We start from the raw sequence: 42,458 nt of genomic DNA, 5'->3' as shown, positions 1-42,458 counted from the left end.
CTAATTGGGTAGATTATTCATTTATGAAGAGTGCTATTAGATCATTCATTAAATCCTGTTATCCTTGTCTAATAGCTTATGGTTGTCGTAGTCCTCTTGCGGGATAAAATAATATCGACCTACAATTATAGCCAACGAAAGATGCCTATATATCGTGATGGTATTCACATTATATCAAAAGCATTTATCTCAATTAGCAAACAAACTAAATTTTTAATTCTATATATAGAAAAACCAAATAAAAAAATGCATCAATAGTATGCATTTTTTTATTATGGTAAAGCGAATTGAATAACTAGTTAGGCGGGTTTACGTGCTAGCATTGTTGCAAATTGTAGTTGTGCGCCATTATGCATAGTGCCAACATCTTCATTATATTTAACCAACTCCCATCCTTCATAAATATCGCGTAACTGCCCTGTACTAAGTGTAAAAGGAAAGCTGACTGGACATGGGTATTCATCAGTATTCATTGCACACACAATCAGATTATAACCTCCCGCTAGAGTGCGATTTTGCATATCGCTGATAACGGCATCAATTTGAGCAGGATTTAAAAACATTAATGTTACTGTACAAGCGACAAAGCCGAAGTCAGCGCCAACATTTGCTTCATTAATGTCATAAACGCGTGCCGATATATTTTCCATTTTTTCTTCTTTAGCAAAGCTTTGCAGCATATCAATTGCGCCGGAATTATTATCCACAGCAGTTACATTAAACCCAAGCTGGCCAAGATACAAAGCATTACGTCCGTTTGAACAACCCATATCTAATACATCGCATGGCTCAATAATTTTACAAGCTTCAACAATTTCACTATGCGCAGGATTTAAGCCATAACGGCTATTCAGATCAATCATGGTTATCTCTTTGTTTTAAAATTGTGGAGCGCTATCTTACTACAAATTTCAAATAATTAAATATGAATTGGTATAGTTAAATGTTTGTGTCATGCAAATAAAAACCGACTTTGACTTTCATTAGATAACACTATTTTTATTATGGACTTAAACATTGAAAAAACAAAAGAGTAAACCAATTTAACCACCCAATAACCCTAAATTTTTATTGAGAAATAAAAACTTTAGCAGCACCGCATTCTCAATAATCTGACCAATTAGAATGCAACACTGTAAAACGTTGAGTTAAAGGTGGCCGCCTTGATAAGATGAACTGATAAAAGCACTCACTATTTAGTGGCCTGATTGCTACCAAATTGATTGATAAATAGCTCGGCAATACCAAATCCGGTACGGCCGGTATAATCATAATTATCTTGATTAACCATCATTGCAACGGTCATTTTATGTTGTGGAATATAAAGTATAAGAGACTCAAAACCATTAATTTGACCGTCCATGGTAACGCCACGAATATTTTTTCGCTCAATCCACTCCCACCCATAAGCTTGAAAATCAGCAATCTTCGGGAATGGAACTGACCACATTAATTCTTTAGTTGTAGTTTTAAGTAGTCTTCCTTGATTAAGTGCGATTACCATTTTTACTAAATCCGTTGGCGTTGAGAGCATACCTCCGCCTAAAAACTTATTGCTTACATCAATTTTTTGCACAGGGACAGATTTAAGAAAACTACGATAACCAATTGCGAGATTGGGATAATTACGATAATGAAATTCCAGCTCAGTTTGTATCATTCCCGCAGGCTGAAATAATACTTCACTTAAAAATTCTGTTGGCGTACTACCGGTTACTTTTTCAATAACTCCCTGAATCAGATTGAATCCGTAGGTGGTATAAAGATATTGGGATCCTGGCTTAAATAATAATGGCTCACCACTAAAAACCAAGCTCGACTCAGCAAGGGAGTTATAATGAATATCAGAGCCGTATTCTCCCCAGTTGTATCCACGAATTCCTGCAGTATGTGTCAATAAGTTTTCGATAGAGATTTTCCATTTCTTTTTAGGGAAATAAGGTAAATACTCACGAATATCATCCGATAATAAAACCTTATTCTGTTCGATTAATGACATAAAAGCGGTAGCTGTGATAACTTTTGCAACAGAGCCAGTTCGATATTGTGTTGCCGTTGTCGCTTTTATTACTTTATCTTTATTAGCATCACCAAAGGCAGCCGAAGCAATAATTTTATCTTCAATTGCAACCGCCGCAGATAAGGATGGTGCACCAGTATCTGTTACTGCTTTTTTCAGATAGTTGTGTAAAATCTGACTTTCATTAGCCACAACATCACTTATTAAAAACGTTACCAATAATGTCAGTATTAAATTGAATAGATATTTTAAATTCACAGCCCGCATTTATTTTCTCAACGCTTCCCAAGGAATAACTTCACAATTTTATATTCGTTTTCATATAGCATTAACTGCTTTTATTAGCAAATTGAATTAGGTATAACGATATAGAAATAACCACAAGAAACCAAAAATTCGCCAATTTTTATCTACTCAATTAAACAACCTATTTATAAAAACAAATAATTTTAGTACTAATTTGGATATCATAAACTTAATCAGGTTTAAGCTTGTTTTTAATCAATCGATTAATTAAAATAGTTAACATGAATACAAAAGATTCAGCAAAACAGCGACTCATTCAGGCAGCCATTGAGATTTTTGGGCGAGACGGATTTCATGCCGCCAGTAATCGTCATTTAGCGAATACCGCAAAGGTCAATCTGGCACTAATCAGTTATCACTTTGGTGGTAAAGAGGGATTATATTTAGCAGTTTTTGAACATATTGCCGAACAAATTACTACTCGGTTTTCTGCTGTAGGTGACGAAATAGAACAACAAATTCAGCATGTAAAAACGCTTGACGATATGACAGTCCCCCGCCAGTGTATTCATATCATTGAACAAATTCTTTTTACCTTTGTTGATATGCTATCCAGCCCACAAACTGCGCCGTGGGCCAAACTGATTTTACGTGAGCAACAAACACCGACCAAAGCATTTCAAATTTTATACGAAGGTCCGTGGCAGTACATACTGACATTACTTGCACAACCTATCGCATTAGCACTGGGCAAATCAAAATCTCATGCCCAGGTAAAATTGATGGCATTAAATTTGATGGGGCAAGTTCAAATCTTGCGCTCGGCGCGTGCAACAATTCAGGCGTTTATGGATTGGGAAAGTATTGAGAAAAAACAGACAGATTTGATCAAAAAACAGCTTCATCAATATTTAGTCGTATTGCTGAATACAGACTTTACTCAAATCAAATCATCCACGTTTACAATAAATTATACGACGAGTCCTCAGTGACTCATTTAATACGAGGATAACCAATGCGCCACCTCACTGTTTTATTATTAATGATGATATTAACCGCCTGCAATGAACCCAAACCTACCATAGCTTTAGGTACACTCGAACGCGATCGCATTGCACATACGGCGACTATGAATGAAGTGATTACCGAACTACCGATACAACAAGGTAGCCACATCACTAAAGGCACTGTTTTAGTCAAACTTGATAACACCTTGCAAAACGCCATTGTTGCTAAAGCTCGAGCCGATGTAGCGCAGGCTCAAGCACAGTTTGAAAAATTAAAAAATGGTGCACGCGATCAAGAAATTGCCGCAGCCAGAGCCGCCGTTTCGGGCGCCAAAGCCAAATTAAAAGAAAGCGAAGCCAGTTTTAAACGCATCACTAATTTAATTAAAAATAAATTAAGCAGTCAGGCCGATCTGGATCATGCAGTTGCCAATAGAGACGCCAACAAAGCTAACCTTGAAAGCGCGCAGGAACAGTTGAGTGTTTTAATTAAAGGCACTCGCGAAGAAGATTTACGCATGGCTGAAGCGCAAATGGCAGCCGCAAATGCCGTTTTAACCAGTGAACTGAAAAAGCTGGATGATTTAACAATTAGGGCAACGCGCGATGGCATTTTAGATAATCTACCTTGGAATTTAGGCGAGAGAGTTACCATTGGCAGCCCAATAGCCATTGTGTTAGCGGGTGAAGCGCCTTATGCTAGAGTTTATATTCCGCAGACACATCGAGTTGGTTTAAAAGTCGGAGACAGTATCGATGTAAAAGTTGATGGTATTTCATCACCACTTGCAGGGAAAATCAGCTGGATTGCTAACGAACCAGCATTCTCACCTTATTATGCACTAAATCAGCAAGAACGCTCTCGACTAATGTATTTAACAAAAATACAACTTTCGATTGAGGCCACAGACTTACCCAACGGTGTTCCGGTGCAAGCATTATTAGTGAGAGCAGTAAAGTAATGACTAACACACACACGCAGTCGCTGGTAATTCAAGCGCAAAAACTGTGTCGCAACTTTGGCGCTTTAATAGCTATTGATAACCTAGATTTAGAAGTTACAGCCGGTCAAATATACGGTTTTTTAGGTCCAAATGGCTGCGGGAAAACAACAGCTATTCGCATGTTGACCGGTTTACTCAAACCTACATCGGGTAATGTTAAAGTATTAAATTTGTCCTTACCGAAACAAGCAGAAGCCTTAAGATTAAACATTGGTTATATGACACAAAAATTTTCATTGTATGATGACTTAACTGTACAAGAAAACCTGCGTTTTATTGCTAAAATTTTTGGGTTGTCGCGACAAACTGAAAAAGCCCGAATAGAAGAGCTATTATCGACTTACGACTTAGCGCAAAAAGCCAGCCAAATGGCCGGAAGTATGAGCGGTGGCCAGAAGCAACGGCTTGCATTAGCCGCAGCAACATTACACAAGCCTAGATTGTTATTTTTAGACGAGCCAACCTCAGCTGTTGACCCCGAAAATCGTCGTGACTTTTGGGAAAAACTTTTTGACTTATGTGAACAAGGAACCAGTATTCTTGTTTCAACTCATTATATGGATGAGGCCGAGCGCTGTCATAAGCTGGCAATTTTAGAGTCTGGCAAAAAGCGTGCTGATGGCACACCCGATGAATTAATGCAAAATATGGGTGCTAATGTTGTTGAAGTCTCTGGCGAACACTTACGTGATTTAAAACAACAGCTATCAAATATTCAGCAGATTATTTCTGTCGCGCAGCTTGGCTCGCGATTGCGTGTGTTAGTCAAAGATACCATCACTGATCCAGTGGCATTTTTAGCACAACAAAATATGATTCAACAAAAAGAAGACCTCACTCAAGTCAGACCTAGTTTGGAAGATGTTTTTGTGACTTGCACCAAAGGAAGTTAATCATGAAAGCGCTGTATTTACATCTATCGCGAGTTTACGCCATATTCTCAAAAGAGCTAACGCAACTCAAACGCGATCGCATGACCTTTGGCATGGTAATTATGATTCCTTTAATTCAGTTGTTACTTTTTGGATATGCCATTAATACCAATGTCAGACATATTCCAGTGGGTGTCGTTGATCACAGCCATAGTGGATTAAGCCGAATTTTAATTCAAACCGTCAGTGCAACACAGGTAGTTCATTTTAAACAATACTTTACTAATAGCCAGCAAGCACAACAAGCCATTGCCGAATCGAAAATTCGTGCCGTGCTTATCATTCCGCCAGATGTCGATAATCGTTTAGCACGTCATCAAAGTGTGGGGCTTGCAACACCGCCGTCAACTAATGAGCAAACCAGTCGACCGATCGCTCACTGGGTCGTTGATGGTTCAGACACCATGATAGCCAGCGCAATAAAAAGTTTGCGCAATATGCCACTAGCCGAATTATTAAGTAAGTCTGCTAATCGTCAGGTACCAACTTTTGAAGTCACTCACTTATATAATCCCGAACAAAGAACTGCGGTAAATATAATTCCAGGACTAGTTGGAATAATTCTCACGATGACAATGATCATGTTTACTTCTGCCGCTATTGTTCGCGAACGCGAACGCGGCAATATCGAACTATTAATTACCACGCCAGTCCGCTCAATTGAGCTCATGCTGGGCAAAATCATTCCTTATTTATTTATCGGAATGATTCAGGTTTGCATTATTCTTGGCCTTGGCTATTTTTTATTTAATATGCCCATGAATGGCAGTCTCTTACAACTTGCTGTTGCAACGTTACTTTTTATCAGTGCCAGTTTAACTTTAGGCTTGGTTATTTCAACTATCGCAAAAAATCAGTTGCAATCAATGCAAATGACCGTTTTTGTATTGTTGCCTTCTATTTTACTATCTGGATTTATGTTTCCGTTTGAAGGGATGCCAAGTGCAGCACAAATGATTGCTGAAATTTTACCGGCTACACACTTTATGAGATTAGTTCGAGGAGTAGTATTACGAGATGTCGAAGTCATTAATATGACCAACGATATTATTTTTTTAGCGCTTTTTACTTTAGGTGGATTAATTATTGCTTCATTTCGCTTTAAAAAGCGGCTTGACTAGGTTAACAGCCTAATAGAAAAAGCAGGTTAATCATTTAAGTAGAGATTCAAATTTAACCTGCTCTCAAGGAATTAACGTTAGTTCAATTTAAAAGCTAAAAATTGAGTAAACTGTCCATTTACATTAAAGTTATTATCTGAAACCAGAATCAGTGTTTTTTCACCAGTTGCTAATGTTGGTCCAAAAGTAATCCCTTCAATATTATCTAGCGTAAGACCAAGATCGGCTAAGTCGAGTAGCAAACGCTTTTTCATATGGCGAACATGACGACGTTCTTCAACCGAATTTAAACGACTCACATTACTGGCACCCAAAGTCGAAGTTAAATACAGTTTTATACTATTGCCAACACCAACAGAAAATGAACGCTCCACCGCAATAAATTGAAAAGGAGAAACCGCTAACAATTCAACTAAACCATTGGTATTGAATGCATCAGCCGGAACCGATGGTGCAGCAACCGGATCGGTTTGATAAATAAATTCTTTTTCTGCTTTACCCTTCGCTACATCAAGCTGTAAAACACGAACAGGACTTCCTCGCTCAGTTGTTGCCATAGCTCCATCTTGCACCAGGGCATTTTCGGTAGCTGTATATAAATATTTTTGAGAATAAGAAAAGGTTAAACTTTCAAAAGCCAAGTTATTACGAATTCCGTTTTCACCAGTAGGTACAAATTTTTCAGGTAGCTCAAATTCGTTTACCGGTTGTCCACTGCGAGTCATGATTCTTACAAAAGGCGCGACACCTTGATGAGCATCACCTTCGCTGGTCCAATAAAGTAATCCCGGAAAAGGTAATAGACGAATCGACTCTGGATCAACACTGGCAGGCGCAAAAGACGAACCATCTTTATCCAGAATTTCAGTCATACCGGTAAATGCGATGTCTCCCTCATTTAAATAGCCATCACTTAAATCAATAGTTAAGTCATAATAACGAACAGGTCCTAATTGCCCCCGATCATCACTAATTGCTATAAATGACTGATTCGCTTGGTCAAAATCAATACCAGAAAGTCCACCAACTTGAACACCATTATAATGATACCCAGTTGCAAATGTTGCTTCACCAATAAACTCTATTTTCATTGATTGGTGTGCGTTTATGCTGGCGGAAAGTAACGCAGCCAAACTGGTCGCTAGTAGTTTTTTCATATTCATCAATATCTCTCTTTTAAAATAAAGCTTATTTAATTCAACCAACAAAAGCGGAATTTAATCCAAAGATGCAGATTACGATTCGCCCATTCAGATTAATAAATTAATCTTTAACACGAAAATCGAAACTCTTTCATGACGCTGAAGTTGAATAACTTGACTATGAAAAAACTGAATGACGAGAAGGTGTCGGTTTAATGAATCTTTTGTTGACATTTTGCCACGTAATTTTGGAGCGAACGACACTGTCATCAAAAAATTGGGAGCGATAATATGAATAATTAAATATGAAAAGTTAAATGAGTTTAATCATGCTGATAAAATTAGATTACCAACATGATTAAGTACTGGTTTAGTTAGTTTGCACTTGCACTCAAACTAACGCCACTAAATGCACGATAAGCTCGAATCCCAATATGCCAGGTCCCCGCAGCAGGCGAATTTATCTGACAATTTTCATCGTTACCGGCAGTATAGGGTCGGCATTCATACTGGCTGGTTGTAGGCTGTTGTCCTTGGCGTACATACAAATCAGCATCGCCATCACCACCTGCAATTGACACATTTAACTGGCTCATACCCGCAGGTAGTTCAATTTGAAAATAGAGCCACTCTCTTAATGCCGCTGAAAGATTTTGCTTTTCTAGCGAAGGACCATTATTTGAAGAGTCACTAGTTTTAATTTCAACGATAACCGGATCATGATCGGATGCTCTAAATGCATCGGCCGCATACCAGTCTTGCTGTTGCTGTGCAGATTTATACTCCAGATTATAATCCAGTGCTCGCGGCTCATCAGCATTAATATGCCACTCCACCACATCCGTCACTTTATTAGTTAAACTCTGGCTTGCTAATGCATGATCAAGACTACCGGACTCACCACTAAATACATAGGAATAAGCGCTACTGCCATTAAAGCTGTCAGCAACATTTGTGTATCCCTTATTAATAATTGCTTGAATCGGATCTTCTTTTGCATAAGCATTTAAATCACCGATAATTAATATGTCAGTATCTTGTTGTCCAGTTGGGTAAGTCGCTAACCAATCAGCTAATGCATTTGCTGCCGCTAATCTTGTTAGATTACAATTTCCTTGTCCATCATTTTGATCGGTATCGGCAACACCATTATAAATTAAATTATCACAAGCACTACCTTTTGATTTAAAGTGATTAACCGCAACGGTAATTACCTCATTACTGTTTATTTCTTTAAAACTTTGTGCCAAAGGCTGACGGTTTTTTTGATCAAACGGTGCATTATTGATTGTTGCAGCATTGCCGACCAGGCTCACCGTTTGCTGGCGATAAATAAACCCAACCGCAATTTCATCGCTACCTAACTGACTGCTGCCAGGATTGACAAATTGATAACTGATTCCTGCTGGCGCAGCGGCATTAATCGCACTTACCAGACTTTGAATTGCTGAATACTGTCCATAACCATCATTTTCAATTTCCATCAGACCGATAATATCTGCATCCAGCGCTAAAATAGCAGCGACAATTTTCGCTTGCTGACGATTGAATTCATTTAGGTTGCTTGCACCGCGTGATGTAGGAAATCCACCGCCTTGGCCGTTACCATTAAAGTAATTCAATACGTTAAAACTAGCGACACGCAAACTGCCTTGCCCCGTCATTAACGGTGATGCTTCTCGCGCATTGGTTGTCACAAACTGCAGCGAACTGATTGGATGAATTCGATATTGACTATATGCATAACCAATCACGCCAGTCAGTCCATTAACTGAATCACCAACTCTTAAAGTATTATCGGCACTTAAAGCCGGTGCGGGATAAGCGACCGATGCCGGATTTTGTACGCTACTGCCATCGTCCAATAATAAGCGCTTCAACTGATTGCTGGCAGCAACATTATTTGCAGCCGAACCTGGCATAGCCACTTGAGTGGGAATATATAATCGCTCTGATGCTAATGCAACTTCGCCAAAACGCGCTAAGTTATAAACTTCAGTGACTTTTAATGATTGTGAAAAGTTGACAGCCATACCTTCAAAAGCTTCCCAGTCATCTTGTGCATTCACTGGTAAACTTACATCCACCGCAGAAATATTATCCGTTCCGCAAACCGTCACTGAGCTAATATTTTTTAGTTGAGTGTTGCCATAATATTCTTCAACACTACCACTGACTTCAACGACATCACCAACGGAAACATCGATACCAAATCCATTATCATAAATAAATAAACCTTCAGAGGTTTGTGAGTTGTTATCAAAATCAGCATTTTCTTCTTGTAAATAAAATCCATTTAATTCATTACTGGCTTGAAAATCACCACTGACAACCGCTCTAACAGTCACCGTTTGATTAACCAATGGGGACGAACTACCGCTCCCCTGCACTGCTGAAATGAGCGTCGCATTCGCATTACAGTTGCCACTTGGAGGCGGTGGTGGTGGATTTGTCGAACCACCTTCATAATTTCCAAGATCGTCAAATACATCTTGTCCAAATCCTTGCCATTGCGCATCAACAGTGAACAAATCGGATGGATTTGTATCACCGCTGACAACATTCGTTGAACGACGAATCGTATTATTAGCGGTAGTTACCCCATTACTGCTCCAAGCACTTCCCGGATCAAAACCGACTTGTCCAATACTATCGACCACTTGACCTGCCAGAGTTAATACAACCGCATCATCACCGTTATACCAGCTACCACCTTCGGTTTGATTAGCAACCGATTTGATTGCAGCAACAGCGCTAGAGTGCCCCAACACAAAAGTTTGGTTCGCCCCAACGGTACCTGTTAAATTAATTGTGCGCCCAGCACTGGAACTGCCATTAAAATAAAACTCAATTTGATACTGACTCAAGTCGATAGGACTCGTTGATAGATTCACCAGCTCAATAGCTTTGTTATAGCTACTGCCTTCGACATATTCGGAAATGATGATATTGGCTTGAGCAGATTGTGTTGCACCCAAAAGCCCTAAGACAGAAACGGAAATAAGTTTTTTTATCATTGTATTCTCCTGTAGAAATCAGGTGAATATTTTAGAGCCTGATTAATGACAGAATTATTCAATTCAATGACAATTTATGAATCAACATTCATTTTGAGAATTCATTAGCAACAACTCCCAAAGACACATTTCTGCCATAAAAAAGTGTTTACTCCGCAGCCAGTCATTTAACACCACAAATAAATAGCGACTAAATCATGCAACCCTTTATAATATCCGAAGTACCGAAGTACCGAAGTACCGAAATACCAAACCAACCGCAACCAAGTTATACAATCCTCCTAATTATTCCATCAACATTGGCATTGTCGGAATAATTATCTCTTAGTCTCAAACTAATAGTTTGAAACCTGCAAAACACCATCACCAGAAACATTAATATTGCCACGCAGTCGGCTATCGTCAGCATTTAATTGCGTTGATTTATTACAATGCGATGCAACAATAAAAATCTATCAAAAAATTAACAGCCAGTTGCATTAAATGGGTCAAATCTAAACCAATCGGGTTATTTAGTTGACAAAATACATTGCTATTTTACTGGTTGTATTCAATATCAATTAAATTGTCGAAATTTTATTTCATTAGGCATATATGGCATTCAATATAAAATTATTTTTTACTAAAAATACAAAAAATCTTGTCTTTCACTTCTACAATCAGTTAATGTTTTTAACATAGCACATGCACATAATTGGCACGGCTTTTAAAGAATACTTAAGTACCAGTGATAACTAAATTTTTTAAAGTATTCCAGTTTTACTTTTGTCTACAAAATGGATACGCAATTAGCGATTACTCAACACTGATTATTTGACTGTTTTTTCCATATCAACTGTTCAAGTTCGGTAATCAACGATAGTAACTCTAATGCATTCATTTTAATTGTAGAAATTTAAATTGACATTCAATATGGAGACAAGAAATGACAAGCGACACTCAGAGCACGAATTACCGCGCAATGGAAGATACTATTCACACAGACTTCAAAAACGAAATGTCTTATGGTGATTATTTAAGTCTCGACCAACTGTTGTCTGCACAAAATCCACTAACCGATTCAAGAGATGAAATGCTTTTTATCGTTATTCATCAATCCAGTGAATTATGGTTAAAGTTAATGGGTCGCGAAATAGAAGATGCTATTCAGTGTTTACATAATTCAGATTTTGGCCTGGCATTCAAAATAATTTCTCGTGTAAAACAAGTTTTCATTCAGCTTACTCAATCCTGGAATATTTTATCAACCTTGACTCCAGTAGATTATTTAAAATTCAGAGAAAAGCTCGGGCACTCATCAGGATTTCAATCTTATAGCTATCGCAAACTAGAGTTTTTACTTGGTAATAAAAATCGTTCATTAGTACAAGTTCACGAGGCGAAACCCAATGTGTATCAAGACCTTATGCAAACATTGGAAAGCCCAAGCCTATACGATCATGTTATTAAAATATTAAATGCCAAAGGCTACAATATTGATGCTGCCGTTTTGGATAGAGATTACAGCGAGCCATACAACCATAATGACTCTGTTTTAAATGCCTGGCTTGAAATTTACCGAAATCCCGATGCGCATTTTGAATTATACGAATTAGCCGAAAAACTGATGGACATTGAAGATTCATTTCAACAGTGGCGCTTCAAACATATGTATACCGTGCAACGAATTATTGGAAACAAAATGGGGACGGGAGGTTCATCTGGTGTTGAATTTTTAAAGAAAGCACTAGACATTAAGTTTTTTCCAGAGCTTTATCAATTAAGAACACTACTTTAACCGCATAAATAAAATTTAAACCCGCAACAACAGCCTATAAACACAGAATCAACCAAAACATCATCAGGTTTAGGAGGTTTGTTTTCATACAAACCTCTTTTTTATGATTTAACAGATATCATTAATCGACGAATTTTCCACAAAGATATCAACAAACTTAGCATCACCAGGCCATTTAATACCAGAGCCTGATGAATACCATTAATCATTGAAAACAGAGTATCACCAATAAACCAGACTAAAATAGCCAGATTAATACCTAACCATTTTTGCTTTGTTGGTTGAGCACAATAACTTTGTACTAATAGCCAAAGTAAGATCCCCCAACTGGCAATTGTTGGACCAAAAAGCGCAATAATATAAAGCGCTTTTTTATAGACAGCAGAGGTTAAAGTTAAATCAGTAAAAACCAGATTAACCAATCCTTCGCCTATCCATTCAATTTGTGCAATAAATGGTAACGCCAATCCAGCAACAATGTGTATTATTGCTACCACTTGAAGTATTCGAATAGAGTTTTTCATACAGCTATTTATTTTAGTATCGATAAATCAATAACCTTGCTCAACAATTATTTTATTAATAATTGTTGCACACTTTTTGGGTTCAATTTGAGCAATAAAATGCCCTCCAGAAATAGTTTTCACCGTCAAATTTGGAAAACACTCTCGTATTATCTTGAGCGCTCTGGTGCTTACCAATCGGTCATGTGAAGGTCGAAGGTAACACGCATTTATTGCGTAGTGCTGCTCAGGAATTTGAAGTTTAGCAATCAAGTGAATTCGCTGCTTTATAATTTTTTTACTCACTAGCGCCATTGTCTCACGTAATGCCAAGTATAACTTGGTTTTACCGTAACCGCTAAAGCAAAAATAATTTATCAGTATTTCTGGAATATATTTTATATCAAAAAAAATTTCAGGTAGGTTTTTAATTAATTCTGTTATACGACAAGGATTAGAAACAAAACTTGCGATAAATATAATATAACTTATTTGCTGATTTAAGATTCGACATAACTCATAAGCAATACGCCCAGAGTATGACTCCGCTATTAATATGACTCGTGAACGACCAATTAGATGAGCAATTGAACGAGCTTGTTCTATATGAGTACGACCGACTATATCATTGAGCACAATCACTTCGGACTGAACTGGCAATTTCAAATAGGTGTTTAGATGCTTAAATAATTTTCCTGTACCGTCTAAGCCGGGCAACAATAAAATTTTCAACATTGACCTTCTTTATTAATTTAAACGGCCTTTTTTATAGCATTTAAATTTATTTTTTTAAACTATCCACAATTTTACATCTTTCTAATTGCCGAGGAGTTCTTTCAAGAGGTATATTTTTTTCGACAACTAATTCTTCTCGGATAGGTAAGTCGGATGGTAATCGAATATTGTTTATTAATTTTAAATTATGTAATGCATTTAGAATCCACCAACCGGGATCAGGTTGATCTCGATACAAACCTAGCATCGCAGATCCAGGGAAAGCATGATGGTTATTATGCCAAGCCTCTCCCATTGATAAAAAACCAGCAATACGAATATTATGTCCTTGTACGGCAGCACCTTTAACTTTCCAGGTTCGCTCACCTTGATTATGGGCAAAATAACCAATCAACCAATGGCCGCCAATCGATACAACGACTCTAACGCATATACCCCAAACCAGCCAGGAAACACCCCCAATCGAATAAAGCGGAATAGCTAACACAAGCTGTTGTAGTAACCAGTATTTCTCAATAAACCGATATAATGCATTTTCAGTTACTCGACTTTCAATAGAAAATGTCGGAGGCGTTTTTAAATGCAAATCGCAATTCAATTGCCACCAAGCATCTTTAAGTATATGACTCCCATGCCTTAAATAAGGATGACAACTCGACTGTCTTTGCGCCCAGTCTCTCAAATCATGCTGTTTGATCATACCGATTGGTCCAGCCATTCCAACCAGAACACCCAAATATACGAACAGATATTCCATCCACAATGGACACTCATATGAACGATGGATTAGTAAGCGATGCATTCCTAATGAATGACCAAAACATAAAGTAAGAAATGTTAATAAAATAAAAATAATTATTGCAGAATAACTAAAAACAAAAGGCGCAATAAACAGGCATAAGACCAGATTACTTAGAAACCAAATAGACTTTACCGGATGCCATTGAACCACACCTTCGACGGCGCTATTTGTCAGGTTGCTACTAACTCTGTCAGTATTAACCATTCCATTCTCCTGATGCAGTTAATTTGTATTATTTTTACATTGTTCGACTTAAAGTGCGAGCTTATTCCATCATCAATTTATAAAAGAAAAAATTACTAAGCGCAAACCGCTACTTCGCTAAATCATGCTCCTCCCGATACTTGGGCAAGGGATCGTTAAATTCGCCAGACCACTTTGGTTTACTGTCATAAAAAATATGAGCAGCAACATTTAGGTCAGGTTCATCATTCAAAGTCCCCAAAGCAATATCAAATTTTTCAGGCGCACTCAAAAACTGATAGTAAATGCTAGAACCACAATAACAACAAAACCCTCGGCGAGCAATATAGGATGACTGATAAATCTTTAATGCATCATCCCGAATAGAGAAGACAATATTCTCTTCTTGCACGGTACCATAGGTTGCGAAAGCCGCACCATGAAATTTACGACACATTGAGCAGTGACAATGTGAAAGAAATGGACTAAAAGTTGTAATTTGAAATGTTACACGACCACAAAGGCACCCACCATTCATCAGGCGTTCTCCAAGTTTAAAATAATTGTCGTCACGCTTTTATTTGTGTAATTAATACCTAGATAAAAATTAACAATAATATCAATTAGTTACCCTGCAAAAATATGCAGTTGATCGTTCAGATATAATACACTCAAATAATAGCGATCTGATAATACCAAAAAGATCGCCAACTAGTTTAATACATAAATCATGTTGGTTGAAAGTTGATTTATTGCTATTCAAGAAACGATACACGGAGAGGTCTGCCAGACGAACTTAATAGTTAATCTGGCAAATGAATAAAATATTACACTCGATAATGTTACAGACCCTCATGATTACCATAGTACGGGAATAGAACATGAGGGAACTGAATATAAGGAAACAGATTAATTTTTATTTTTAAATTGAACAACTGATTTTATTTGGAGACTGTTTTTTGGCAAAGTAAATTCAGTCGCTTTAAAGTTAGCACCTCGAATTTGCACCAGTAAATGTCCCATATTTTGACGATTAATAATTTTGCTGTAGAGCTGCTGAATGTCACTCAACTTCAATGATTTAACCGCATCAATTAAAGCTTGCTTACTATCAAAATTATCATTTTCCAAAGACCAATCGGTTAGCAAATATGCCGCTTCCTCTGATATGTTTTTTGGTTTAGCTGTCAACTTAACTAAAACCGATTCACGATGAACTTCAAATTCACTCAGCGTCATTTGTTGAATAACGGCATTTTGCTGTTGTTGAAATGCTTTGATTCGCGCCATGACCGCCTTGGGTCCCTTTACCGGCGTCTGAATATACCATGCATAGCTGATTTGTTGATCATAGCGAGAGGAATAAAATCCAACAGAATATCCCAGTTGTTCCTGCGTACGCAGTTGCTCAAACATATCACGAGAAATAGCACTTCGTAAGACACGCCCTGCGGCATCATTTTGCCAAGTGTGTGGTTGCCAATAAGAATCAACCAATGCGGTATCATTTTGAGGTGCATCTAAATTTAGATGATAACTATCGTTAGCATCTAATTGAACATAGTCAGTTTTAAAATAATCTTTTACCTGACGATCACTTGGTAATATTGATTCGAGGTTTTTAGTAAATTGAGTTAGCTCATCTGATTGATAATTTCCAAAGGCAAAGACTTTAACCCGTGCTTCTTTCAATAAAGCATTTAGCAACCGGTCAACCTGTTGAGGCTTGATAGAACTAATATTTTCAAGCAAAGTATCACTGGCAAATACATTTTTATTCAGTAACTCTCGATATTGTGAAAATGTCTGACTGAGTAACGTATCTTTTTTCAAGTTTTCCAAATTGGACTTCACTGTAGAAAGTGCAACCTGAAATTCACTCTCGGTAAGTTTAAATGTTTTAATTTTTGAGAGCACTTCTAATAACAATTCAAACTGGCGATCACTGAAGCCGTTTGAGTATAAACTGATTCCGGAGCCAGTACCAATCGAAAGACTCATACCCGCGGCACTTGCTTCAGCCGATATTCCAGTTAGCTCGGTTGTAATCGCTTGTTGCAAAACTAACTGACTTAATTGGTTAGCTACACTTTGATATGCCAAACCGCTATTAAGCTCGACTTTGAGCAATCCTTTAGGTTTATCAAAATATTCACTATGACCTAAATAAACTTCTGTCGAATTATTTTGGTAAACTCGTTGTGGCTTTTCAATATATTTTTTATCAACCAATTCAAAATTTTCGGGCATTAGTCGATTATACGATGGCAATTTCAAATTGATATTACTCGCGGATTTTTTCCAGTTTTCTTTCATTTGAGGCGTAATATCATCAATGCTGTATTGACCTTTAAAATAAGTCATTGGCGTATCTACCGGTTGACTTTGATCAATATAAAATAAGCGAACATTATCCAGTGATAGCTGGCTTAATACTTGTTGAATAGCAGCGGCATCAAATTGGGTGTATTCATAAGCATGACTCAATGCTGACTCTGGTGGGTAAAATAAAAGTTGTGCAGCAATATTAGAGGCATAGGAATATTCATTATATTTTTCCTGGAAGCGGAAGCTATTAGCCAAAGACTGCTTGATTTCCTGATAGTATTTTTTTTCGATGCCTTGTTGTTTAATCAAATCCAAATACTGCATGACTGATGCAATAATTTTTCCTTGTTGCTTTACCCCGCTGTCAGTCAAATAGGCATAAATAACGAATTCGCCCTGACTCATAAATGCAGCAGGATCATCATAAGAACCAATTGACTCGACTAACCCTTGCTCTCGCAAAGTCGCTGAAAGCGTGCCAGGCATTTGACTGTTAATCAGATAACTTAAATATTCATTGGGCTTACTTTTATACTCGCCAATATTATTATCAATGGTAAAACGCATCTGCAACCATTTGACATCTTTTTGAGGTTGATATCTAACGATTTTACCCGATTCTTTTTCAGTCAATGCAGGTATCGTAATTTTAGGTGAAGGTAAATTTTTATCTGGTATATCACCAAAATATTGTTTAGCTAATTGCTTTAACTCACTAATAGAGCGCGGTGAAACCAGTGACGCAGTCATCCGATTTGCAGAATAATGTTGTTCATAAAACTCAGTTAATGCCTGATGCAAGGTTTTACCTGATTGATCGGTTAACGTATCAAGATTTCCCCAGGTAAATCGACTAACCGGGTGCTTAGGGTTCAAACTCAGCCCATTAAGTTCACCCAGAATAACACCGTCACTGACACCTTTCATGCTCCACTCAGAATGTACGGCATTTCTTTCTTTGTCGGCATATTCAGGTAATAATAGCGGTTTTTTAAAGTAATCAGAAAAGCGAGCCAGCAATTCTTCATAAGCATTATCCTTGACTGCCGACATATAGTTGGTATGTTCCATGTCAGTATAGGCATTACTGGAACCGCCATTTTTTGAGATAAATTTTGAGTACTCACCCGGTACTGGAAATTTTTCGGTACCCAAAAAGAGCATATGCTCTAAATAGTGAGCCATTCCCCAAAAGCCGTCGTTCTCATGGTAAGAACCAACACCCACCGCCAATGCCACTGCGGAGCGTTCGAGTGTTGGATCAGAAACCAACATGATTTTTAACTGATTATCGAGCTGTATATATTCATATTCTCTCTGGTCGGTTTCACTTTTAGTAACTTTTATTCCGCTCGTAGAGGATTGCACTGAATGTTTACTAACAGAGGTACTGTGAGTTTTTTCTATAGAGGAGCTGACACAAGCGGTTAATGCCAACACACTCAGTAATGTCGATGTTCCGAGTAAAGTTTTCTTTATCATAATTTGCCACTCTTGTTATTAGTCACGCAGCAATGCGTGCATATTTCTTATTACACTAAATAGAACTATTTTTGTCATTTTTTAGGCTAAATTTTTTATCCTATTTTCAATAGATTCTCTTTCTATTGCCAAGTATTCCATTTTTTACAGAATAAATTGTTTATTTAACTGTTTTGATAGTTTGATAAAGGAGTATAAGAAACCCATTGCAAGAATGCATCTGCATTAATTGGGAATAAATACCAATCAAAGTGGAAAATAACGTGGATAAAGAAGAAAGTAATTAATTTAGGAGATGTGATTAATTTAATTCACGCTTATATTCGGTTTTATTGAGAATATTACTCCTTTTTTCTTCTCATTAAATTGTAAGAAAAATTGAATAGCGACCATTTTGCCAGTGTTCAAATATCTAACCCAGAATTAAACTAAATATCAAATCGAATATTGATGGATGAATAGTGTTATTTCACTACCCGGCCAAAATGTCATTAACAATAGTCAATTATTGGACGTTACCAATACACACATAACGGGTTTCCAAGTACTCGTCGATCCCCCACGACCCACCTTCGCGCCCCATTCCTGACTCTTTTATACCGCCAAATGGTGCTAGTGGGTTAGAAAGCACACCTTCATTAATACCAACCATGCCAAACTCGAGCTGCTCGCTCAATCGCCAAAGCCGACTGATATTTTCGGTAAAGGCATAAGAGCATAATCCAAACTGAGTCTGATTGGCCAACTGTATAACTTCTGTCTCTGTATCAAACACAATAACTGAAGCGATAGGACCAAAAATTTCGCGATTGAAAATTTTCATTTCGGGTGTGACATCAATCAGTAGCGTGGGCCGATAAAAGAAGCCTTTTACTGGCATTTCTGATTTGTGGGTGATGACCTGCGCGCCTTTCTCAATGGCATCTTTCACCAAAGCATTAACTTTATCAATGGCACAATGATTAATGAGTGGTCCAAGAGTAATCCCTTCTGTTGTACCATCACCTATTTTTAGGGTATTCAGTTTGTTGGTTAATTGCGCAACAAATTCAGACAAAATATTTCGCTGAACAAAAATTCGATTGGCACAAACACAAGTCTGCCCAGCATTGCGGAACTTGCTACGCATGACACCATCAATGGCTTTTTCTAAATCAGCATCATCAAAAATAATGAAAGGTGCATTACCGCCAAGCTCCATCGACGTTTTTTTAACCGTTGATGCGCATTGCGCTAATAACTTTTTACCTACTGGCGTCGAACCGGTAAAACTAAATTTATTAATTTTAGGGTGCATGGTCAAGACTTCACCAATCGGTTGAGCGTTACTACCCACCACCACATTAAATACGCCAGCGGGTATCCCTGCTTGATTTGCCAGTTCAGCCAGGGCGAGCGCTGATAGGGGCGTTAGTTCAGAAGGCTTTACGATAAAACTACAGCCGGCAGCCAAGGCAGCCGAGGCTTTTCGTAAAATCATCGCTCCAGGAAAGTTCCAGGGAGTAATCGCCGAGACAACACCAACTGGTCGTTTTATCACCAAGGCCCGCTGGTTTTTATTATTCATCGGTAAAACCGCACCATTGGTGCGGCGAGCCTCTTCGGCATACCACTTTATATAATTTGCCCCATAAACCACTTCGCCCGAAGCCTCTGATAGCGGCTTCCCCTGCTCAGCAGTCATAATTTGTGCTAAATCTTGCTGATTATCGATTATTAAAGCATACCATTGCATGAGTCGTTGAGCGCGTTCATCCGCAGTGAGCGCTTGCCATTCTTTTTGTGCACTTGTCGCGGCATTTACCGCCATTTCCAGTTGAGAAGGAGTCACCTCAAAGATGTTCGCAACAACTTGTTCGTTCGCAGGATTAATAACTTCGAAAGATTGTGGTGACTCGACCCATTGTCCATGAATAAATGAACTGTTTTTCAATAAATCAGGATTATTTAGCTGCACAAAAAATCTCTTATCAATGAATAGGACTAGGGGCTCAATATGCTGGCAATAGGACCATAAATATTGGCTTTAGATTATGGATTATTATAAATAGATAGTTGCCCAATGCCAATGCTATGAATCAATTCGAAGTGCTTTTCGCAAGTTGGTCAGCTAGGGGTAAAAACATCCCAAAGTCATTGATATTAATGACGGCTTAGACGTTAATCTACATAAAATGGATGTCGCTCTTTATATTTTTCAATAAAAATATCAGCCTGTTCCTGAAGCATTTCACCGGTTACCTCAGCCCCCAGAGCGTCTTGCTCATCTAACCAGTTCATTACATAATCGCTCACTAAAATTGCTTTTGAGTAGCAAAGCTCTGTTTTTTTTACATAAATACTGGGACGTAAAACACCACCGGTTTCATACTGAAAGCACCAGTAATAATTCAACTTTTCAAACTTGTAATCCAACCAAAAACCAAAAAACATTCGACTAATTATTGTAGCTAAAACTATTCCTACAGATAAATAAATTAAATATTTTTCTCGACTTCTTTTGTTTTGAGTTCAAAAAATCTTTTTATAGAAAAGTATATAAAATAAAAAAACAAAGGAGTCAACATTAAGGAAGATAAGTACAATCTCGACACTTCTACATAATAACTATGTTTGTGTGAGCATAATAATACCTCATTAAAATCAGATAATATGAAGTTAAGATTATAATAAGTAAGACCAGCAAATATTAATAGCATTAATATTGCCAGCATCTTCATTTTAAATTTTTCATCAATATCAATGTAAATATTTTCGTTCATTATAAATTTATTTTTATATAGGGAGAGTTTGTTAAACGAGAAAGAAAACCATGTGGTTCTTCTTGTGCAGTGTTTAGTATTTTTTTCCTTGAATAATACCAAGTTGCAGTATCATCAAACAACATATTAAGACGATGAAACCCCACCAAAAATAATGCAGGGCCTGGCTCCGGCTTGGTTAATTTTTATTTTACTAAGAAAATTACCACCTCGATACAAATCGTCAGCTAATATTGACAAGGTACGAAAATCACTAAAAATAGGGACTAGTAAACCTGATGACTGAATACTTTCACTATTATCATGCCTTAAGGTTTTTATTTGTTAGATTTTTTGTTGAATAGACAAGCGAGAACGCTTATCGGCTCGAATGACTTTTTCGAGGTGATTAAGTAAATTCAGATTAGTCGCCCCTGGATTTTGCCGTTTAAAATTAACGACATAAAAGTCTAGATAATCTTCGGCAGACATAACAACTAAAGTATGCTGATTGTTTTTTAATGCGTTTTCCAGTTGGGTTCTGGCGTTTTGTTGTTGCAGATTGTATATAATTTGGTTATCTAACAATACTTAGATTAGCTCAGTTTAACATTTTGATTTTTTCAACCGACGCAATTTTGCAGGTAGACCTTTCGATAGCAAAAAAAGAGCAGCGAAAGCTGCTCAAAACACCAAGATCAATGGTTGGGATAAAAACTATTTTCCAACACTATGAAACACTTAAGAAAATTTTGGGTAAACACTCATTACATTTAAAAATTTAAAAATAAAACTAAAAAAATAGTTAAAAAAGAACAGCCCGAAGGCTGTCAAATATCTCGGGACATCACGTGCTAAGAGATATATTACGGTTGTTATTAACTATTATTATTGGCAATTACTTACTAACGTCCAGTAACCGTAGTTGGTAGCTGGTGAGAAGTAGAACACGTTAGTATTGGCTTTATAGCGCTTACCTTGATAGATAACCTCGTCACCTGCAGAGTAGGAAGTTGATGAATTCCAAGCAGGGATTCCTTGACAAGTGTTGCTTGATGAATCCAGTTTACCTACGATGCTAGCACCTGAGTATGCTGAATAAGCGTGAACCATAATGTGGTAAGTACCAGCTTGGTTCAGGTTACAAGCTTCGCTGTTACCTTCTTTGTAAGGACGGCAATCATAGCTGTCCATAGTTGGCTCACTACCTAATTTCACATAAAGATCCAGGTCTCCGTTTCCACCAGAAGTGGTGATAGAACCCGTTTTTCCTGAAGGAACAACAAAAGTGAAGTAAGCTTTTTCATCAGCTTGACCACTGATTTGAACTGCTTCACCGTCTTTTAATTGACCAGGTGGTGGTGGTGGTGGCGTACAATCTTTTTCACAATTATCAGCATATGAACCCGTTAAAGTCACACCTGAGAAAGCAGAATAAGCATGTAATCTAACCCAGTATTCACCGCCAGATTCAAGCGTACAACTTTCTTCATTACCTTCTTTGTAAGGACGGCAGTCATACTGATCGTTAGTTGGCTTGCTACCTTTCAATACATACATATCTGCATCACCTGAACCACCAGAGATTGCAACAGAAATGTCAGTTGCTTCTGTAGGAACGCTGAAACTGAAGAATAACTCTTGGCCTTTTGAAGCAGATAAATCAGCAATTGGCTTACCATTTTCTAATACTTCATCAGTTGGGCAGTTTGGCTCACAACCTGGATCATCGCCTTCACCAACGCGCAACAGTTTATTAGGAGAACCAGCCAGATCAGATAATACGCCTGACGTTGCACCGTTTAATAACGCTTGGAAAGTTTGTGAAGGAGATGAGTTAGGGTTGCTTTGTAAATGAATTGCTGCCGCACCGGCAACGTGTGGAGAAGCCATTGAGGTTCCGCCCATTGTGCGTGAACCATTGCTGTTGTGTGAAGCAGAAACGATGTTGATACCAGGTGCGAAAATGTCAACACAGCTACCGTAGTTAGAACCCCATTGAGAGTTGTTTACACGGCCATCATTTTCAGTTGAAGCACCAACAGTGATTGCAGAATCAACTCGAGCCGGTGAATAGTTACAAGCATTGGCACGGTTGTTACCCGCAGCAACAACAGTCACAACACCAGCGCTAACCAGGTTGGCAGTCGCTTGGTCAACAGAACTGTTTGTACCGCCACCTAAACTCATGTTGGCAACAGCAGGTTGTTGTGCGTTTTCGGCAACCCAATCCATACCCGCAATAATTCCTGACCATGAACCAGTTCCATCACAGCCTAATACTCTCACTGCGTGAACAGTCGCTTTTTTAGCTACACCATAGCTTGTACCAACAGCCGTACCAGCAACGTGAGTTCCGTGACCTTGACAGTCTTGAGGAGTATTATCATTGTCGATAAAGTCAGCACCGTTACCAACACGTCCGCTGAAATCAGGGTGGTTTGCATAGATACCTGTATCTAAAATATAAACGTGAACACCTTCACCAGCATTTTCTGGATAGTTGTAGGTATCATCCATTGGCAAATTAGCCTGGTCTACACGATCTAGTCCCCATGAAGGTGGGTTATATTGTGAACCAGCAACAGAAACAATTGTGTCTGCTTCAATGTAAGCAACATTAGGGTTGTTACGCAGGCTTTCTAATTGAGCGTTATCGGCTTTAACCGCAGCACCTAACAGGGCTTTACTGTATTGACGCTTAACTTTAACACCTAAATTTCGTTGTACGTTGTTAGCAAAAGAGGTTACGTATTGCTGAGCAGTAGCACCACTGGTTAGAGCAGCATCTTGCTTTAATACAACGATGTATTGATCTTGAATACGGTTTTCAGCGTCTAATTGATAGACAGGGGCTTGAGCGAGTGCTGTACCAGCGCCTAGTACACCAGCTACTCCTAAAGCAGTGGGAATCAATTTCCACTGTTTATTTTTACTGCTAGTAGTCATTTTATTTTCCTCTTAGTGAATTATTCTTCGCTAATAATGCGTTTTTATAATGATTAAGTTCATCGCGTACTCCTTTCCATTCTTAATAAATCTCAATTAATTAGCGGTCATTGAGGTATGAAAATGCGCCATTTCATACAAAAACAAGTAATTTGGCCGATTTTTGTCTGAAATTTGAATTTTAGGTCAGCTTATCGGACAGAATTTAAGACTTTGAGTGTTTTTCAACCTTATATTGCTCTCGTGAATATTACCAATGCCTAACAGCATGTCAGCTTTTCGGAATTTAGTACTCAGAGGAGCAGAAAATATCAATTCGGTCTCAACTCACTAATTGCAAATACAAGTTATTACCAAGCAATTGCAACCTATTATCAGGGGGTTGAATGCTATTTGATCTGTTGGTGCTCAGAAGGAGTAACTTTAAAATGCTTTTTAAAGCAGGTTGAAAAGTAATTTCGAGAGGTAAATCCGGTCATTTTATACACCTGATTCACCGGATAACCACTGCGTAACAACTTAAGAGCTTTGGTTAAACGGTAATGGCGAACATATTCTGCTGTCGTCATATTAAGCAACTTCTTTAATTTACGGCTTAAATGGCGCGAACTCAGGTGCAAAGAATAGGCAATTTTTTCGACGTCGAGTGACTCATCAGCACAATAGGTTTCCAAATATTCATTTAAGCGACCAAGAAGTACCGAATCGGTTGGTAAATCCATTATTGGCGCAGCTTTGCTTTTGGATATTACCTTTTCGATCAGTGCGGTTTTTACTCGCTCGGGCTGCTCGACGGGTTTAGTGGCCTCGTCAAAAATCGCTTGTTCGGTTTCAGTTGGCTGATTATCTTTTATTAATTGATCGACAAAGTTAATGATATGCGGCATAACCGGGGAGGATAACGCCAAAGGCAATAACAAAACTCGCTCAAATCGCTGGTCAATGCCAGCGTTAAACCACTCAGGATCAGTAGAACAAATAATCACCGTCAAACCTAACTGCTCTGCTAGCCCAGCTAACTGCTGAGGCAGTAATTCATTAAAAGCTTCGACAAATACCACCAGCAACCGCGATGTTGATACCACATCAAGAGCAATAGCTTCATGTTTAAAAGTACGAAGACCAAGCGCGCCATTGGTCAGCCTCTCAGTCACGCCATCTTTACCATCGACACTAGCGACAGTGCTTCCATTCTCAGCATTATTTTCGTTAGATTGTTCAAAATCAGCCTGAAATGATTCAATATCAGTAAAAACTTTAACCGGATAATAATTTGCCAACCTCAGTGCCGATTGCGTCTGACTACTTAAATTCACTACATTCAACTGCAAATGATGACGCCGATTCGATTCCCAAGAATATTCAACACTAGCCGTTGACTGACTTTCATCGGCAGTTACATTTTCACGCCACCGTTGAGCCGCAGGAAAGGTAATTTGCCATGAAAATAGCATGTCTGAAAAGATTAACTCGCTCCCCATCCCCAGGTGCCGCCCACAAGTAACCAGTAAATGCGCCAGTGTTCGGCACAAATCGACCATCAATAGTAACGCTTGATTATCAGACTTGCTGAATTTGACTACGAACTTTAATTCAGCCCGGCGTGCGCTGGTTTTATTTAAAGAAACATCCAGCTTTTGATGCGCCACTAAAGTTAATAAAATCTGAAAGATATTAAAATGGTGACCGATCAAAACTTCGGAAACTTTACCCGAAATAATATTCAAATTTTTAATTTGAAAGGCTTTAGTATCTGGCATCATAAATTGAGACAAGTGCGTTGTCATCAATTTGGCAACCAATGGTTTGAGATCGACAGAAGCCTGAGCATTCACATACCGCAATTGATTGTTTGAAATATCACCAGCCAATTGCACCAGCTGTGTCATTTGCCAATGAAATTCAAATGGCTTATCCGACTGCATTAATACAGGCTCAAGCAACTGATTAAAGTTAGTCATTTGTATTTCGATTGCCAGCGCGATTTTCTGGTTTATCGACTGCTGCAACCGAAGCTCTTGGGTGCGACTGTCACTCAAGGCAATGACATCAGAATCAAATCGTTTTTTTAAATGACGCAGTTTAAACCCAACGACAGCGAGTAATGCCAATAAGCTGGCCAGAATAAACCAATAATATGCAGGCGCAAGCTCAAACCGATGAATTGCTTTAACTGGAATCGATAAGGCCAAAATAAACTTATCATCAAATATATAAGCACTTCGCAATTCAATCAGATTTTCGCTGTGCTTGAATTGCGCATGGTTAAGTGAAATTTCCCAGTTGCTTACTGGCAACCATTCTCCTTCATTTAAGCGATACTCGACCTTAATTCTGCCGCTCATGGCAATGCTCACGGGGGCAAGAGATAATGTCATGGTATCGTCAGGGTGAAGCTGAAAATCATTACTAAGTTGATAGAAATTATTCACTCGATTGTCTTTTGCGGAATAATACTCGACGTTGGTCACTCGAATCGTATTGTCAGTTTTTAAGTTTTCCAGCGCCTTACTGTGACTGATTTGTAGGAGGCCTTTAGTTGAAGAAAACAGCAACTCGCCCGTTTTTTGCACCAGGCCTATCGAGTTATATTCTTCACCAATTGCCCCATCCTCACCGCTGTAACTCAACACTTCTCCGGTTGAAATCTCATAGGCAAGAATATTGGTACTGCCCGCAATCCATAATTTGTTATCGCGCAAAATTAACGCATAAAATGCCGTTTGCTGATAATCAACCGCGCGAAAGTGTGGCGTTAGTGTTTGTGTTACCGTGTTATATTCGAATAATTCATCCGCAGAGAGGATCCATAAAGTATCATTGTCATTACTAATAATCGTATGCAATGCCTGATTTTGACTCTTTAATAAATCCAACTCTTCAATAGTCCCATCAAGTAAATCAATTTTAATGAGGCTGCCATGTGAGCTAGTGACATAAATATGTTGTTTATGTTTTACAATGTCGTGATAGATAGCATGATTCCATTGGGGCCGCCAGTTTTGCTGGTCACGCATTAGCGTTAATTCGTTAGTTGCAACGTCCATTGAAAAAATACCAAATGCACCGCTAACTCCCCAAATTTTCCTGTCAATCTTAATCATCGCATGAACATTGGTTAATGCTTGCTGGGGATTAATTTTTATTCGCGAAAACTCACCAGATGTCAGAGAAAGCCGATACAAACCATTAAATGTACCAATCCACAATCGATCATTTTCAGCAATTAGCTCTGAAGTACGTCCAAGAGGCTGATTATTATTTTTCTCAGTTAATTGAATTTCTTGAATCGTTGTCTCTGGCGAGGACTTGTAAAATATTTTGCCGCCACTAGTACCAATAAATAGTTTCCCATTCACATCCTCAGCTAGCGAAGTAATTGAAAAGGGCAAATCAGGACTATTCTCTCTTTGATAATTGAGTACTTTAAAATGCTGAGCTTTACGACTTAAGTACCTGACCCCTGAGTTAGATGTGCCAATCCACACCCCATCTTGTTGATCGATAAACAAACCATAAATATTGCCTTGGGTATCATATGCCAGTTCGGCATTTTTTAATTCTGCAAATGTTCGAATATTTTCTGTCAATTTTAGCGTATAGACTTTGTCAAACGTTGCCATCCATAAAGTATTATCCGAATTTAAAGAGGCACGAAACGGTGCGGTATGAATACCTATTGATTGATAATCCGTTTTATCAACCACTTCTAAATCGGTATTTAAGAAAAACAATTCGAATTGAGAAAAGATAATAAATCCCTGTTTAACTTTAACCAGCGTATATTGAAAACCATCTTTTAGAGCTTTTGGCCAACTTTCTTTAATTTGCCAGGTTCCATCTTCATTAAGTATTCTTAATCCATTAGTTGTTGCCAACAGTAAACGGTCAGCAAACTTATAGGATTTCATCATATACCAGGTAAATCGTTCTTCACCTTCATAAGGAATGCGCTTAACCACTTCTCCAGCATAATTTAACTCAATCGCTTCCTTATTATTAAATACATACAGTTTATTTTTTAAACTGATAATACGCGTAAAGTTACGAATTTCATTTTCTGGTTGCAGACTTTTAATAGAAACAAACTCTTTAAAAGGTTGTCCCGGATCTCGGTAAAAAATGTTCAGCCGACTAAATATCCATAAACGATTATCATCTGCCAGTTCCAGGTCCATGACTTCATTTTCAGGAATAGGAAACTGTTCAGAATGGCGAAGGTATTGAATAATATGCTCGCCATCAAAGCGATTCAGGCCATTATAAGAGGCTATCCAAATATACCCCTCACTGTCTTGAATAAAGTCAGTAATAGTATTTTGAGTGAGACCATGCTTGGTGGTAATTGGTTGTAAATTATACCGAAACTGTTCCGCAGATAACTGAGTTAGCGCAAAAAATAAGTTTATCAAAAGCAAAAAAAAATATTTTTTAATAACACCAGACAAGCTATGTATACCTCAATAAAGATACCTGTAAAACATTTCGCGCAATAAAAACAACAAACCAAGATACTATACAGAATATATTTCAGATGGCAAACGTACATATTTAATATATTTAATTTAACAATACCTTAAATTCAAATTATTTTTTTCAGTTGAAAAATAATTTCATCTGCAAACAATCTTTTTAAAATGAAGCATAATCTTAAATTTTTTCTATTCTATTTAGCAATTTTTTTTAACCTTTATATTTAAGTCTAGCCAATAAAACATAACTCCATAAAACGTCATACAAAACAATTTTTGTATAGAAAACATTATGAAAAATTTAAAACAAAACAAACACTTTTAAACATATAATTTACAACTGAATTTTGCTGTCAAAAAAACGGCACTATCAAACCAATAATGATTGCCATTTGGGCAAAATGCATAATTAAAAATCACTTTGCTTAAACAAATTACTTTTTTATAAAATTTGCAAAACCAGGAAAGCACTTTTATTTGCTCAAACCCTTTCTTGAATAAAAATATAAAGACAAGAATCGACTTGTTTAAAAGCAGCAGCAAAGGCAAAAAATCTGCATTTTATTTTAAGGCAATACATTCTCAAAACAACACATTCTATATTAAATCTACTCAGCAGAACATTTAAATAAGGCAAGCTTATCAAATATGACTCCCGACTCGTTACACCAAGCTAGCTTATTTAAAGTAGTCCACCATTAAATACAGTTTTAGTTTTGAACAGTTTATTAAGTGAATAAATATACAATACCGTTCAAATAAGTTATATAAAAAATTATTCCTTATTTTTAATAGCTAACAAGCCAATCATTGAAATTTAGCTAATACCCTTTATCCCAAACGAGTCATCTTTTGTTACTTTTATACTCCAAACCACTAATTTACCTATCTGACTTTTGCACCTAGGATTGCATGGCAAAATATTATTCATTGTTAGTTCATTCAATAATATTTGAAAAAATACTAATAAAAATTTAAAACCAATAAGAGGACATTTCATGCAAAAGTTTTTTAATTTCATTTTTCTTGGTGAGTAGTAAAGAAAAGTACAACCAAATAATTCAAGTAATACTCAAAATAGTCTGACTGATCACTCTGAGTATCGCAGCATTAACCAATTTGCAAGGCAACTACAGCAGCTAAAAGAAGACCTTAACTAAAAAGGTATAACATTAATCGGTTATCCATAAAATAAAATCCCGTTAGTAAAACACGGGATTTTATTGTCGACCATTTTTAGCGAAACGCTTGTATATTATGCTTTAAAATACTTCATTGAAGAATGAGTAGAAATAATATCTACCTGTCATTAATTAAATAAAATCAGCAATAATTAACATGGCTTCTAAAAGAATAGGAAGAGCGAAGTACATGGTATGATCCTCTCGGTTAAATAAATAAAAATTAATGCAATAAAGCTATATTTTAATTAACTCAGCTTATAAATCAATTTCAGCAAGCGATATTCAATACCATTCCTTGCCAATATTTGTATTGCTAATCAGCCAATCACAGTCAATTAATCGCAACAGCTCAATGATTCGATTAATTCTTTTATTTCATTCACGTGCATGGTAATCTTTTCGATTGGCAAACTTTTACCTTAACCATTAGCTAATTTATGTCTCGATCAAATTTAATTACAGAAGAAGGCGCGGTCAGGCTTCGTAACGAACTGGCAGACCTTTGGAAAAATAAAAGACCTGAAGTCACAAAAGCAATAACGGCGGCGGCAGCCGAAGGTGATCGCAGTGAAAATGCAGAATATATTTACCGAAAAAAACAGCTGCGAGAAATGGATCGACGCATTCGCTATTTACAAAAGCGTACCGCGGAAATGCAGGTCATCGAACATTTACCAAACGATCAGTCAAAAGTATTTTTTGGTGCTTGGGTTGAACTGGAAGATGACAACGGACAAAGCATTGTTCATCGTCTAGTTGGCTCCGATGAATTTGATTTTAAGCCTGAATACATCTCGATTGATTCACCACTTGCCAGAGCTTTACTTAAAAAGCAGATAGATGATGAATTGACCGTGAGCTTACCAATTGGTAAGAAAACTTTTTACATTCAGGCTATCTGGTATAAAAACAAATAAAAATAACGCTGGGACCTAACAGGCCTCCAGCATATCTTCTTCGTCGTCATCCCAATCTTTATTCATCATTGACGTATCAATATCTTCAAGCAGAAATTCATCATCATTCATAGACTGCATATTTTTATCAGACTGAATCCAACTGCCAGCAATCGAAATCAAATGACGTTGATAAGATAAATATTTCCACCACACTTGAGTTTCAAAACAGTTATCATACTCACCTGACTTTATCGCTTTAACAAAAGCTAAATCATCAGTAGAAGGATCAGCAACTTGCTCTTCAACTAACGCTTTAAACAAATAACCTTTTGATTCTAACAAAGCGCTTTCTTTATAAGTAAAAACACCAGAGCGGGAAAATCCATAAGGAAATTTTTTATTGTCATAAAATGGTTTGCGACACCAATAAGCGCGATTTTTCATTTGATGTAACCTCTTTACGGGAGCCTGAGCCCAGGCAACTGCCCGCAAGATTACGCCTAACTTTTTACCGGTTTATGACAGGCAGACAGTTGGTTAATATTTAATATAAATGTAACGCTTAATTTAGGCAGCCCGTCACAAACATCAGTACTATAGACAATAAACGAAAAAGCAATAAATAAGAAAACAACAAATAAAAAACAATAAGTAAAACACGAAACAACAAACATCGCGCAATGTTATCGCAAGTTTTGATACAACTGATTTAGCGGGACAGAAAAACCATTATCTAAAACAATTCGTGCATGTTCGCGCGATAGCTCTCGCGGTTCTTTAACACCGCATGAGTGCGCAATTACGCCCACGGCATACATCATGTTTTTTGCATAATGCGCCACTCGCTCAGATTTTTCAGTAACGACTAACCCACGTTGAAGCCGCTTATCATGCGTTGTGATACCAGTTGGACAAGTGTTTTTATTACACTGTAATGATTGAATGCAACCCAAGGCAAACATAAAACCGCGCGCACTGTTACAAAAATCGGCACCGACACATAATGCCCACGCCACATCAGCAGGATTGACCAGTTTGCCCGACACAAACACTTTAATTCGATCACGCAAACCAAATCGTTGCAGTGCATCTACCAGCATTGGTAAAGTTTCTCGAATGGTCAGTCCCATATCGTCCATGAGAGTCATGGGCGCAGCCCCGGTACCGCCATCAGCACTATCTAAAGTAATAAAGTCAGGTGCGCGGGCGATGCCACGTTTATTAATGGCTAACATTAATTCATCAAGCCATTCAGGCGAACCAATAACGGTTTTAAAGCCAACCGGTTTATCAGTAACTTGTCGGATATGTTCCAACATGTCGAGTAGCTCATCATTATTTTTTATTTCGGGATGTCGATTAGGACTAATTGAATCCTGTCCAACTTTAATGCCACGAATTTTAGCAATTTCTTCGGTTACTTTATCGCCAGGTAGAATTCCCCCTTTACCCGGTTTAGCGCCTTGCGCCAGTTTAAGTTCGATAAGTTTAACCTGCGCGTGAGCCGCAACCGCTTTGAGTTTTTCATCGTCCAGTCGCCCTTCATCATCTCTGACTCCATATTTAGCCGTACCAATCTGAAAAATAATATCGGCGCCACCTTCCAGATGATGCGGTGACAGGCCGCCTTCTCCAGTGTTCATCCAAATGCCTGACTTGGCAGCCCCTTTAGATAAAGCCCGAATAGCTGGCTTTGATAAAGCACCATAACTCATTGCCGAAATCCCAAAAAAAGCGCTGGTTTTCCAAGGCTGGCCACACCCTTCGCCAACAATTATTTCACGTGGCGAAACGGCATCTTGGTTAAGTGTTGGATAAGGACTGTTAACAAAAAATATATTGCCCGGTTTTTTCGTATCCCGGCTTGAACCAAAAGCAATGGTATTATCGAGATCTTTAGCTGCGCGATAAACCCAACTTCGCTGCGCGCGATTAAAAGGCAACTCTTCACGATCCATTGCAAAAAAATACTGTCGAAAGAATTCCCCCAAGTGCTCAAATAAATATCGAAACCGTCCAATAACCGGATAGTTTCGCTTGATGGCGTGTTTGGTTTGTAATTTGTCGTAAATATATAGACCAATAGTCAGTAAAAGACTGATACCAAGAACGATAATAAAAATCAGTGCAGCCCACTCCATAAAGTTTATCACCAGCACTTGCGTTTTTTCAGAAAGCATTCGAATTACCTTGAGTTATAAAAGAGAGCATCCGCTCGATTAGCCCAAAAACAGTTTAAAGGCGATAAAAATCAAAAAAATCCCCATTCCCCAATCAAAATAATGGCCATGGGTTTGATACCAGTCAAGTACCTTCTTGCGTGAGAATACCCAAGCCACCACCACAAACCACAACATGATATAAACCACAAGCCATAACCCATACAGACTTTGTATCCACCATGGCGTAGTTTGGCTGACGATACTGGTAAACAGGGCAAGAAAAAAGACCGTGGCTTTTGGGTTAAACACATTGGTTAAAAATCCCTGATAAAACGCTTGATGATTTTTTAACGAAACACTTTGAGGCTGATAATTTTTCGCAGCTCGCTTAGCGCGAGATTGTAATGCCTGCCAAGCTAACCACAAAAGATATATAGCGCCAATTATTTTAATACCATTAAATAGCATTTCAGACTGGGACAGCACCACGGCAACCCCCAACACGGTATAAACGATATGCACCGAAATACCGCAGCCAATACCGATGGCAGTTACGACACCAGCCTTTTTACCCGCACTGAGGGTATTGCGCAAAACGACAGCAAAATCAGCTCCTGGGCTAGCGACGGCGATAATATGGGCGATTGTCAATAATAGAAATTCATTTAACATCAATAATGCGCTTTAATGATCTGATACCAGATTGATGGGTGCCATAGAGTCAAATAGGCTTGCGTCAGCTATACCATTCAATCATGAAACAGAATTTTTATTTTAATAGGCGGGTAAAGTAACGTTGAATAAGCTTGAGGTCAATCATTGGGAGATTAAATTGACCTCATTTTGAGAGAAGAGAATACAAGCTGTCAGACTTTAAATACTCTCTGACATCTCTTCTTTCAAAGACTCCCTCTTGAGTCAGGCACTACATACAGTGTCTTCGAACGCGCTTTTCTTCAAACACATTAGTCCCTGAACGTGTTTGCCCCTGAACAAGTTTAAAAACGGATGATGAATTTAATACTTAATACAGATATTTTTGGGTTCAGTAAAAAAGCGCATCGCTTCATACCCGCCTTCACGTCCAACTCCTGAAGATTTCACCCCGCCAAACGGCGTACGTAAATCTCTTAAAGACCAGCAATTCACCCACACAATTCCAAAGTCCATATTTCGCGAAAAAGTATGGCAGCGCTTAATATTATTACTCCAAATTGAAGTGGCCAGTCCGTACTCTGTGCCGTTTGCCAGCGCCAGTGCCTCTTCATCGGTATCGAAAGGCTGCAAGGTACAAACTGGACCAAAAATTTCTTCTTGATTGGTACGACATTGAATATCGAGCCCTTCAATTATGGTCGGCTCAACAAAATAGCCTTCGGCCAAACGGCCAGGTAATTCAACACGGCTACCACCACATAACACTTTACCGCCTTCTTGTTTAGCCAGCTCAATATAAGATAAAACCTTTTCCATGTGCGGCTTTGAAACCAGCGCACCATGCTGAGTCGATTCATCTAATGGATCACCAATACGCAGCTTACTGACTCGCTCTACTAAAGCTTTTTTAAATTTGTCATAAATACTACGTTCAATATAAATACGTGAACCACATAAGCAAATTTGGCCTTGATTAGAAAAAGCTGAACGCGCCACCTCTTTCACCGTCGCTTCAAAGTCGCAGTCGGCAAACACCAGCGTAGGATTTTTGCCACCTAACTCTAATGATGTTTTTTTCAATAATGGTGCGGCAACAGCAGCAATCGCTTTACCCGTTGCACTGCCACCGGTAAAACTAATTGCTTTAATAGCCGGATGCTCAACAATAGGCCCACCAATAGAAGCGCCCGTGCCGTGAAGTATATTGATCACCCCTTTAGGAATACCAACCTCAATACATAATTTGGCAAATAAGTAAGCCGTCATTGGGGTAATTTCTGATGGTTTTGCGATAACACAATTACCCGTTGCTAACGCTGGCGCAATTTTCCAGGTAAATAAATAAAGCGGTAAATTCCAAGGCGAAATACAACCGACAATACCAACGGGATCACGCAACGTATAGTTAACCCCAACAGCCCCCATGCTATGACATTCACTAGAAAACTGAGTTGTGGCGTTGGCAAAAAATCGAATATTCGCGGCGCTGCGGTAGCTATCAACAGCCTTGGCAAATGAAATCGGCTTGCCGTTATCGATAGCCTCCGCCTTGGCAATCTCATCACCCGCGTTTTCTATCGCATCGGCCAGTTTACTCAACAAGTTAGCTCGCTGCTCTGCAGGCATATCAGCCCATTCATCTTTCGCGGCCTTTGCAGCGGCCACCGCCATTTCTAAATCTTGATGGTCTGACTGCGGAATCTGTGAGTAAATTTGTCCAGTTGCCGGTTCATAATTATCAAGATAGTTACCACCGATAGGATCGACCAACTCGCCATTAATATAATTTTGTATTTTTTGCATGTTTTATTCGCTCTTGGTAACTAACAGATTAGAGGCTACTGGTACGGCCACCATCAACCGGGATACTTACACCAGAGACATAACTAGCAGCAGGTGAGGCAAGAAATGCGGCAACATTGGCAAATTCTTCGGGTTCACCAAATCGTTTCATTGGGATTATTGATTTTTCTTCATCAATAACAGCTTCAATGCTTTTACCGGTTTTGTTAGCTTTATTTTGAATAATCGCTTCTAAGCGCACGGTATTGGTTGCACCTGGCAGCACATTGTTAACCGTAATACCAAACTCGCCCAGTTCATTTGCCATAGTTTTTGCCCAGCTGGCTACCGCACCACGCACGGTATTAGAAACCCCCAAATTGGGTAAAGGTTGCTTAACACTCGTTGAAATCACATTAATAATGCGCCCATAGCCGCTGCTCTTCATGCCTTTCAATAAAAGCTGGGCAATTTGGTGATTATTGATAAGGTGCTGCTGAAAAGCGTCAAGAAATGCCTCACTCTCTGCCGCATTAGCAGGTCCAGGAGAAGGGCCACCGGTATTATTAATTAAAATCTGATATTCAGGCACGACCGATAATTGAGATTCCAACGCACGAACCACCGCTTGTGTGTCAGCGAAATCGGCACAAATCGCAAAGTGCTCTTGAGTCCCATCGTTAGGTAATTCGGCTTTAACTGCATTAAGCTTTTCAAGATTACGCGCAAACAATGTGACATTTGCCCCTTGTTTAGCTAATTGAATGGCAATTGCTTTTCCAATCCCTTGAGAGCTACCACAAACTAAAGCGTTTTTATTTTTTAGGTTTAAATCCATCATTCTCTCTCAGTGTTTTAAATTTATATCGTTTGATTGAATTTTATTAAATAATTCTCATCACATAATTGGCAGATATTTAAACTCAGCTTTTCATCTCAGTTATTAGGAGACACGTTTATTATTGAATATAAAATCAATTTTTAAGCTACTGATTTGCTGCAAATATTTGATATTTACTTTATAGTAGCTCATTCAATCAATCAATAGTCAATATTAATCCATTGATTGATTTCAATTAGACTATTTTAAATTATATTTATTTTTGTATTCAAAACGTAAGGGTCCTATAGGGAGTTTATTCTGTTGATGAAATTGGCATTTTGTCTATCCATTCTAGCCATTGTATTATTGACTAGTTGTAAACCTAAAGTATTAAGTAGTCTCCATCCAGACATTTCAAGTAGACTAACAGAGCAGACAAATTACTTATTAATTGGCTTTGAATCTAACTATCCAGTCAATTAATTATAAATGGTGCGAGAAAAATTCAGCTAGAAAACTTTGATCAGTATCAAGGAGTTAATTACTTTTTAGCAGCCATACCATCTGGGGAATATTTTATTGAGCAAGTCAATATTGATAATTATTTAGACTATGATTTAACAGACCAGAAAGAGCTGTGGCGATATACTATTTAAAAAAAACAAAATAGTTTGAGCGAGGACGAATCTACGCAGCTAACAAACTTTTTAATCTACAAAAGAAAATTTTAAGTAATAACTTTTTTCAGGCTCAACTTTTATTTTTAAGTCGCTTAATGCCAGAGTCCAACTTAGTCCAGGCTCTAGCCCAATAACATGCTCACCTGGAGTTAGCTCAACAAAATTATAACCACTATTTCTAAGAGAAAATTTTTCGACGCCATCGATTAGCACATTCGGATAAGTTCCACACTGAAAAAACCTATTCTGGCGATACATATAAACGAAAGCTTTATCTGGCGACACAGAAGTTAGCCGCGAATAATATGATCCCGAAGCGGGAGTTGCGCATCCTACAATGACAATAATAACATTTAAAGCTAAAAAGAATTTCATGCTGGGTTTCTCTTACCTCAACAACGCCACCTGTGAGTTGACTATACAGCGAGATGACTTTATCTAGGTCGACATATAGATAATCAAATAGATTCAAAGTTTACTTCTTCTGCTAAGATCGCCTAACGCCACAATAACCGAGCGGAGCTAAGCGTGGTATTGTGAGCAAAGCGAACCACGCTTTAGCGAAGTCCGGTTGATTGTTTTGTTAGAGATTGCTTTATGCTAGTAGGATTTACCATTACCAACAATTTCTTACTCTCTGGAATTAACGATGAGTTGTTTTTTAATGCCATTTCTGTAAACGAATTCATTGTAAATTCGATTATTGCTGTATCTATTTGACTAGAACCAGACCAATTTATTTCTTTTATTTCCCCCTGTTCAGACAGCTTATATATAGCCACATCTGGATATTCATCAAACGTTGAAACACTTATAAAATATTGGTATTTACAAACACCATGCGTTTCTATGAAGCAGTTTTCTTTGTATACAGGAGAACGATATAATCTGACGAATAAACTCTTTTCTACATTTATAGAGTAGTCATTAAGGTCAACAATTTCTCCAAAAGATATCGCTTTCGTAAACTCGGTATCGATGCTTGAACATGATGATAGTACGATGACCAAAAGCAACATTAAAAATTTCATTTAATCTCCTAATTGACTGAAAAGTGTATGTGATCAGCATGCCCTGAAACGTTGTGAGGATTTCCTAACTTTTTCTTAAACAGCGGGCCGAAATTCTCTCGCCTGTGAACGAAAGATTCAAATTTGTTCTGTAGTGCGTCTGTAATTGCTTTAACAGTGGAGTTTGATGGATAAAATACCGACATTTTCATACCGTTAATTCGTGATATGTCAACAGCTTTTCCTGCGCCTTGAACATGCCTGCTTGGAAAAGTATGTTGGTCATTGGCGGAAGATATATATACTTTGGTTAATATATGTCCTGATGCTAAATTTGTACTAAGAACATGTCTTAGTACATCTATTATTTTTTGGTCTACATTTTTATTTACATTTGATGAAAATTCAATCAAAACACCATTTATATTTCCTGGAATAGTTGGCACATTTTCTTCCTTCTGTATTGATCTCTAACGCCCTAAGCTGTAGAAAATTAAGCGCAGAAGCGGTTATTTTTTCTGCAGACTTTTATTGTTAACGATTTACATCTGAATATTCGAGAAGTATGGGTACGCAACGCAACCTGAAAGAAAAATCCTCACCTCTTTGCCTGTAGCGTAGGCCGACAGTAAAACACTTACAGCCGTTTTGTAACCGCTATCTGCCGCGGTAATCCTGTACCAACCGTTGTATTGGCAATTATCGGGATTAACTACAGGAGTATCTAGTTGAATTGAAAATGTATCGTTATTTCCTGAGTGTTGAGTCCAAACTTTGGTAATCTTCGCGGGGCCAATCCATTGCCCAGCTGCTAATAACTTTCCAGATAGTAATATCGTTAATATTAAAACTATGTATTTCTTCACTTAAACTTAATCCTCTTATAAAAGTTAACGCTTTGCTAACTCGTTAAATTGTGAGTGGCTTAGCGAGTAATTTATCGAGTTCAGCAATTTGTTATATTCAACCTATTCGACAACTAAATACTTGAACCCACGGATGGAATTAAAAGTCTGACCATCAAATTCGACACATCCATCAGAGTACCCTGAAACTTTCTTTCCTGACATATATGCTGCGAGCAATAAAGAATATGCCTTATCATAGTTTGAGTCTGAGCTTTTTAGAACTATGGCATCGCTTCTAGTACATTCATTTGGATTTGGCCAATTATCTGCATACAAGAAAAAACCACCGGTCTGAAAAGCAACTTTCGTTATTTTATTTGGCTGCAGACCACCACCAGCAACAGAAACACTACTGAATATAAATATCGATACGACAACAAAAGATTGAATTACTTTATTCATTTACAACTCCTAGTAAAATTTAACTTTTATTAATATAACGCTCGCGTAATTCGAGAGGTGCGCTTTTCGCCGAATCGACATTCACACACTTGTTATACATTTTTACTTCGCGATTGATGATGAAGAAATAAAACCAAATTCTTAACAGTAGTTACCTTGTTAAAGTAAGGATTACTTTCTGGTTCCTCAGTATCAATCCCGAGACGATCCGCAACTGCCCAATAAATGTAATCAAGCTCTTCAGTGTCTATCTTGTAGACATCTTCGAAAACATCATCAGCCTTAACAGGAAAATATTTGTCATTGTACTTTCCTAAGCATTCTTGTACTTCATTCCAAACTTCGCGCATAATTTTTGTGTCTACCTTTCGATAGTCGAATGAACGTGCGTATTCGCAGATATTAGGTTCTCCGCGTTCCAACGCTATTTTTGTCATTCGCTTCTTATCGATAATGCTCACCATTACTCCGACAAAAACAAACGCTAAGATAATATAAAGTATGTCCATAATTAGTATGTATAACGCCAAGCGCATTCGCAAATTTTCGTAGCGCTTTAATTTGTCAAATGCCACGTCTGCTTACATTTCATTTTTACTGGTCACTCAAAAGGTGAAGGTGTGTCCCTACGCATCCTGTGTCACCATCATTAAAATGAAACTTAATTCTTTTTCTACTCATCATCGCTGCCAATAGAGTTGAATATACTGCTTTATTATTCTCTACATCTGATTTTTGCCATTTTAGATACGTACCCGCAGGACATGTGGCATTCCCTGCATCCAAGCTAAAAACAATTGTACTTGGTAGATATGTAGGCTCCAAAAAAGTTACCTTTCCTGTAATATTTTCTAAAGCCCATGACGTAGTACTCAATGTTACTAGGATAATTGAAAAAAATATTTTTAATATCATTGTACAACTCTTCTTTTGTTGATGTAACGCCTAATTCAAAAATTCAGGTTGTAGTTTAACCTGAATATTTTGCAATGTATTGTTAGGATCCTGTAGATGTAAGCGCATCATCAGCCTCCTTCCACTTCGTCAAAGGTAAGAAACTAAAGGCAATTAAAGTACCAATCGGAAAAGTAATCAGCATAAGAACCCCAACGCCGACAGAGACTTTTCGGGAAATCTCACTCCCCCGTTTAGCTCCGTATGCGAGAACCAAATGTAAGAACGTTGGTAAAGTAAATGTAATTGGAATTCCAATTCTCCCTGAAGGAGTCATATCTTCCCACGTCCAATACATAAAAAGTAAAGCAAGAAGAAAAACTATACCTGCGAGCCACAGGTGAAATTTATATAGCTTTAATTGGTTTGGATGTACTTCGACCAACTTCGAGATCCTAACGCCTCAAGCAGAATTGCGTTGTTCGCATATGCTGCCTTGACTGGTTATTTTATTTTGCCACAATATGCTTTAGGCTCTCAGTTCCCGAAAACACGTCACATCTATCGTAACCACCCAACCATACATCTTTTTTAGACGCATAAGCCGCTAATACAACAGATAATGTCATCTTTCCAGACTCTGTGCTTCCATCGAAAGCATATTGATAGTTATTATTAGTTTGGCATTCAGGAGTATCAGTTGCTTTATTACTAACCGTAATTAAGACATTATTTCCATAAGCTGGCCCCACTAAAATTTTTGTAATCTTTGTAGGTTCTACACTACTGGCGTTTACGTTAAAACTAAACAGTAAAATTAGTATTAAAAGATTTTTCATTACTTCTCCATTAAAATAACGCTCGTTTAATTTGGACAGATACAAAGGCGATATTTGTATTTGAACTATCGTTAATCCACAGCTCTGTGACTTTGCCTTTAAGCGGAGGCGAAGCATTTACTAATGCAGGTACGAAAGTTATAGCAAGTGCAAATACTAGGTTCTTCATTGTTTCTCCATTTTTGATATTCTTGCATAATGCTTTGCTAAGCAGACAAAATCACATACAACGTAGCGATTGAAGGTCTGCTTGAGCTAATTGTTAAATTAAAGTGTTGGATTTATTACCATTATATACCCTGGCGTTGGCGTGTTACTGTAGGTAGGTAATGACGCACATGTTTGATTATTGGCAGAGTTATATTGAACTGTTATATTTAAATTATCTTTTACTGCAGTTAGCAAATAAGAAGCCCAAAGAGAACATTTAACCGTATCAACATCTTTTATATTACAAGCTCTTGTCCAATCATTTCTCCATTTAGCTTTGAATACAACATCTCCATTATTAGCTACATATACATTATCTACTTTACCTGTGCAATATATTGAAGCACTTGCAACACCACTTAACAAAAATAATAATAAAGCCAAAAACAATTTATTTTTCATGAGTATCCTTTTATATATTTAACGCCGAGTTTTGCAGTTCATCTGCAACAACGAATTGTTATACACCCTATGATGAAGATGGGTGAACTTGGTTTACTTGACAATAACCAGATGAACCTGACGCATATACTGTGACTTCTTTATTTAGAGTCCAAGCTGCAAGAGTCAGTGAAATCATTGCCGTTTTTTCTTGTTTAATCTCCATCCATTTAGTTGTAGTAGTGCAACTTTCGGGGACTTCATCTGCAGCTATGCGAACTAGGATTCCAGAATTAATACTTGTAATGTTGGTTATTTTACCTGTGACAGTAGTAGGGCCAACAACTGCATATGATTTTGTTGATAATATCAAAATAAATAATGTGAAAGTATACTTTACGATTTTCATAATTAAAGTTTAAACCTATTTTATTGTTTCATGTATAACGCTCGGTTGTGCGGCAATGAACGAGTTCGCGAGTGAACTGTCGCGACACCAACCGCTTGTTATACATTTTTAGGTACAAGAATATTCAATGTACCATCCATTTGCCAATTTATAAATTTCAGTAAAATCTTCGCCATTGTTTCGCTTTCCTCTATAAATTGGAATTTCACCCGAACTTTTTACGTATTCAGCCGAACATCCTGACACAGCTAAACCAGACCGATAGGCCAGCAAATAAAATTTTTCAGGCTGACAATGTGTAATGCGCTCCGTATTTGTTGCTTTAAATAAATTGATATATGAGTCATAACGATTAGGAGTAATTGAAACGTCTTCTAGAACCTGCTCTAAAGTCAATTTATTTTGGTAATTGCTTCCATAAGTCCATTCTCCTGACGACTCCCAAAAGCCACCTATATGATCCAGCCCAACGGAAAAACACTTCTGCCCTTGAAAATCCTCCTTAACCATTTCAGTCAGCTGAGTATAGTTACTCATTTTCAGAGCGAAATTTTGTCTCATATTCTCGAAGTCCGGTTCAGAGTGACATCCGAATAAGACAAGAGTTATGATTAAAACGAAAGTTTTCATGTTTCTTTTTTTGTATAACGCCGCGTTCACCGGCTTGTCCGGTGCAACGCTTTGTTAACTCATAGAGACTCTCGCGAAAAGTTTAAAATTTGTTCGCCGTACTGAGCAACGGCCTTCTCCTTTAATG

36 protein-coding genes are annotated in these 42,458 nt (G+C 37.9%); 6 read left to right on the top strand and 30 right to left on the bottom strand.

The window, feature by feature from the left end:
• Positions 1–299: 299 nt before the first annotated feature.
• Both tehB and ABVT42_RS19810 read right to left on the bottom strand, forming a co-directional pair.
• On the bottom strand, positions 300–863 hold the full coding sequence (gene tehB / locus ABVT42_RS19815; RefSeq protein WP_353897658.1) for a tellurite resistance methyltransferase TehB: 564 nt from the start codon (positions 861–863) through the stop codon (positions 300–302).
• Between the two features lie 329 nt (positions 864–1,192).
• Positions 1,193–2,212, bottom strand: a complete 1,020-nt coding sequence (locus ABVT42_RS19810; protein ID WP_353897657.1) for a serine hydrolase domain-containing protein — start codon at positions 2,210–2,212, stop codon at positions 1,193–1,195.
• A gap of 335 nt (positions 2,213–2,547) precedes the next feature.
• Here ABVT42_RS19810 and ABVT42_RS19805 point away from each other — a divergent pair, with 335 nt between their 5' ends.
• From ABVT42_RS19805 to ABVT42_RS19790, 4 genes are read left to right on the top strand one after another with little or no spacing between them, the layout of a single operon-like run.
• Positions 2,548–3,258, top strand: coding sequence for a CerR family C-terminal domain-containing protein (locus ABVT42_RS19805; RefSeq protein WP_353897656.1), 711 nt, complete (start codon positions 2,548–2,550; stop codon positions 3,256–3,258).
• Between the two features lie 23 nt (positions 3,259–3,281).
• On the top strand, positions 3,282–4,235 hold the full coding sequence (locus ABVT42_RS19800; RefSeq protein ID WP_353897655.1) for an HlyD family secretion protein: 954 nt from the start codon (positions 3,282–3,284) through the stop codon (positions 4,233–4,235).
• On the top strand, positions 4,235–5,170 hold the full coding sequence (locus tag ABVT42_RS19795) for an ABC transporter ATP-binding protein (RefSeq protein WP_353897654.1): 936 nt from the start codon (positions 4,235–4,237) through the stop codon (positions 5,168–5,170). Before ABVT42_RS19800 ends, ABVT42_RS19795 begins: the two co-directional genes overlap by 1 nt.
• Positions 5,171–5,172: 2 nt before the next feature.
• On the top strand, positions 5,173–6,330 hold the full coding sequence (locus ABVT42_RS19790; protein WP_353897653.1) for an ABC transporter permease: 1,158 nt from the start codon (positions 5,173–5,175) through the stop codon (positions 6,328–6,330).
• A 77-nt stretch (positions 6,331–6,407) separates the two neighbouring features.
• Here ABVT42_RS19790 and ABVT42_RS19785 read toward each other — a convergent pair whose 3' ends face one another.
• Both ABVT42_RS19785 and ABVT42_RS19780 read right to left on the bottom strand, forming a co-directional pair.
• On the bottom strand, positions 6,408–7,487 hold the full coding sequence (locus tag ABVT42_RS19785; protein WP_367024286.1) for an esterase-like activity of phytase family protein: 1,080 nt from the start codon (positions 7,485–7,487) through the stop codon (positions 6,408–6,410).
• Positions 7,488–7,846: 359 nt separating this feature from the next.
• A complete protein-coding gene (locus ABVT42_RS19780) occupies positions 7,847–10,489 on the bottom strand; it encodes an ExeM/NucH family extracellular endonuclease (RefSeq protein WP_353897651.1) in 2,643 nt (880 codons plus the stop codon).
• 925 nt (positions 10,490–11,414) lie between these two features.
• Here ABVT42_RS19780 and ABVT42_RS19775 point away from each other — a divergent pair.
• The gene (locus ABVT42_RS19775) at positions 11,415–12,266 is read left to right on the top strand and encodes a tryptophan 2,3-dioxygenase (protein ID WP_353897650.1); all 852 of its coding nucleotides are present in this window, start codon (positions 11,415–11,417) and stop codon (positions 12,264–12,266) included.
• A 101-nt stretch (positions 12,267–12,367) separates the two neighbouring features.
• On the opposite strand, the gene ABVT42_RS19770 is transcribed toward ABVT42_RS19775, so the two are convergent.
• The 10 genes from ABVT42_RS19770 to ABVT42_RS19725 form a co-directional block, all read right to left on the bottom strand.
• Complete coding sequence (locus ABVT42_RS19770; RefSeq protein WP_353897649.1) at positions 12,368–12,790, bottom strand: hypothetical protein; 423 nt, start codon at positions 12,788–12,790, stop codon at positions 12,368–12,370.
• A gap of 27 nt (positions 12,791–12,817) precedes the next feature.
• On the bottom strand, positions 12,818–13,504 hold the full coding sequence (locus ABVT42_RS19765) for an alpha/beta fold hydrolase (protein ID WP_353897648.1): 687 nt from the start codon (positions 13,502–13,504) through the stop codon (positions 12,818–12,820).
• 46 nt (positions 13,505–13,550) lie between these two features.
• Positions 13,551–14,510 carry an acyl-CoA desaturase gene (locus ABVT42_RS19760; protein ID WP_353897647.1) on the bottom strand — a complete coding sequence of 320 codons (960 nt, stop codon included), beginning with the start codon at positions 14,508–14,510 and terminating at the stop codon, positions 13,551–13,553.
• Between the two features lie 109 nt (positions 14,511–14,619).
• On the bottom strand, positions 14,620–15,027 hold the full coding sequence (locus ABVT42_RS19755; protein ID WP_353897646.1) for a GFA family protein: 408 nt from the start codon (positions 15,025–15,027) through the stop codon (positions 14,620–14,622).
• Between the two features lie 371 nt (positions 15,028–15,398).
• The gene (locus ABVT42_RS19750) at positions 15,399–18,299 is read right to left on the bottom strand and encodes an insulinase family protein (RefSeq protein ID WP_353897645.1); all 2,901 of its coding nucleotides are present in this window, start codon (positions 18,297–18,299) and stop codon (positions 15,399–15,401) included.
• A 505-nt stretch (positions 18,300–18,804) separates the two neighbouring features.
• Positions 18,805–20,256: an NAD-dependent succinate-semialdehyde dehydrogenase gene (locus ABVT42_RS19745; protein ID WP_353897644.1), complete on the bottom strand. Its 1,452-nt coding sequence runs from the start codon at positions 20,254–20,256 to the stop codon at positions 18,805–18,807.
• 203 nt (positions 20,257–20,459) lie between these two features.
• Positions 20,460–20,714 carry a DNA-binding domain-containing protein gene (locus ABVT42_RS19740; RefSeq protein WP_353897643.1) on the bottom strand — a complete coding sequence of 85 codons (255 nt, stop codon included), beginning with the start codon at positions 20,712–20,714 and terminating at the stop codon, positions 20,460–20,462.
• Positions 20,715–21,385: 671 nt separating this feature from the next.
• The gene (locus ABVT42_RS19735; RefSeq protein ID WP_353897642.1) at positions 21,386–21,628 is read right to left on the bottom strand and encodes a hypothetical protein; all 243 of its coding nucleotides are present in this window, start codon (positions 21,626–21,628) and stop codon (positions 21,386–21,388) included.
• A 300-nt stretch (positions 21,629–21,928) separates the two neighbouring features.
• Positions 21,929–23,989, bottom strand: coding sequence for a S8 family serine peptidase (locus ABVT42_RS19730; RefSeq protein WP_353897641.1), 2,061 nt, complete (start codon positions 23,987–23,989; stop codon positions 21,929–21,931).
• A gap of 389 nt (positions 23,990–24,378) precedes the next feature.
• Positions 24,379–28,437 (bottom strand): helix-turn-helix domain-containing protein, encoded by a 4,059-nt coding sequence (locus tag ABVT42_RS19725; RefSeq protein ID WP_353897640.1) that lies wholly within the window; start codon positions 28,435–28,437, stop codon positions 24,379–24,381.
• A 1,645-nt stretch (positions 28,438–30,082) separates the two neighbouring features.
• Here ABVT42_RS19725 and greB point away from each other — a divergent pair.
• The gene (gene greB / locus ABVT42_RS19720; protein WP_353897639.1) at positions 30,083–30,562 is read left to right on the top strand and encodes a transcription elongation factor GreB; all 480 of its coding nucleotides are present in this window, start codon (positions 30,083–30,085) and stop codon (positions 30,560–30,562) included.
• A gap of 15 nt (positions 30,563–30,577) precedes the next feature.
• Here greB and maoP read toward each other — a convergent pair whose 3' ends face one another.
• From maoP to ABVT42_RS19640, 16 genes are all read right to left on the bottom strand, one after another.
• The gene (gene maoP / locus ABVT42_RS19715; protein WP_353897638.1) at positions 30,578–30,988 is read right to left on the bottom strand and encodes a DUF413 domain-containing protein; all 411 of its coding nucleotides are present in this window, start codon (positions 30,986–30,988) and stop codon (positions 30,578–30,580) included.
• A gap of 239 nt (positions 30,989–31,227) precedes the next feature.
• On the bottom strand, positions 31,228–32,724 hold the full coding sequence (locus tag ABVT42_RS19710; RefSeq protein ID WP_353897637.1) for an FMN-binding glutamate synthase family protein: 1,497 nt from the start codon (positions 32,722–32,724) through the stop codon (positions 31,228–31,230).
• Between the two features lie 39 nt (positions 32,725–32,763).
• Entirely contained in the window at positions 32,764–33,378 is a 615-nt protein-coding gene (locus ABVT42_RS19705) for a LysE family translocator (RefSeq protein ID WP_353897636.1), read from the bottom strand.
• Positions 33,379–33,723: 345 nt separating this feature from the next.
• A complete protein-coding gene (locus ABVT42_RS19700) occupies positions 33,724–35,166 on the bottom strand; it encodes an aldehyde dehydrogenase (protein WP_353897635.1) in 1,443 nt (480 codons plus the stop codon).
• A 28-nt stretch (positions 35,167–35,194) separates the two neighbouring features.
• Positions 35,195–35,986 carry an SDR family oxidoreductase gene (locus ABVT42_RS19695; RefSeq protein WP_353897634.1) on the bottom strand — a complete coding sequence of 264 codons (792 nt, stop codon included), beginning with the start codon at positions 35,984–35,986 and terminating at the stop codon, positions 35,195–35,197.
• 689 nt (positions 35,987–36,675) lie between these two features.
• On the bottom strand, positions 36,676–37,023 hold the full coding sequence (locus ABVT42_RS19690; RefSeq protein ID WP_353897633.1) for a DUF2846 domain-containing protein: 348 nt from the start codon (positions 37,021–37,023) through the stop codon (positions 36,676–36,678).
• A gap of 182 nt (positions 37,024–37,205) precedes the next feature.
• Complete coding sequence (locus ABVT42_RS19685) at positions 37,206–37,679, bottom strand: hypothetical protein (RefSeq protein ID WP_353897632.1); 474 nt, start codon at positions 37,677–37,679, stop codon at positions 37,206–37,208.
• Between the two features lie 8 nt (positions 37,680–37,687).
• A complete protein-coding gene (locus ABVT42_RS19680) occupies positions 37,688–38,104 on the bottom strand; it encodes a hypothetical protein (RefSeq protein ID WP_353897631.1) in 417 nt (138 codons plus the stop codon).
• 522 nt (positions 38,105–38,626) lie between these two features.
• A complete protein-coding gene (locus tag ABVT42_RS19675) occupies positions 38,627–38,968 on the bottom strand; it encodes a hypothetical protein (RefSeq protein ID WP_353897630.1) in 342 nt (113 codons plus the stop codon).
• A 92-nt stretch (positions 38,969–39,060) separates the two neighbouring features.
• The gene (locus ABVT42_RS19670; RefSeq protein ID WP_353897629.1) at positions 39,061–39,543 is read right to left on the bottom strand and encodes a hypothetical protein; all 483 of its coding nucleotides are present in this window, start codon (positions 39,541–39,543) and stop codon (positions 39,061–39,063) included.
• A gap of 19 nt (positions 39,544–39,562) precedes the next feature.
• Entirely contained in the window at positions 39,563–39,883 is a 321-nt protein-coding gene (locus ABVT42_RS19665; RefSeq protein ID WP_353897628.1) for a hypothetical protein, read from the bottom strand.
• 488 nt (positions 39,884–40,371) lie between these two features.
• Positions 40,372–40,701 (bottom strand): hypothetical protein, encoded by a 330-nt coding sequence (locus ABVT42_RS19660; RefSeq protein WP_353897626.1) that lies wholly within the window; start codon positions 40,699–40,701, stop codon positions 40,372–40,374.
• Between the two features lie 10 nt (positions 40,702–40,711).
• Complete coding sequence (locus tag ABVT42_RS19655; protein WP_353897625.1) at positions 40,712–40,870, bottom strand: hypothetical protein; 159 nt, start codon at positions 40,868–40,870, stop codon at positions 40,712–40,714.
• A 98-nt stretch (positions 40,871–40,968) separates the two neighbouring features.
• Positions 40,969–41,313, bottom strand: a complete 345-nt coding sequence (locus ABVT42_RS19650) for a hypothetical protein (protein ID WP_353897624.1) — start codon at positions 41,311–41,313, stop codon at positions 40,969–40,971.
• Between the two features lie 67 nt (positions 41,314–41,380).
• Entirely contained in the window at positions 41,381–41,701 is a 321-nt protein-coding gene (locus tag ABVT42_RS19645) for a hypothetical protein (RefSeq protein WP_353897623.1), read from the bottom strand.
• Between the two features lie 108 nt (positions 41,702–41,809).
• Positions 41,810–42,262: a hypothetical protein gene (locus tag ABVT42_RS19640; protein WP_367024280.1), complete on the bottom strand. Its 453-nt coding sequence runs from the start codon at positions 42,260–42,262 to the stop codon at positions 41,810–41,812.
• Positions 42,263–42,458: the final 196 nt, after the last annotated feature.

The sequence above is a fragment of the Aliikangiella maris genome (genome assembly GCF_040719265.1).
Classification (GTDB): domain Bacteria; phylum Pseudomonadota; class Gammaproteobacteria; order Enterobacterales; family Kangiellaceae; genus Aliikangiella; species Aliikangiella maris.
The sequence above is the reverse complement of the archived record's forward strand: the minus strand, read 5'-3'. Positions and strand labels throughout refer to the sequence as shown.

What these genes read in the sequence shown, in the direction of transcription:
- ABVT42_RS19785 (WP_367024286.1), bottom strand. Translation starts at nt 7,487, where the DNA reads ATGAAAAAACTACTAGCGACCAGTTTGGCTGCGTTACTTTCCGCCAGC.
- ABVT42_RS19650 (WP_353897624.1), bottom strand. Translation starts at nt 41,313, where the DNA reads ATGAAAAATAAATTGTTTTTGGCTTTATTATTATTTTTGTTAAGTGGT.
- ABVT42_RS19780 (WP_353897651.1), bottom strand. Translation starts at nt 10,489, where the DNA reads ATGATAAAAAAACTTATTTCCGTTTCTGTCTTAGGGCTTTTGGGTGCA.
- ABVT42_RS19795 (WP_353897654.1), top strand. Translation starts at nt 4,235, where the DNA reads ATGACTAACACACACACGCAGTCGCTGGTAATTCAAGCGCAAAAACTG.
- ABVT42_RS19760 (WP_353897647.1), bottom strand. Translation starts at nt 14,510, where the DNA reads ATGGTTAATACTGACAGAGTTAGTAGCAACCTGACAAATAGCGCCGTC.
- greB (WP_353897639.1), top strand. Translation starts at nt 30,083, where the DNA reads ATGTCTCGATCAAATTTAATTACAGAAGAAGGCGCGGTCAGGCTTCGT.
- ABVT42_RS19790 (WP_353897653.1), top strand. Translation starts at nt 5,173, where the DNA reads ATGAAAGCGCTGTATTTACATCTATCGCGAGTTTACGCCATATTCTCA.
- ABVT42_RS19660 (WP_353897626.1), bottom strand. Translation starts at nt 40,701, where the DNA reads ATGAAAAATCTTTTAATACTAATTTTACTGTTTAGTTTTAACGTAAAC.
- ABVT42_RS19730 (WP_353897641.1), bottom strand. Translation starts at nt 23,989, where the DNA reads ATGACTACTAGCAGTAAAAATAAACAGTGGAAATTGATTCCCACTGCT.
- ABVT42_RS19800 (WP_353897655.1), top strand. Translation starts at nt 3,282, where the DNA reads ATGCGCCACCTCACTGTTTTATTATTAATGATGATATTAACCGCCTGC.
- ABVT42_RS19675 (WP_353897630.1), bottom strand. Translation starts at nt 38,968, where the DNA reads ATGAATAAAGTAATTCAATCTTTTGTTGTCGTATCGATATTTATATTC.
- maoP (WP_353897638.1), bottom strand. Translation starts at nt 30,988, where the DNA reads ATGAAAAATCGCGCTTATTGGTGTCGCAAACCATTTTATGACAATAAA.
- ABVT42_RS19665 (WP_353897628.1), bottom strand. Translation starts at nt 39,883, where the DNA reads ATGATATTAAAAATATTTTTTTCAATTATCCTAGTAACATTGAGTACT.
- ABVT42_RS19690 (WP_353897633.1), bottom strand. Translation starts at nt 37,023, where the DNA reads ATGAAATTCTTTTTAGCTTTAAATGTTATTATTGTCATTGTAGGATGC.
- ABVT42_RS19655 (WP_353897625.1), bottom strand. Translation starts at nt 40,870, where the DNA reads ATGAAGAACCTAGTATTTGCACTTGCTATAACTTTCGTACCTGCATTA.
- ABVT42_RS19755 (WP_353897646.1), bottom strand. Translation starts at nt 15,027, where the DNA reads ATGAATGGTGGGTGCCTTTGTGGTCGTGTAACATTTCAAATTACAACT.
- ABVT42_RS19750 (WP_353897645.1), bottom strand. Translation starts at nt 18,299, where the DNA reads ATGATAAAGAAAACTTTACTCGGAACATCGACATTACTGAGTGTGTTG.
- ABVT42_RS19710 (WP_353897637.1), bottom strand. Translation starts at nt 32,724, where the DNA reads ATGCTTTCTGAAAAAACGCAAGTGCTGGTGATAAACTTTATGGAGTGG.
- ABVT42_RS19775 (WP_353897650.1), top strand. Translation starts at nt 11,415, where the DNA reads ATGACAAGCGACACTCAGAGCACGAATTACCGCGCAATGGAAGATACT.
- ABVT42_RS19695 (WP_353897634.1), bottom strand. Translation starts at nt 35,986, where the DNA reads ATGATGGATTTAAACCTAAAAAATAAAAACGCTTTAGTTTGTGGTAGC.
- ABVT42_RS19685 (WP_353897632.1), bottom strand. Translation starts at nt 37,679, where the DNA reads ATGAAATTTTTAATGTTGCTTTTGGTCATCGTACTATCATCATGTTCA.
- tehB (WP_353897658.1), bottom strand. Translation starts at nt 863, where the DNA reads ATGATTGATCTGAATAGCCGTTATGGCTTAAATCCTGCGCATAGTGAA.
- ABVT42_RS19640 (WP_367024280.1), bottom strand. Translation starts at nt 42,262, where the DNA reads ATGAGACAAAATTTCGCTCTGAAAATGAGTAACTATACTCAGCTGACT.
- ABVT42_RS19805 (WP_353897656.1), top strand. Translation starts at nt 2,548, where the DNA reads ATGAATACAAAAGATTCAGCAAAACAGCGACTCATTCAGGCAGCCATT.
- ABVT42_RS19765 (WP_353897648.1), bottom strand. Translation starts at nt 13,504, where the DNA reads ATGTTGAAAATTTTATTGTTGCCCGGCTTAGACGGTACAGGAAAATTA.
- ABVT42_RS19645 (WP_353897623.1), bottom strand. Translation starts at nt 41,701, where the DNA reads ATGAAAATCGTAAAGTATACTTTCACATTATTTATTTTGATATTATCA.
- ABVT42_RS19700 (WP_353897635.1), bottom strand. Translation starts at nt 35,166, where the DNA reads ATGCAAAAAATACAAAATTATATTAATGGCGAGTTGGTCGATCCTATC.
- ABVT42_RS19705 (WP_353897636.1), bottom strand. Translation starts at nt 33,378, where the DNA reads ATGTTAAATGAATTTCTATTATTGACAATCGCCCATATTATCGCCGTC.
- ABVT42_RS19770 (WP_353897649.1), bottom strand. Translation starts at nt 12,790, where the DNA reads ATGAAAAACTCTATTCGAATACTTCAAGTGGTAGCAATAATACACATT.